This is a genomic window from Affinirhizobium straminoryzae (assembly GCF_007004135.1).
Classification (GTDB): domain Bacteria; phylum Pseudomonadota; class Alphaproteobacteria; order Rhizobiales; family Rhizobiaceae; genus Neorhizobium; species Neorhizobium straminoryzae.
Window position 1 is genome coordinate 1 of record NZ_VJMG01000016.1, and the last position, 57,000, is coordinate 57,000.

Below are 57,000 nucleotides of genomic sequence, written 5' to 3' on the forward strand. Positions count from 1 at the left end.
TTCCAGGATTCGTCCGATGTGCTGGCGCACCCAGAACATCGGACGAATCCTGGAAAGCTTGCTGCGACCGCTCGCCGTAGACCTGAAGAAGCTGGGAGACGTAGACGCTTTCGCTCGACTGCATCTCGGTTGGAACGACACCTCGAGGCGCTCGTCCCGGATCCGCGTCGAACCATCCGACAAGGACACGCAGGCAATACGGGTCCGCGACGAGTCTCTCAGCATCGAGCCAGTCGACGTTCTTGAAGTCGAACTCGCGAATCTTCGCTTCGATCTCAGGAGTCAGCGGGACCGTGTCGTTGTCGACGAGCTTATCCGCGATATCCTCGCTCCAACGGTCGATCATTGCCGTGCGGAACCTCTCCGGGTGACTGACCAAGGCCTGCACGCCTCTGGCGACGCCTCGCGGCGCGACGAAGGTGTAGCGACGAGGCAGGGAGTATTCACCCGCGGCAGAATGTCTGAAGATTTTTCCCAGCTCCCGTAGCGCGCCGGGCAGCGAGAGGCGCTGCTTGAGCTGCTTGCACTGGAAGTTGTCCCATGGGCCTTCGTGACGATGGTCGGTCACATAGCCCACGACGTCCCTGCCCAGGTCGCCTGTCTGGCCCCATCGTTGCCATTGGCGATATTCGAGGACGCGGCTTTCTATCCAGTCCTTTACGAAATGCTCGAGATCCTTGTCATCCATCGCAAGGACTCGTGACTGATACTGGTGCTTCAAGATCGCCGTTCCGAGCTTCGCGAATCATGGCGTTCGCCTTAGCCGCATAGTTCGAATCCTAGTCGAGGTTGTCAACGAAAGCGTGCATGCGGCGTATAACCACAGCTCGGCGAGTGAGCGGCATGCAAAAGGGGTTGTAAGATGGAGCGATGCAGCGCGGAGCCAGAAACGTTCTAAGTCCTTTTCTATACAAGACCGCCGACTCTCATTTTCTACGCGAATGATGCGCAATAAGCGCACACTGAGGCAGCCAAAGCCTTGAGATGCACGTTTGAGGATACGTCTCGCCACGCGCCGTGAGCGCTTCATTTGGCGCCGACTGAAACAGTCTATCCTCAAAAGTCATTATATTACAGTAATTTAAATTGTTGACAACGGCTCCCCTATTTTTAACGAATTGTGCTGATGGGTGACTTGGGGATTGACAGGTAAAGCTATAAAATTTGCTGTGATGTTGCCAATTAGTACGTAGAGACACTGCTATAAGATGTCGCCTGTGAAGCTAACATTCTGATTTCCCGGTCCCCGCAAAGTATCCTCATTAACGCTCGAGAGTGCCTCCGTGGCATTCTGCCAAAAGAACGCCCAACCTCTGCGGGAAACGATGCTCGGATTGGAAGCCGCTTTCACAGTCTTATGGTTAGCAAACAGTTAAGGAAGTCATCGGGAACGTGCGCTTCGGAAGCTCATGCCAGTTTCGCTTCCATATGCCTTCGGAAGGGCATCATCAACGCGATGTCGGATTGGGGTGGAGTTGCGGATCGACCTCGCACTGAATCCACGGTTATGGGTTCACAGTCCACGCTTAGCGGTATCCAGTCCGCGCTTATGTGGCGATGCAGATCATCATGTAATGGCGCACCCGACAGGATTCGAACCTGTGACCTTTGGAATCGGAATCCAACACTCTATCCAGCTGAGCTACGGGTGCTTTCGAGAATCGCTGGAAGGCCAACGTTCTTGCCGGTGGAGGGTTCATAACAAAGGTCGGGGTCCGCATCAATCGGGAAAACGCGGAAAGTTGTGTGGGGGGCTCATCGTGCAGGAAGGCGCAGTGCCCGGTCGATCAGCATGTTCGCCAGCATCATGCGGCGCGTGGCCTGGTCGCGGAAGTCGGGATGGACGAGGTCCGGGTGGTTGAGCCGGGCGAAGCGGCGACGGCGCTCGGCCAGATCTTCGGCCGTGTCGTTGGGTGTCAGGGCCAGATCTTCGGCCACCTCGGCCTCCGAGAGGCGGGCGAGATGGGCCGGCATGACGGGCAGGGCGGGTGCTGACGGCGCAGTCAGTGGTGGTTCGGCTTCGCGGTCCCGGGAAAGATCGAAGCCAGCCAGCAGGTCGTGGCCAGCCTCGTCCGACAGGTCGGCGCCTGCTGTCTCCACGACGAAGCCAGCACCGAGGCCGGCAATGCGATAGGCCGGTGTTCTGGGCTCCGGCACCTCGTCCGGTTCCTCGGCATCGAGCCGGGTCAGGATGGTCTGGAACACGGACCGGCCAAACAGCATGTGCTCTCCTGCGGCAATTCGGTTGCGCGGACCGGACAGAGGTCCGCCGCCGCGCGGCTCCCGTGCGCCGTAATGAAGGAATGGATGCGCCCCGCACGAATGAGAAACCTTCGTGTGGCAACACCCGGATCAGGCGGAGAAGAGCATCCGGATATGGCGCAAGGCTTGCGCCATCGAATTCACCGACATGTTCCGGCCGCCGGGATTGCGCGGGCGTCGCGTCCGGTCAGCACATTCATCAGCGTGCCGTCCGGGTCGTTGCCAGCTGAGCATCAGCACTGGTGATGACGGCGCCGAAAATCAGGCCTGCGTTCGGCTCTGCTAGCGTCGCCGAATTCCCCGACCCGACAAGGCCTCCAGGTTCTACCCGGTCTCGCCCTGACCGAAGACGTCCGACCGGCTGCTCTGTTCACCACGGGATAAACATAAGCACATAATGCGTATCGCCAGAACGGTCAGGCCTGACCCTGGATCTGCCTGTATTGCAAAATTCTCCCTGAGAGACCCGGGCCGCCCGGTAACAAGCCGCCGTCGCCTCTGCCGAGGATGGGCAACGCCCGGCTCCCCATGGCGCGCCGGGACGAGCCTCAACGTCTGGCGCGCACGGGCGAAAGGCTCAGGCCTGTGTCTGGCTCTGTCCGCTCTCGCCCTGACTCTGGCTTTGTGCGCCGGCGGCTGCGACTGTCAGCGACACTTTCAGGTTTTCGCCGGCCGAGCCGATGCGCATGCCGGAGACCGGCGCTGCGTCGCGGTAGCAGAGGCCGGTTGCCACGCGCACATAGCGCTCGTCCGGGCAGATCTTGTTGGCGGCATCGAACCCCACCCAGCCGAGGCCGGGGATGTGCGCTTCCGCCCAGGCATGCGTTGCCACCTGCTCGATCTGGCCGTCCATCAGCAGATAGCCGGAAACATAGCGGGCCGGCAGATGCAGCTGGCGGGCGGCGGCAATGAAGATATGGGCATGGTCCTGGCACACGCCGGATTTCGCCTCCAGCGCCTGTTCGGCCGTGGTTTCGGAATCGGTGCTGCCGGGCTGGTAGGCCACCGTCTCGTGGATCGCCTCCATCAGCGCATGCATCTGCGCCAGCTCGCTGTCGCCCTTCACGCTGCGGGCCAGATCGCGCACCAGCTTGCCGGGTCTCGTGCGCGGTGTTTCCCTGAGATAGAGCCAGAGCGGCACGAAGCCGGTATGCGGGCCGACAATGCCCGTGCGGTCCACGGTTTCCACTTCGCCGCGCGCGGTGACGCGGATCAGGTGCTCGCCGCCCTCCACGGACACGAGTTCCACCCAGTTGTCGAACTGGTCGCGATAGCCGGCCTCCACCTTGGCGCCGTCCACTGCAACCGCCCAGTTGAGAACCGTCTGGCCAAGGCCGGGCAGCGGCGTCAATCTGAGGCGCTGCAGGGCATAGGCCACCGGCTCGTCGTAAAGATATTCGGTCGTATGCGTAATCTTCAAATGCATGACGGCTTGTCCGTTCCCCCGGGTCCGCTCACTGGTAGAAGCGGTAGCCTTCTGAAATGTCTGCGCTCAGCTGGTTGTTGCGGCTGATGAAATCCTCCAGGAACTCGTGCAGGCCCTGGTCCATGATGTCGGAGATCGAGCCGCGCTTGAGCATGGACTTGATGGCGGCCGCCGTATCATGCGCGCGGTGGCGCTGGCCGTAATCCTCCTCCAGATAATGCAGGTTGCTGACGATCTTCTCGTAGCAATAGGCGAGCGAGCGCGGCATGCGCACGTTGAGGATCAGGAAGTCGGCAATGTTGGAGGGGCGGTATTCCGCATCATAGACCCAGCCATAGGACCGGTGGGCGGAGACCGAGCGCAGGATCGATTCCCACTGGAAATTGTCGAGTGAGGAGCCGACCTGGCTGACAGCCGGCAACAGCACGTAATATTTCACGTCGAGAATGCGGCTGGTGTTATCGGCGCGTTCGATGAAGGTGCCGATGCGCGAGAAATTGTAGAGATCGTTGCGCAGCATGGAGCCGTGGAAGGCGCCGCGGATGAGGCCGGCCCGCCGCTTGATCGTGTCGATGGCCTCCGGCAGGTCGGCCGCCTTCACCTTGCGACCGAGCAACTGCTTCAGCTCGATCCAGCACTCGTTGGTGGCTTCCCAGGTTTCGCGTGTCAGCGCGGTGCGTACCATGCGGGCATTGTTGCGCCCCGCCTCGATGCAGGAGAGTACGCTGGAGGGGTTGGCGGTATCCCGCAGCAGGTAATCGATGGCATTGGCCGCCGTCACCGTGTCATGTACCTCGCCGAAGGCATCACGCACGCCCGCACTTTGCAGCACGCCGTCCCAGTCGCCATCGGTAGAGCCCGTGCGCGTCAGCGAGACGCGCAGGCCCGCATCCACCAGACGGGCGATGTTTTCGGCGCGCTCGATGTAACGGAACATCCAGTAGAGGCCGTTTGCAGTTCTTCCCAGCATTGCCTTACGCCCTCAATCTTCCAGTACCCAGGTGTCCTTGGTGCCGCCGCCCTGGCTGGAATTGACCACCAGCGAGCCCTGCTTCAGCGCCACGCGGGTCAGCCCGCCCGGAATGATCTTCACCTTGTCGGATACCAGCACATAGGGGCGCAGGTCCACGTGGCGCGGCGCGATGCCCTTGTTGACGAGGATCGGCACGGTGGAGAGCGATAGTGTGGGCTGGGCGATGTAGTTGGACGGTTTCGCCTTCAGCTTTTCGGCGAAATCGGCGCGCTCCTTCTTGGAGGCGGTGGGGCCGACCAGCATGCCATAGCCGCCGGAGCCGTGCACTTCCTTGACCACCAGCTCTTCCAGATGCTCCAGCACATATTTCAGGCTGTCGGCCTCGGAACAGCGCCAGGTCGGCACGTTTTCGAGGATCGGCTTGCGGCCGGTATAGAACTCGACGATCTCAGGCATGTAGGAATAGATCGCCTTGTCGTCGGAAATACCGGTGCCGGGCGCGTTGGCAATGGTGATGTTGCCGGAGCGGTAGACGTCCATGATGCCGGGAATGCCGAGCGCGGAATCCGGGCGGAAGGTGAGGGGGTCGAGGAAATCGTCATCGACGCGGCGGTAGAGCACGTCGATCGCCTCGTAGCCGCGGGTGGTGCGCATCTTCACCTTGCCGTCGATGACGCGCAGATCCGAGCCTTCCACCAGTTCCACGCCCATGGTGTCGGCGAGGAAGGAATGTTCGTAATAGGCGGAATTGTAGATGCCGGGGGTGAGCACAGCCACGCGTGGGCGACCCTTGCAGCCGGGCGGTGCGAGCGAGGCGAGCGACTGGCGCAGCAGATAGGGGTAATCCTCCACCCGCTGCACCTTGTTCATGGTGAAGAGTTCCGGGAACATCTGCATCATGGTTTCCCGGTTCTCCAGCATGTAGGAGACGCCGGAGGGGGTGCGGGCATTGTCTTCCAGCACGTAGAACTGGTCCTCGCCGGTGCGCACGATGTCGGTGCCGACGATATGGGTGTAGACGCCGCCCGGCGGCTTGAAGCCGATCATTTCCGGCAGGAAGGCATCGTTCTTCTCGATGAGTGCGCGGGGAATGCGCCCGGCCCGGATGATTTCCTGCTTGTGGTAGATGTCGTCGAGGAAGGCGTTGAGCGCCAGAACGCGCTGTTCGATGCCCTGGGCGAGCTTGCGCCATTCGCGGGCGGAAATGATGCGGGGAATGATGTCGAAGGGGATGAGCTTTTCCGAGGAATCGGCGTGACCGTAAACGGCGAAGGTAATGCCGGTCTTGCGGAAGATGTTCTCGGCGTCTCGGGATTTCTGGATCAGATGCGCCGGATCCTGGGCGTCATACCACTCCTGGTAGGTCTTGTAGGGTGGGCGCGGATGGTTGTCCGCAGTCAACATTTCATCAAATGCCAATGGTGTATTCCCCGTTTTCGACCATAAAAGTACAAGGTCTGGAGCATTGCAAGCACCCTGCGCAAGGAAGCGGCAATTTCTTTGGAAAGGCGGAATCGGCCTTCGCAGACGTCGGTGAAAAGCGCACAAAGCTTGTGCAAATGCTCGCAGGACGGGTCTTTTTCCTTTCCTTCCTTTTCAGGCGCTTGCTGTCAGTTTTTCTGTCCGAAGGCTTCAGTTTTTCTCCTTTGACTGAAATTCAGCCAGTCTTTACCGCTGCCTTGCCCGCTTGTGCGGCATCATTTACGGGGCCGAATTTTCCATGCTGTCTCGCTTCGCGCCTGCCATTTTCGTCATTTTGTGGTCGAGCGGCTGGATCGTTGCCAAGATCGCCGCCATGCATGCCGATCCGCTGACCTTCCTTGCCCTGCGGCATGCGCTGGCGGCACTTGCCTTCGCACTGGTTGCGCAAGGGGCAGGCGCCGCGTGGCCGGCCTCGCGGCGCCTGATGCTGCATGCCTTCATCTGCGGGGTGCTGCTGCACGGCCTTTATCTCGCCGGTCTGTGGTGGGCGATCGGACAGGGCGTGCCAGCCGGCCTCTCCGGCATCATCGCCGGACTGCAGCCGTTGCTGACCGCCCTGTTTGCGGCCTTGCTGCTCCGGGAGCGGTTGCGGCGGCTGCAGATCCTCGGGCTGCTGCTCGGCTTTATCGGCATTCTGCTGGCGATTTCACCGCAGTTTTCCGCCGTCCGCGAGACGGGCCTGAGCGGCAGCGCCCTGCCGCTGCTGATCAATCTGGCCGCCATGGTCTCCGCCACGCTCGGCACGCTGTATCAGAAGCGTCATCTCGGTGGGGGCGACCTGCGCACCATCGCCGTCTGGCAATATCTGGGAGCCGTTGCCGTCACGCTGCCGCTGGCAGTCGGTTTCGAAGCGCTGCGCTTCGATGCCACCTTGGCGGCCATTGCCTCGATGGCCTGGTCGGTGCTCGGCCTGTCGATGGGCGGCGTCGGGCTGATGCTCTATCTCATCCGCCGCGGCGAGGTGTCCCGCACAGCCTCGTTGCTCTACATGATGCCGCCGCTGGTGGCCGTCGAGGCGACGCTGGTGTTCGGCGAACCCATGACAGCACCGATGATCGCCGGCACGGTGATCGTGGTGGCGGGCGTCTATCTGGTGAACCGGTCGGCGTGACATGCAGGCCGGAGACAGAGGACGCTGTCCTCCTTGCGAGCCCGTTCATGACAGCTCAGGCTGCCGGAGAGCGTGCTGCCAACCCGGACAACAAAACACCCGCCTCCGTTGCCGGAAGCGGGTGTGAATGGTGTGAGCCTGGCCGATGATATCAGGCGCGGTCGCGGCGGCGCTGGCCGCCATTGTCGCTGCCGCCGAACTTCACCGGGCCGCCATTGGCGGGCTTTGCACCGCCACGATGGCCGGACGGCTTCGGGCCGTTGCGGTGGGTGCGCTGGGCACCGGCTTCATGGGCGCCCAGCGGGGCATGGCGGTTTTCGCCGCCATTGCCGCGCTTGCGGTTGTCGCCGGTCGCCGGCTTGGCGCCGAACGGCTTCTTGCGCGGCTGGCCGAGATCGGAGGTCGCGGCGATATCGCTGTCGAAGGCATCCTCGCGCGGACGTTGCGGGCGCGGAGCGGCACTACGGCGGGCGTTGCGGCCGCCATCGCGGTTGCCCCCGTCGCGCGCACCATGGTCTCGGGCGCCGCTTTCACGTGGCTGGCCATTGCCACGGCCCTGGCCGCCACGCGCCTTCTGCGGCCGCTCGGGGCTGCGCAGTTCGGACGGGCGTTCGCCGGAAGCGACCGTGATCTCGATGTTCATCAGGCGCTCGATGTCGCGCAGCAGGCGGGTTTCATCCGGTGCACAGAAGGCGATCGCGATGCCATCGCGGCCGGCACGCGCCGTGCGGCCGATGCGGTGCACATAGGCGTCTGCCACTTCCGGCAGGTCGTAGTTGAAGACATGCGTCACGCCCGGAATGTCGATGCCGCGGGCGGCGACGTCGGTGGCGACGAGAACGCGGATCTCGCCATCCCGGAAGGCCTTGAGCGCGCGTTCACGCTGGCCCTGGCTCTTGTTGCCATGGATGGAGGCCACCTTGAACTCGACCTGTTCGAGATGCTTGGAGAGCTTTTCGGCGCTGTGCTTGGTGCGCAGAAACACCATGGCGCGGCCATCCGGATTGGCGCGCAGCGATTCCTTCAAAAGCACAGTCTTGTCGTTCTTTCCGGCCACGAAATGCACATACTGCTCGATCTTGTCGGCGGCCTTGCCGGGCGGGGTCACTTCCACCTTCACCGGATCGGTGAGGTAGTCCTTGGCAAGTTCCGCGATCGCCTTCGGCATGGTGGCGGAGAACAGCAGCGTCTGGCGGTTCTTCGGAACCATCTTCGAGATCTTGCGCAGGTCATGCACGAAACCGAGGTCCAGCATCTGGTCGGCTTCGTCGAGCACGAGATAGCGAACGGTGGTCAGCCCGATCGCCTTGCGGCTGACGAGATCAAGCAGGCGTCCGGGGGTTGCGACCAGAATGTCGGTGCCCTTTTCCAGCATCTGCTGCTGCTTGTTGATCGAGGCGCCGCCGACGACGGAGTTGATCTTCAGCGGCGTGCCGCGCACGTAGCTCTTCAGGTTGACGGCGATCTGGTTCACCAGTTCGCGGGTCGGAGCGAGAATGAGGGTGCGCGTGGTGCGGTTGTCCGGACGCTTGGGGTCCTTCATCAGCATCTGGATCAGCGGCAGGCCGAAGGCAGCGGTCTTGCCGGTGCCGGTCTGGGCCAGGCCGATCATGTCGCGGCTCTGCAACAGAAGCGGAATGGCCTGGGACTGGATCGGGGTCGGCGTTTCGTAGCCGAGATTGGAGAGAGTGGCGACGATCTGCTTGTCGAGGCCGAGCTCGTGGAAATTCGTCAAGTCGAATACCTTTCGGGGGCGCCAGAGACCGCATCCTGACGACACCATGCCGTCCGGTCTGCCTGTGGCGTCAAGAACCCCGCGTGAATTGGGAACTTGCAAGTGGGAAACTGCTTTCGGCGCAGGCCTTGTCTGGCCGTGCTTTGTGTGCGCCTTTACGCCTTCCTTGCGATCCATTCTCGTCGCTCGGCCAGCTCACGCGGCGGCCGGAAGGTTGAAAGCTGTGATGCATGTGCTGCTTTGCACACAAAAAGTCAAGGGCCCGCATCGATTTCGAGGCGGGCCCTGCGAATCTGGCGGCCGGAAGCGGAGCCCGGCGCCTGTATTCAAACTTCAATAATCAGGGCAGACGCGGACACGGTAGGAATCGCCCCAGCTGTTTTCGCGCCATTCGAAATGGCAGCGCGGACGCGGCGGCGGCGCTTCCCGATAGTAGGTCCGCTCGTAGACGACGGTCGGCGGCGGCGGGGCCACGTCATAATAGCGGTGCTCGACATAACGGGGCCCGGACTGGTTGGCGATCGCCCCGCCGATGATGCCGCCCACGGCACCGGCTGCGACGCCAGCCCAGAAATGATCGCGCGCCTCTGCAACTGGCGCCGTTGCCACGAGAGCGCTCGTCATCGTGAGCGCGACAAGGCCTGCAGTGATGGATGTCTTCAGTACGGTCATGGCCTTCATCCTTTCACCCTTGAACTTCAGGGTACGGCATGAAGATGCTCGGTGAAGGCGGCAAAATAATGGAAAAACAAAAGGATAAGTCTGAACATCCGTTCATGTGGTGACAGCCCTGGATCGAAGGCAACGTGTGTGGCGGCACGACCAGGTGGTGATGTGGCGAAAATCCGGGAGATTTGTGGCGAAACGGCGGCGGAAGGCGTCTGATGCGCGGAAGGGTTCCGCCGCGTCTGGATGGACAGGGCAACGGCGCCGACATGAGGCGCCGTTGCCGAAGGGTGCTGGCTATGGCTGCGGCATTCCCTTCACGGGCACGCGAACCTGCGCGATATTGTTGTTGCGCAGGGTCAGATCCTTGACGCCGGCGCCGATCATGATGCCGATATCGGTCTGGCTGATGTCATTGTCTTCGACAAGAATACCCTGCAGAAGCGGTATCGTGGTTGCGTTGCCTGCAACACGCAGCATCACGTTCTGGGAGAGCGTGTTGCCGCGTACCACATTGCCGAGCGAAAGGATCGAGGTGTTCCCGTCGAACTGCTGGGCATAGACCGCCAGTTCGGTCTTGCCCGTCAGGTCGGGCTCGCGGATCGTGTTGTCGAGCAACTGGATGAAGAAGTTCGGCTGGGGATGCTGGTAGCGTCGCCCGGAGATCTGGATGCCGGCGCCCCGGGTCATCGTGTTGCCGGCGAAGACATGGCGATATCCCGTGCCGTAGATCTGCGCTGCGCCCACATCGGTGAAATCATTGTTGATGATAAGATATTCTTCCTGCATGGGCGTGATCGTCACTGTTGAGGCAGGATCGATCTTCTCCCCGATTGGCCGATCGACCGTCACGATATTGTCCTGCCTCGAAACGACGTTAACCACCAGACCGGTACCGCGACCTCCAAGGACGAAGAGGCCGGCATTGAGCCAGGAGCGATCCTTCATCCCCCCCAGTTCACCGATCATCTGAAAGGTGGTGGGCGATAGTATCTTCAGCGTTCCGAAATAGTAGCCGCCGGGGCCGTCGCTTGTCATGGCTTCCCGGTCGACGGACAAGAAGCGGGCAAAGGAATTGTTGCGCATCAGAACACCCTTCGACAGGGGGTATCCGCCGAGATTGCCGATCCCGCCGCCAGTCGACTGCATGTCCCCTCCGACGATCCGGTTGTTTTCAAACAGGATCCGTTGAGACCCGCCGATATGATACCAGCCGTTCCTGCCGTTTGTGAACGTGTTGCCTTCCAGACGAGCGTTTCTGGCTTCGTTGAGAACGAACGAACGATTTGAGGAGATTATGTCGCACCCTTCGACAAGGATATTGCTACCTCCCAGCCGAAGACCTGCGACGCCGTTACGCTCCTGCTGCGTGAGTGCCTTGTCGCGGCTTGCTGCGTCGTCGGCCTTGAGGTGCCCCATGAACGCCGAAGCCCTGACCAGCAGATTACGAAGTATGAAGTTGCCGCCCGTCCAGCTCTTGCCTTGTGCATCAAAGCCGCCCTTGATCACGTCGAAATGGCGCTGCGCATCGATCGTCAGGTCTTCGACGGCAAAATTGCGGTAACCTTCGATCAAGGCCGGCGGTGGCTGGTCCATGTCATTCCAGATCAGGTTGACCAGTTCGCGGGACTGGCCCTTCAGCGTGACGCCCTCCGGGATCGTGATGCCGCCGCTGAGATGGTAGATGCCGGATCGAAGGACGAGTGTTCCGCCGCCCTGATTGGCCAGTCCGGCAAGGGCTGCGTTGATGCGCGCCGTATCATCCAGCGCCGGGCCATCGACGGGATTGCTGCGCAGTTCCATCTTGCGCTGCGCAGGCACCGGCTTCGCCGTCACCGTGATCGATCCCAGGTCCTGCCAGGTCGAGGCGTCGCCATTGCCGTTCCACAGACGCGCCTGATAGGTGCCGGTCCTCATGTCCGCGGGAATGGCAAATCGGGCCGACCAGATGTCTGGCGCATCCGGATTGATGGTCGTGATCCGGCCATTTTCTGCGGTGAGTTCGAGACGTGCCGAAGCCGTGCGGGCAATGTTGCGCCCCTGGACGCGCAACCAGCCACCCGGCGTTGCGCTCTCGCCGGCATCGCCTTGCGTCCAGTAGATATCGGCGCTGTTGATGCGGGTGGTGATGCTTGTGCCGGAAGCGTCCAGCAGGGTAAGCGCATAGACACCATTGGCGAGCGTTGACGGGATCACATAGGTAAGGGTCTTGTCGGACTGAAGTGCGGGGGACACTGACTGAACCGGCTTCGACCCGGTTTTGTCCGCCGCGTCGTCCAGCCGGCTGATGGACGCCTGGCGGATCGTATCAAGGTCCATGCCTGTTATCTGGACTGTCTGGCCCGGCTTCACTGGATCGCTCGCCCAGAAAATCTCCGCAGCCTGTGTCACTGTACTCAGAAGTGAGATCGAGGCAGCGAGTATTGCGGTGCGAAAATGTGAGAGTGGCAAGACGTGTTGCGGCATCCAATGTCCTTTCGCGGGCCGACCACAGAACTTGGCGAGGATCGAACGAGCATGAGGCCAAAACAGGGCGGCACTTTCAGATTATGGATCTGTTCCTTGTCTTGTGGATGACGTATGAAATCGGTGATTTCAAAGCATGTTGAAGAACACTCAAAAATCGGTCGGCACGCCACCTTCCTGTTTGCGACGGGCAACGAAGGTGGACAGTTCTTCCTCTATGGCGGGGTCGATGGGCGGGCGTTCGTAGCTTGCGAGCTTTTCCTTGAAGATGCGGTTGGCGTGGTCGTAGGTGGTGGGGCGGCCGGCTTCGGTCCAGGTTTCGAAATTGCGCCAGTCGGACAGGATCGGCGCGTAAAAGGCGCTTTCGTAGCGGGCGAGCGTGTGGCCCGTGCCGAAGTAGTGGCCGCCGGGACCGACCTCGCGGATGGCGTCGAGCGCCAGTGCATCGGGGCTGACATCGAGCGGGGTCAGAAATTCCGCCACCATCTGCAGCATGTCGACGTCGAGGATGAATTTCTCGAAGGAGGCGGTCAGTCCGCCCTCTGTCCAGCCGGCGGCATGCAGCACGAAATTGCCGCCGCCTTGCGTCAGCGCCCAGAGCGACATCATGGATTCGTAGGCGGCCTGCGCATCCAGCGTGTTGGCGGCATTGGTGTTTGAGGTGCGGTAGGGAATGCCGTAGCGGCGCGCCAGCTGCCCGCCGGCCATCACCGCCTTCATGTATTCCGGCGTACCGAAGGCGGGCGCCCCTGTCTTCATGTCGACATTCGAGGTGAAGCCGCCATACATCACCGGCGCGCCGCGCCGCACCATCTGGGAAAAGGCAATGCCGCACAGAGCTTCCGCATTCTGCTGCACGAGCGCGCCCGCCACCGTGACCGGCGCCATGGCGCCGGCCAGCGTAAACGGCGTCATGATCACCACCTGGTTGCGCGAGGACATCTCGATGATGCCTTGCAGCATGGGGCCATCGAGGCGCAGTGGCGAGGAGGAGTTGATCACGGTAAACAGGGAGGGCTCCGCCTCCAACTGTTCGGCCGAAATGCCGCGGCCGATGCGCACGATCTCCAGCGCATCGAGATTGCGCTGCCGCCCCAGCGAATAGCAGTGAAACACCTTGTCGGTCAGCAGCACAAGATCGGCGAGACAGTCGAGGTGGCGGATCGAGGCATGGATATCGACGGGTTCCACCGGATAGCCGCCGGTGCAGTGGACGATATCATAGCATTGGGCAAGCTTGACGAGCTTGCGGTAATCCTCCTGGTTGCCGGCTCGCCGACCGCCCTCCCGATCGGCCACGAAGGGGGCAGAGGCGATCTGGGCAAAGACCAGATTGTTGCCACCGATCGCCAGATTCCGCTCCGGATTGCGCGCGTGCAGCGTGAATTGCGAGGGCACGGAGGCGATCATGTCGAGGATCAGCCCGCGGTCGAAGCGTACCCGGTCCGATCCCTCCTTCACGTCGGCACCGGCGGCCTTCATTCGGGCGCGGGCCTCCGGAAGCATGATGTCCATGCCGACCTCTTCCAGTACGGTGAGGGAGGCATCATGGATATGCTCCAGCGCCTCGGCATCCAGCACCTCGGTGCGGGCGAGCCGGTTGACGAGCCGGCGATAGCGGTCGCCGCCGGCTGGCTTGCGGGTCCGCTCGCCGCCGCGGCCGCCGCTGCGCCTCCGCCGTTCGGTGCCGGTGCTTTCGATCTCTGTGGCGGTCTCTGTCGTGATCTGGCTCATTTCTGTCCTCCCGGCGCCATCGGAAGTGTCTCAAAGGCTGATTTTCCCCGCTACACCCAAATGCGACGCGCAAACGCCTTTTCTGGAACAATGCCCGTGGCGGGCCGAGGTGAGGCGTTCCGTGCTTGCCGCAAGGACTTGTTAACCATAGCCATGGTGACATGCTTTTTGATGCGGCATCATACGAATCATGCGTGGTCCAATGCGCGATAGGGATCGGCCGGGGGATCTGTTGAGCAGCGATAGGGAACTTCTGCAGCGCGCCTGCGACAGGATAAACGATCTCGACGTTCCGGCTTTCATCAAGGATGGCAGCCTGCGGTATGTCGCGGTCAATGATGCCTATGCGCGCCGCTGCGGTGTCGGGCGGGAGGCGTTTGCCGGTCGCACGGCAGCAGACATGGCGCTTTCACTCGAAGACGACGCCAGCCTGGACAAGCAGCGTCGCTCGCTGGTGTTCGGCAGCGACGAGACGTCTCCCTGCCGCGACGAGACAGGTGTCTTGCGCCATGACATGCGCGTTGAGCGCTTCGTGACTGACGACGACCGGGCCTATCTGTTCGCCGTGTTCGAGCCGGTCGCCTGGCAGCCGGAAGCCATCCCGACCGAAGCAGGCAGCGACAGCCCGAGGGAAGAGGATGCGGCCGGCGGTCTGGCGCGCGGCCAGGTCAGCCTGCAGATGCTGGGCACGGCGCTCGATCTTCTCGATGCCGGGATCGGCATTTTCAGCGAAAGCGATGCACTGCTCTACTACAACGCCCAGCTTGATCAGTATTTTCAAAGCCTCGGCGCGCCGCTGCGCGTCCAGATGCCGTTGCGCGAACTCGTGGAGCAGGTCTATCGCTTCCAGCTACAGGACATGCCGGAAACCGACGAGATCCTCCGCCAGCGCGAGGAATGGATCGCGGAACGCATGGAGACCCTGCACGCCCGTCACTGGCAGGCCATGGAGCCGCTGGCAGACGGCCGCTGGATGCGCAGCGTCAACCGTCGGCTGGACAATGGGTGGCTGATCGTTCTCAGACTGGATGTGACGGAATACAAGGTCCAGGAAATGCGACTGGCCCGCAAGATCGAGGAATCGGAGATCTTTCGCGCAGCCTTCGAGGACCTGCCTGTGGCCGTCTTCCTGCGTGACAGCCAGCGCCGGTTGATCTACGCCAACGGCGCCTATGAGGCCATGGTGGGCGAAAGCCGCAGCAAGATCATGGGCCAGACGGAAGACATGATGTTCCCGGCGGCCGCCGAGCGTTTTCGCGAGGAGAACGAGCGACTTCTTGCCGAGGGCGGTGCGACGGAGAAGGCCGAGGATGTGCCTCTGGCGGATGGCCGCAGCATGGCTGCCATCACCCGTCTTGCGCGTATTTCCTCGCCCGCGGGCGAGCCTTACATCGTCGGCTCCATCACCGATGTGACCATGGTCCGCCGTGCCCAGCAGGAGGCGGAGCGTCTGCACCGCGAAGTGCAGGCCATCCTGGATTCGCTGACAGTCGGCGTGGTGATCCTCGATGATGCACGTCGCTTCGAATATGCCAACCGCACCTTTCGCCAGTTGTTCTGTGGCGAGCACGCGGATGCCGACCCTGAGGCCGGTGACAAGCGCGATTACAGCGCCTTTGTCCGCGCCATCTTCGAAATGGGCAGCGCTGATCCCGATGAGGCGCAGGGTGTGCTCGCACAACATATGCAGGCGCTCGATGCCGAGGGCGAGATGGCGCCGGTCGAGGTCCAGACGAACGACCAGCGGACCATCCTGATGGCGCGCCAGCATCTGGCGGACGCCAAGATGTTGCTGAGCTTCGTCGACATCACCACGGTGAAGAAGCGCGAGAAGGAAGTGCAGGAGGCGCGCGAGGCCCTCGAGCGGCACGGCGCCATTATGCACGATGCGACGAGTGTCATGTCGCAGGGCCTGCTGATCCTGCGTGAGGGAAGGATCGTCTTCTGCAACGAGGCGCTGTCGAGGATCCTGCAGGTGCCGCCGGGTCTTGTGCAGGCCGGCAAGCCCTGGCGGGCCGTGTTTGCCTATTGCGCTGCGCGCGGCGATTTCGGCTCGCCCGAACAGGCGGAGGAAACTTTCCATTACTGGCAAAGGATGGAAACCGAGGGCAAGGGCTTCTCGGCATCTCTGTGCATTGAGGATACCTCTTTCATCGACGCGGAAATGAACCTCAGCGCCAATGGCAACTGGCTGGCCGTGTTCGATGACGTGACGGACGTGCGCATGCGCGAGCGGGAATTGCAGCGCCTGCTCGGCCGTGCCGAAGCGGCGGACCGCGCCAAGTCCGAATTCCTGGCGAATATGAGCCACGAGATCCGCACCCCCATGAACGGCGTGCTCGGCATGGCGGAACTGCTGGCAAAATCCAATCTCGATACCCGCCAGAAGACGTTCACGGATATCATCGTGAAATCCGGCAATGCACTGCTCACCATCATCAACGACATCCTGGATTTCTCCAAGATCGATGCCGGCCAGATGACGTTGCGCCGTGCAGTTTTCGATCCCGTGGAGGCGGTCGAGGATGTGGCGACGCTCCTGTCGTCGTCCGCGTCGGAAAAGGATATTGAACTCCTGGTACGAGGTGCCTCGACCCATCACACGGTGATTGGCGATCCCGGTCGCTTCCGCCAGATTGTCACCAATCTCGTCGGCAATGCGGTGAAGTTCACCGAGCGCGGCCATGTGCTGATCGATGTGACCTCGGAGCCCGCCGGCGACGAAGGCGTCACGCTGACGATCCGCATCGAGGACACCGGCCTCGGCATTCCCGACGACAAGCTGAAGACGATTTTCGAGAAGTTTTCGCAGGTCGACACGTCGTCCACCCGCCGCTACGAGGGTACGGGGCTTGGCCTTGCGATCACGGCCGGGCTGGTCGATCTGTTCGGCGGCAGGATTGCCGTCGAAAGCCGTCTGGGCCAGGGCTCCGTCTTCACGGTGACGCTTCCCTTTGCGATGGCGAGTGCGCGCGCTGTCCGCGAGGCGCCGGTGGCGAACATTCGCGGCGCGCGCGTGGTGGTGATCGATGACAATTCCGTCAACCGCCGGATCCTCACCGAACAGCTTGCCATGTGGGATTTCGACTGTGTCGCAGTCGAGAGTGGCGAGGAAGGCCTGCGCCTGCTGCGGGCTGCTGCGGCGATGGGCGTCGAGGTCGATGCGCTGATCCTTGATTATCAGATGCCGGAGATGAGCGGCCTTGAGGTGGCAGCTGCCATGCGTAACGATCCGGCACTGACGCAGATTGCCATCATCTTCCTCACCTCGATGGATACTGCGAGCAGCGAGCAGGCCTTCGAGCAGTTGCAGATCGAGGCGCATCTGATGAAGCCGGCGCGTTCGAACCTGCTGCGTTCCACCATCGGTGACGTGATCCGCGCCAGTCGCCAGAAGCGCCGGCGTGGCGAGAGAGCGCCCGCCAGGATGGTGGAGGGACCGGTGGCGCGGCCGCCGGTCGACGTTCCGGCAGTGGCCGACCTGCCGTCCAGTCCGCTCGACGTTCTGGTGGCGGAGGACAACGAGGTCAACCAGATCGTCTTTACCCAGATCCTGCAGGCGACGGGCCTCAGGTTCCACATCGTGCCGAACGGCGAGGAAGCCGTGGCTGCCTGGCGCAACCAGCGGCCCTCGCTGATCCTGATGGATGTCTCGATGCCTGTCATGAACGGCCATCAGGCAACGCGACGCATTCGCGAAATCGAGGCGCAAGAGGGTAGACATGTGCCGATCGTCGGCGTGACGGCCCATGCGCTCGACAGCGACCGCGATCTTTGCCTTGCCGCCGGCATGGACGATTATCTGTCGAAGCCGATCAGCCCGGAAATCCTGGAGGCCAAGATCCGGCAGTGGCGCGTGGCGAATGCAAGAACCGGCGAGGCGTCACGCCCCTGAGGTCACGCCCCTTAGGTTACGCCCTTGCGGCCAAACAGCATTTCCCGCTTGCCGGCAAAACCCGGCCGACGGTTGACGGCAAAGCCAGCCGCCTGGAGATTGCGGCGCACGAAGCCGGCTGCGGCATAGGTGGCGAAGCTGCCGCCGTCTGCCGTATGGTCGAAGACGGCCTGCATCAGCGACAGCGACCACATGTCCGGATTTTTCGAAGGGGCAAAGCCATCGAGAAACCAGGCATCGGCCTGATGTTCCCAGGCTGGCACGTCCTGCTCGGCACGGCCGCAGACCACGGTCAGCGTGACATCGTCTGACAGCGACAGCGTGATCCGGCCCTCCCGCCTGTCCGGCCAATGGGCTGCGAGCGCCTGTCGTTCCCGGTCGATCTCCGGCCAGCGGGACAGCGCGCGGTCGATCTCGGCTGCCGCCATCGGAAAAAGCTCGAAGGAGGTCATATGCAGGTGTCCGGCGCGATCCGGGTGCGCGGCGCGCCACAGGCGCCATTGCCGCCATGTCTCGCAGAAATTCAGCCCCGTGCCGAAGCCGAGTTCACCGATGCGGAACATGCCGCCCGCGCCCCAGCGCTCCGGCAGGCCGTTGCCGTCAAGGAACACGTAACCGCATTCGAGACGGCCATCGGTCTGGCAATAAAAATGGTCGCCAAACTGGCTCGAGTAAGGCATATCGCCCTCGCGCCATTGGAGCGGGCTTGGCGCATGGTCAACGGAAACGTCAGGATCTGCCATTGGTATCTGTCATCGGCCAGCTTGGTTCATCCGCAGGCGATAGTGCTCAGCGCGTCTCCGGTCAATCCGCCTCGCTTCCCGCCCATGTCGATTTGCTGATCGTCGGCGGCGGCATCATGGGCCTTTGGGCGGCGGTGAAGGCGGAACGGCAGGGCATCCGCACGCTGTTGCTCGATGCCCTGCGTCCGGCGTCTGGCGCCAGCGGCGGCCTGCTCGGCGCGCTGATGCCACATATGCCCGACCGCTTCGGCGAGAAGAAGAAATTCCAGTTCGATGCGCTGATCGCGCTGGAGGACGAGGTGAAGAGGCTGGAGGCCGAAACGGGGCTCTCGTGCGGCTATCGCCGTTGCGGGCGCATCATTCCCCTGCCGAAGCCGCATCTGCGCCCGATTGCCGCACGCCACGGGCTGGATGCTGCCGAACACTGGCGGGCTGGCGAACGACAGTTTGCCTGGACCCTGCTCGATGCATCGCCTGATGCCGCCTGGATCCACCCGCAGACCGGTCCATCCGGCTTCGTGCACGATACGCTGGCAGCCCGCGTGTCGCCGCGTGCGCTCACCGCTGCGCTGCTCGCCTCGATCGAATCCAGCCGCCACGTGCAGCGGATCAATGGCCGAAGGGTGCTATCGCTGGAGGCGCAGGCCGCCGTGCTCGAAACCGGCGAACGCATCGGCTTCGGCCATGCCATCATCGCGGCAGGTACCGGCTCCTTCCCGCTGCTGGAACAGTTGGGCGGTGCCTGCGGCGAAGCGCTGGTCCGCCCGCTCGGCAGTGCCGTCAAGGGGCAGGCCGCCTTGCTCAAGGCCGATGTCGATCCCGCCCGTCCCGTGATCTTTCTCAACGGGCTTTACGTGGTCGCCCATGAGGGGGGGCATGTGGCGATCGGAAGCACCAGCGAGGACCAGTTCGAGGATGGTTTTTCCACCGACGGCCAGCTGGATGCGTTGATCGCGCGGGCGCGGGACATGTCACCGGATCTTCAGAATGCAGAGGTTGTCGAACGCTGGGCCGGGTTACGGCCGAAGGCGGTCGATCGAGATCCTATGGTCGGCCCGCACCCTGACCACGCCCAAGTGATTGCTTTGACTGGCGGCTTCAAGGTGAGCTTCGGTCTGGCGCATCGGCTGGCCGATGCCGCGCTTGCCGGCGTGAGCGGACAGCCCGCAGATATTCCCTCGTCATTTGCCCTGTCGCACCATCTTCAAGTTGCAGGAATGCGAGCGTAACTCCCATCCCGCGTCGTCAATCTGTCACGCAAATCACCTAGATGCTTGCCGCAAGAAGCTGTGCGGGGGCAAAGGCGAGAGAAAGGTGACGGATGCGCTACGCCATCAACTATACCCCATCGGCGGGTGATCCGCTGACGCTTGCCGCCGCCCAGTGGCTCGGCCGCAACCCCTTTTCCGGCGAGGCCATGGAGCCGCCGGCAACCCGCGACCTTGGCCTGCACGAAATTGCCTTCAACACCGCGGTGCCGCGCCGCTATGGTTTTCATGGCACGCTGAAGCCGCCGTTCCGGCTGGCCGATGGTATTGCCGAACCGCTTTTGCTGCGCAATCTCATGCATTTTGCCGGCCAGCACGAGCGCGTGCGACTGCCGAAGCTGGAGGTGGTGCGTCTCGGCAACCGGTTCGCGCTGGGGCCGTGCGAGCATTCCGAGGCGCTGCATCTCTTGGCCGGCGCCGTGGTGCAGCACTTCGATGCGTTTCGCGCGCCGTTGACGGAAGCGGAGCTGGAGCGCGCCGATCCCGGCCATCTTTCGGCTGCGCAGTTCGCCAATCTCTACCGCTTCGGCCATCCGCATGTGATGGACGAATTCCGTTTCCACATGACGCTGACCGGTCCGCTCGGCCCGCAGGAGATCGGCCGCTTCGAAAAGGTGCTGCGCCGCCATTTCGAACCGTTCCTGGAGCGGCCGCTGGAGATTGCCAACCTCGCGCTCTTCGTGGAAAACGAGCCGGGTGCTCCCTTCCTCGTGCATTCGCTGCATCCGCTCGGCAGCGTCATGTCGCGCAAGATCGCCTGAACCGATCCTGTTTGCACCGCAACGGAACGTCTCGACATTTGCGGCGTGAGTGCTACCGTCAGGACCTTGTTTCAGAAGGTGATTTTCGATGGTGGCAGACAATTATCCCCGCGATCTCGTCGGTTACGGCCGCAATATTCCCGATCCGAAGTGGCCGGGCGGCGCGCATGTGGCCGTGCAATTCGTCATCAATTACGAGGAAGGCGGCGAAAGCTGCATTCTGGATGGTGACCCGGCCTCGGAAAACCTGCTGTCGGAAATCGTCGGTGCCGCCGCCTGGCCCGGCCAGCGCAACCTCAACATGGAAAGCATCTATGAATATGGTTCGCGCGCCGGCTTCTGGCGCCTGCACCGGCTCTTCACAGGCCTCAACGTTCCCTGCACCGTCTACGGTGTGACACTTGCCATGCTGCGCAATCCGGAGGCGGTGGCCGCCATGAACGAGGCCGGCTGGGAGATCGCCAGCCACGGCTATCGCTGGCACGAATACAAGGACTATCCGGAGGAACTGGAGCGCCAGCATATTCTCGATGCCGTGCGCCTGCACACGGAGGTGGCCGGCGAGCGCCCCTACGGCATGTATCAGGGCAAGCCCTCGATCAACACGCTGCGGCTGGTGCAGGAAGAGGGCGGTTTCCTCTATTCCTCCGATGCCTATGCGGACGATCTGCCCTACTGGGTGAAGGGCGTCGACGGCAAGCCGTTCCTCATCATTCCCTATACCCTGGAAGTCAATGACATGCGTTTTGCAACGCCCCAGGGTTTCAATGCGGGCGACCAGTTCTATACTTACCTGAAGGACACGTTCGATACGCTCTACCAGGAAGGCCGGGAGGGCGCGCCGAAGATGATGTCCGTCGGCCTGCACTGCCGCCTTGTCGGGCGTCCGGGCCGTATCGCCGCGCTGAAGCGCTTCATGGAATATGTGCTTGGCCACGAAAAGGTGTGGATCCCGAAACGCATCGAGATCGCCCGTCACTGGCACGCGCATCACAAGCCGGATGTCATCTGACCATGCAAAGAGCCGAATTTGTCGACCGCTTCGGCGGCGTCTTCGAACACTCGCCCTTCATCGCCGAGCGCGCCTATGACGATGACCTCGTGCGTGGCGAGAACCTGACGGTGGACCGCGTGCATGCGGCCCTCGTCGCCGTCTTCCGGGTGGCATCCGAGGAGGAGCGGCTTGGCGTGCTGCGCGCTCATCCGGATCTCGCCGGACGCCTCGCCATTGCCGGCGAACTGACGGAAGACAGCCGAAAGGAGCAGGCGGGCGCCGGGCTCGACCGGCTGAGCCCCGAGGAACATGCCCGCTTCACCGAACTGAACACCAGCTACACGCAGAAATTCGGCTTTCCCTTCATCATTGCCGTGAAGGGGCTGACCAGGGAGGATATTCTCGCGGCCTTCGAGAAGCGCATCCACAACAGCCGCACCCAGGAATTCGCCACGGCCTGCGGACAGGTGGAGCGGATTGCGCTGTTGCGGCTGGAAAGCATGCTGCCGTCTGCGTGAGGATTGATTATGATCACGGGCGGTGCCGTGCGGACGCGCGCGGCCCGGATCGACAGGAGAGTGCCATGCGGCCATCGGACGTGCTGGATGAACATCGCGAGGCGATCCGCGCCCTTGTGGCGCAACATCGTCTTGCCAACCCGCGCATCTTCGGTTCCGTGGCGCGGGCGGAGGACCGCGAAGACAGCGATCTCGACATTCTCGTCGATACGCTGGACGAGACCACGCTCCTGGATCTCGGCGGTTTGCAGCATGATCTGGAGCATTTGCTGCATCTGCGCGTGGATATTGCCACCAGCAAGGGGCTGAGGCCGACCGTGAGAGACCGCATTCTGGCCGAGGCAATCGCTCTATGAGCCGCGATCTGGAACGTCTTCTGGATTCTCTTGATCAAATGAGGGAACTGGCCTTGGAGGTCGACGGCTTCCTGGAGGGCATAACGGCCGACAGGTTTCGGCGCGACCGCCTGACGCAGCGAGCCGTCGGCATGAACCTCGTTCTTCTCGGGGAGACGGTCTCCGAGATTCTGAAACGCTTTCCCGACTTTGCGGCCGATCATCCGGACATCGCATGGCGCGAACTCCTTGACCTTCGCCACCACATCGTGGCGGAGTTTGCGACGATCGATCCCGCGGCGCTCTGGACGGCTGCCACCCGAACGATCCCCCAACTCCTCTCCCAACTCAGCATGCTGCGCCAGATCCGCGCCCAAGGTGAATGATCCCATATGCCCAAAATCCTTCCCGTCCGCCCGTTGCGGCAAGAAACCTTCGCGCCCTTCGGTCATGTGATCGAAGCCGATCCGGCGCGCATGAGGCTGATCAATGGCGGCAATACCGAGCGCTTTCACGCGCTGGCCGAAGCCGAGGCAGCGGGCGAGGGTGCCCGCGTGATCCTCAACATCTTTCGCGGCCAGCCGCGCGCCTTTCCTTACCAATTGACGATGATGGAGCGGCACCCCTTCGGCAGCCAGAGCTTTTCGCCGCTGAACGGCAGGCCTTATCTGGTGGTTGTCTCCGAGGATGACGGTGGCCGGCCGGCGGAGCCGCAGGTCTTTCTGGCCGCGGGCAATCAGGGCGTGAACTATCGCCGCAATGTCTGGCACCATCCGCTGATGACACTCGACGCACCCTCCGATTTTCTGGTTGTCGATCGCGACGGGCCGGGCAACAATCTGGAGGAATTCTTCTTTGACGATCCTTTCCTCATCAGTGCACCCCTCATCAGCGAGTAGGCCATGACCGGATTGACCACCCATGTTCTCGACACCGCCCTCGGCAAACCCGCCGAGGGACTTGTGATCGATCTCTATCACCTGGAGGGGGAAGGCCGGTCGCATCTGAAGACGGTCACCACCAATGCCGATGGTCGTATCGACGGCGGGCCGATCCTGATCGGCGAGAGCTTTCGCAAGGGGATCTACGAACTGGTCTTCCATGCCGGCGATTACCTGCGCCGCACCGGTGCGGCCCTGGCGGAGCCGGCCTTTCTTGACGTGATCCCCATCCGCTTCGGCATTGCCGACGAGAGCGGCCACTACCACGTGCCGCTGCTGATCTCTCCCTACGGCTATTCCACCTATCGCGGGAGCTGAGGGACATGCGACTTGCCGCGATCGCCGACATACACGGAAATGCCGCGGCACTTGAAGCGGTGCTGGCGGATATTGCTGCCCAAGGCATTGCGCCGGACAGCATCGTCAATCTCGGCGATTGCCTCTCCGGGCCGCTGGAGGCCGGGCGCACGGCCGATATCCTCGTCCCGCTCGACCTGCCGACGGTGCGCGGCAATCATGACCGCTATCTGATCGAACACGAGGCGGGAAAAATGCATTCCTGGGAGGCCGATGCTTTTCGCCAGCTGACGCCCGCCCATCTCGACTGGCTGCGTGCGCTGCCCGTCTCGCGCGTCTGGCGCGAGGAGGTGTTTCTCTGCCACGCAACCCCTGCCGACGACCAGCTCTACTGGATGGAAAGGATCGAGCCGAACGGCGTTGTCGGCCTGAAACCGCGTGCCGAGATCGAAGAGCTCGCCGATGGCATTTCGCAATCGCTGATCCTCTGCGGCCATTCGCATCTGCCGCGCGCCGTGCGCCTCTCGGACGGGCGGCTGCTGGTCAATCCCGGCAGTGTCGGCTGCCCGGCCTATGATGACGATACGCCCTATTACCACCGGGTCGAGGCCGGCACGCCGATGGCGTCCTATGCGATCTGCGAGAGGCAGGGCGGCGACTGGTCCGTCAGCTTTCGCCTGGTGCCCTATGATCATATGAGCCAGTCACGGCTGGCCGGGCGGAATGGCCGCGCCAGCTGGGAGGCGGGGTTGGCGACGGGGTGGCTGGGGTAGGCCGGGCGAGAACCGTGTAAGCGCCCCCCTCATCCGCCCTTCAGGCACCTTCTCCCCAAGGGGAGAAGGGATGCATCGTGAGCGCCTCATGCATCTTCGAACGTGCACGCAGAGTTTGATCGATCGAACGCGAAAACGGCGATCTTTCAAGGTGGATAAGCTGTTCAGGATCTGCGCCGGCGGTGCCGCCCATCCCTTCTCCCCTCGGGGAGAAGGTGCCCGAAGGGCGGATGAGGGGGCTCTTCTCACGTCGGTATGTGAAGACGGATTGCCTCAATACGGGCAATGCGCGATCACGCTGCGGTCCACCGTGCGAATATCCCGCTTGCCGCAGAGCGCCATGGTGATGTCCATCTCCTTGGCGATGATGTTGAGCGCCAGTTCGACGCCCTCTTTGCCCATCGCGCCGAGGCCGTAGAGGAAGGGGCGGCCGATATAGGTGCCCTTGGCGCCCAGTGCCACGGCTTTCAGCACATCCTGGCCGGAGCGGATGCCGCCATCCAGATGCACCTCGATCCGGTCGCCGACGGCCTCGACGATCTTCGGCAGCATGCTGATCGAGGAGGGGGCGCCATCCAGCTGGCGGCCGCCATGGTTCGAGACGATGAGTGCATCAGCGCCGGTATCGGCGGCGGCGCGGGCATCCTCCTCGTCCAGAATGCCCTTGATGATCAGCTTGCCCTTCCAGCGCTCCTTGATCCAGGCGACATCCGACCAGGAGAGGCGCGGATCAAACTGTTCCGCCGTCCAGGCGCTGAGCGAAGAGAGATCCGAGACATTGGTGGCATGGCCGACGATATTGCCGAAGCCGTGCCGCTTGGTGCGGGCCATGCCGAGGCACCATTGCGGCCGCGTTGCCATCTGCCAGATATGCTTCGGCGTGAATTTCGGCGGGGCGGAGAGGCCGTTGCGTAGATCCTTGTGGCGCTGGCCGAGGATCTGCAGGTCTGCGGTGACGACGAGCGCCGAGCAGCCGGCCTTTTTCGCACGCTCGATCAGGCTTTCGATGAAGGCGCGGTCCTTCATCACGTAAAGCTGGAACCAGAAGGGCTTGGTCGTGACGGAGGCGACATCCTCGATCGAGCAGATGCTCATGGTAGAAAGCGTAAACGGCACGCCGAACTCTTCCGCCGCCTTGGCCGCCAGCATCTCGCCATCGGCATGCTGCATGCCGGTCAGCCCGGTCGGGGCCAGTGCCACCGGCATGGCCACCTTCTGGCCGATCATCTCGCTCTTCAGCGAACGGTCCGTCATGTCCACCAGCACGCGCTGCCTGAGCTTGATGCCGGCGAAATCCGCCTCGTTCGCCCGGTAGGTGCTTTCCGTCCACGCGCCGCTGTCGGCATAGTCGAAGAACATTTTCGGTACGCGCCGACGGGCAAGGGCTTTCAGGTCGGCAATCGTCAGCGGCTTGGACATGGGATAGGCTTTCCTCCGGATTATCACAAGAGGACTAGCATATCCGCGCCATGTCGCCAGTTAAAAACCACCAATATTGCGAGGGGTTTGTCACACCAACATCAGGGCTCTGACGACGCCTCGGATGTGTTTCGTCTACCTGCCGCTGATTATCACTTCGGCAGGGTGGAAGCCCTACGTGAAAGAGCGATGTCGCATCTTGGACGGTCAGGCGGCGTCTTTTGCAGAGCAAATTGGCTGGATCAAGACCTCTGCCGGAATATCGAATTCAGCATGCAGCCGGCGAATCATGTCCAAAGACAGAGGGTGTGTCCGATTGAGGATTTCGGCAACCCTCCCATGATTTCCCAGAATGGGAACGAGATCCTGTTGCGTCAGACCTTCCTGCTCCATTCGAAATAAAATCGCGTCGATGGGATCGGGCAAGTCAATCGGGTAATGGGCATTTTCATAGGCGTCGATCAATGTCACCAGCACATCAAGCCTGTCACCGTCCGGCGTACCGGCTTCCGCTCCCCACAACGTCTTGAGCAGCGTCATTGCCTTGTCGTAATCCTGTTCACTGCGAATAGGTTTCAAATCACTCATATTCCACCGTTGCCGCGTCGATATCGTTATAGTCGCGATGTGTACCAATCCACTTGATCCAAACCGTGCCCCGCTGGAAGTCCACTGCTGTGATCCGTCGATAGTCATTGCCTTTGATGTTGAAGACGACACGTTCCGAATTGACAATGCTTGCATGCGCATAACGCTTCTTGATGTCAGCGGATGAGAGCCAGTTGGCTTTGCTCACTTCGTGATACCAGGCGTCCAATCCCGCCTTCAGCGCAGCACCACCTTTTTACCCCTTGGGGCTTTCGACAAACGATCTCAATGCACGGCGGGAGACTATTCGCATTGAGAAAATATCACTCCCGCTGAGACGGTGCAACAAGCGTGCTTTTCCCTGCCTGCCCCGCCACATAGGTCTCCACCACGGCGCGGTCATCCCCCAATGTCTGAAGCAGGAAGAGTTCTTCCGGCAGCGTGCTGACGGTTTCCATGCGAAGCCGCATGGCCGGCGTGGCGGCGGCGTTCAACACCACCAGATCGGCATCCGTACCTTCCTCCAGAGTGCCGATGCGATCGACAAGAGAGAGGGCTTCGGCATTGCCGCGCGTCATCCGGTAGAAGCTTTCCAGCGGGTCGAGGCGTTCGCCGAGCAACTGCTGGATCTTGTAGGCCTCGTCCAGCGTCTTGAACATGGAATAGCTGGAGCCGCCGCCGATATCGGTGGCAACGCCGATCCGCACCGGCTTTTCCCGGCGCGCCAGCGCCTTCAGCGGAAACAGGCCGGAGCCGAGGAAAAGGTTTGAGGTCGGGCAGTGCACCGCGACCGATCCGGTCTCCGCCAGCACATCCGCCTCGCGTTCGGACAGATGGATGGCATGGCCGAGCAGCGTCTTCTTGCCGAGCAGGCCGTGGCGGGCATAGATGTCGGTATAGTCGGTGGCGTCGGGATAGAGTTCGCAGGTAAAGCGGATTTCCTCTTGATTTTCCGAAAGATGCGTCTGGATGTGCAGGTCCGGATATTCCTCTGCCAGCGCCTGCGCGGCGCGCATCTGCTCCGGCGTCGAGGTGATCGCGAAGCGCGGCGTGATGGCGACATGGTTGCGCCCCTTGCCGTGCCATTGCTCGATCACGGCGCGGGTTTCGTCATAGCCAAGCTGAGGGGTATCGAGCAGGCCCTGCGGCGCGTGGCGATCCATCATCACCTTGCCGCCCACCATCAGCATGTTGCGGCGCATGGCTTCCGCGAAGAAGGCATCGGCCGAGCTTTTGTGCACCGAGCAGTAGGCGACGGCGGTCGTCGTGCCCTGGCGCAGGAACTCGTCGTAGAAATGCGTGGCGATCCGCTCGGCATGTGCCGTTTCCACGAAGCGGCATTCCTCCGGGAAGGTATAGGTGTTCAGCCATTCGAGCAGATTGGCGGCATAGGAGGCGATCACCTGCATCTGCGGAAAATGCACGTGGGTATCGATCAGCCCCGGCAGGATCAGGTGCGGGCGATGGTCGACCTCCGTCACCTCTGCCGCCGCTGCCGCCTTTACCGCGGCATAGGGCCCCGCTTTCGCGATCCGCCCGTCCTCGATCAGCAGGCCGCCATCCTCCTCGTAGAGATAGCTTGCGGTATCGGCGAGGCTTTCCGGCGCGCGATGGAAGGAGAGAAGGCGACCGCGAAGAAGAAGGGATGTCATTTAGCGGGATGCTCCGGCGCTGCTGGTGGCGCTTTCATACCAGGCCGTCAGAAGCTTGCGCTCCTCCGGCGTGATGGCGGTGATGTTGCCGGGCGGCATGGCGTGGCTGCGCCCGGCCTGGACATAGATTTCGTGGGCGTGTTTGGCGATCTCCGCATCCGTTTCGAACTTCACGTTCTTCGGTGGAAAGGTGATGCCGTCCCAGGCGGGTTCGGCCGCATGGCACATGGCGCAGCGTCCCTGCACGACATCGCGCGCCGCGCCGAAATGCGCATCCGCCACGAACCGCTGCTGGATGGGCGAGAGGCTGGCGGTCTTTTCACCCGTCAGCACTTTCGGCACGGTGGAAAGCCACATGATCAGGATGAACAGGATCACCGTTACCAGCCAGGTCCAGGTGGGCTTTCCCTTGCGGGCATGGGTGGTGTTGAACCAGTGACGGATGGTGACGCCCATCAGGAACACCAGTGCGGCAATCACCCAGTTGAACTCGGTGCCGAAGGCCAGCGGATAATGGTTCGACAGCATGAAGAAGATGACGGGCAGCGTCAGATAGTTGTTGTGCAGCGAGCGCTGCTTGGCGATGCGGCCATATTTCGGGTCCGGCGTGCGCCCGGCGATCAGATCCGCCACCACGATCTTCTGGTTGGGGATGATGATGAAGAACACATTGGCCGACATGATGGTGGCGGTGAAGGCGCCGAGATGCAGGAAGGCCGCGCGGCCGGTAAAGACCTGCGTATAGCCCCAGGCCATGGCCACCAGCACCACGTAGAGCAGTGCCATCAGGCCCCAGGTATTGTTGCCGATCGGCGACTTGCAGAGCTGGTCATAGATGAGCCAGCCGACCGAGAGCGAAGCGAGCGACAGACAGATGGCCTGCCAGGGCTGCAATTCGAGAACGGAGTGATCGATCAGGAACAGGTCCGCCCCGCCGTAATAGACGATGGCGAGCATGAGGAAGCCGGACATCCAGGTGGCATAGCTTTCCCACTTGAACCAGGTGAGGTGCTCCGGCATCTGCGCGGGCGCCACCAGATATTTCTGGATGTGGTAGAAACCGCCGCCATGCACCTGCCATTCCTCGCCATAGGCGCCCGGCGGCAGATGCGGACGCTTCACCAGGCCGAGATCCAGCGCGATGAAATAGAACGACGATCCGATCCAGGCGATCGCGGTGATCACGTGCAGCCAGCGTGCGGCAAAGCTCAGCCATTCCCAGGCTATGGCATATTCATACATTCCTGCATTCCCTTCGCGTTCCCCGACTCGGCACATTGCGAAAAATTTGCAGCGAAGAAAAGAAAAAAGGGTGCGCCGCAGCACGCCGAAGCGGGAAAGCGGCGCCGTCTCCAGACTGGCGCGAGGCTGTCTCCCATCCCCATTTGTGCATCGCGAAAAATTGCCGTCGCCGAATTATGGCGTTCCGCTAATATGACAGACGCAAGACAGCCGGTGAAGGCGAGTACTGCGGGTTCACCGGGGTGAAGGCATTCATCAACGGAGAAGAAGCTCATGCGAAGCATTCTGACGATTGCGATGATTGCGTATGCGTTTGCGTTTCCCGCTGCCCTCAATGCTCACGAGGCGCAGTCGGGCTGGCAGTACGAAGCCTATTGCTGCAATGGAAACAATCATACCGGCGACTGCCAGATGATCTCGACGCGCAACGTCAAGGTCATCGCGGGCGGCTACGAGGTCATGCTGAAGCCGGGCGACCACCGGCTGGTGACCCGCTCGCATGACTTCAAGGTGCCGCAGAGTCAGGCGCGGCGCAGTCAGGATGCGGAATATCACCTCTGTCTGTATCCGAACGAAGATACGCTGCGCTGCTTCTACGCGCCCGACATGAGTTACTGAGCGGCGCCAGACGGAGCTAAGATCTGGGGCGGCAGGGCCTTCAGCAGCCACTGGCGGAAGGCCAGCACTTTGACCGATTGGCGGCGGCTTTTCGGGGAGATCAGCCAATAGCTCCGGTCGTCCTTCTTGAAGACGTCGAAGGGCATCATCAGGCGGCCGGCCTCCAGTTCTTCCTGGTGAAGAAACGGGCTCAGCAGCGCCACGCCGTGACCGGCAACGGCGGCGCTGCCTTCCAGATCCAGCGCACCGTCGGCATCGATCGTGATCGTGCCGGGCAGGGGTGTGTCGATGCCGTTCGACTGAAACCAGATTCCCCACCATTTGCTGCTGGCGCCGATCAGCGGCAGTTTCAGAAGATCCGACGGGGTCGTCACGCCGCCGATTGTTTCGGCCAGCTTCGGGTTGAGCATCGGCGCGAAATTGAGACGGAACAGTTCCTGGCTTTCCATGTTGGGCGGCGGTGCTTCACTGCGCAGAATGGAAATATCGGCGTGGTCGCTGAAGAAGTCGGCCGATCTGTTCATGCGGAGAATACGAATGGCCAAGCCCGGATGCTGCACCTGGAATGCGCCGATATGGCGGGCGAGCCAATGGGACGCGAAAGTGGGTGTGGAATGAATGGTCAGGATGCCGGCATCCTGGCCGCGAGCCTCGGTCACCGCCTCGGTCAGGAGACCGAATGCTTCCGTGACCTTGGGCAGCATCCGGTCGCCCGTCGATGTCAGCTCGATGCGCCGTGCCTGGCGCAGAAACAGCATCTCGCCGACATGTTCCTCCAGCAGCTTGACCTGATAGCTGACGGCCGTCTGCGTCATGCCCAGTTCCTCGCCGGCCTTGGTGAAACTGCGAAGTCGCGCAACCGTCTCGAAGACGCGCAGCGCATTCAGCGGCAATTGGCGCGACAGTTTCATCGATAAGTTCTCTTTCTGGATCGCTCGTCAGATTGAATTGGTATCTCGCCGCAAACCGGCGCATTTGTCGATCCGGAAACGACAAAAAAATCAACAGATGACGGAGGCCATCATGGCGGTCTGGACCACTGGTTCTGCCCGGAACACAAACATGTTCTGGTGCTGGGTGAAGCGGCGGCTTTTGCGCCAGGGGCGGCCCGCGACGCCGCATGTGAAGGATATGCCGGACGCGCTGCGGAGGGATGTTCTTGCATCACCGGCTGGGCCGCCCGCTCGTCTGGACGATGTGTGGGAGCGCATCCGCACGGCAAGGCTGCCGCCGCTTTGAGTCAACCGGTCTTGCCGGTCGGATTCGTATCGAAACTCGGCAGCGTCTTCTTGAGGAACTCCCGGAAGGCGCGGATCTTGCCCACGTGGCGGCGGGTTTCGGGATAGGCCAGCCAGTAATGCGAGCCGTCCTCGCAGGTGAGAGGGAAGGGCTGGATCAGGCGGCCCATCGCCACGTCGTCCTGATAGAAATCCGGCCGCAGGATCGCTACCCCATGGCCGGCGATCGCGGCGGCGGCCTCCACGGCCTGTGAGCCGAGGCGGCTGCGCGAGGTGCTTTCCAGCGGCGCATCCGGGTGACCGGCCGCCGTAAACCAGATGCGCCACCAGGGATCGCTCGGATCGATGATCTTGAGCTTCACAAGGTCCAGCGGTTCGCGCACGCCGCCGATGGTCTCGGCCAGCGTCGGGCTCAGCATCGGGGTAAAATGGTTGCGCAGGACGAAATGCGATTTCAGGCCCGGCCATTCGCCGGTGCCGACGCGGATGGCCACATCCGCTTCCGTCTTGCTGAAATCGATCACCTGCTGCGAGGTTTCCAGCCGGACCGCAATGGTCGGATTGTCGAGCTGGAAGATGCCGAGATGACGCGCCAGCCAGTGGCTGGCAAAGGTGTGGGTGGAGTGGATGATCAGGGTTCCCTCGGCCACGCCCTGCATCTCGTTGACGGCGGCGCGGAGCAGTTCGAACCCCTCCGACACCTTGGGCGCCAGCCGGCTGCCGGCCTCCGTCAAATGGATCCTGCGCGGCTGGCGCAGGAACAGTGCTTCCCCCAGCATGTCTTCCAGCAGCTTCACCTGATAGCTGACCGCCGTCTGCGTCAGGCCGAGTTCCTCACCCGCCTTGGTGAAGCTCAGATGGCGCGACACCGCCTCGAACACCCGCAGGGCATTCAGCGGAAACTGCTTTGACATCTTCATGCATCAGGCCTCTTCATCCATGCAGACGAAGCTTCGATTGGATTGCCCCGCAAAATCCCTGCATGCTGCGATTAGATACTTCCTCGGGAAGGAACGCAACATGCAAAGATTACAGATGATTACCACGGGGTTTCTGGACGAGTGCGCTGCCTTTCTTGCGCGCCTGATGCGGCTTTCCAGGAGACGCGATGCCAGCAGATGCAGCAACAGGCTTGATGCTGAAGTCATGCCTGACCGGCTCAAGGCAGATATCGGCATGCAGGATGGACGCAGCGATCGCAGCCGTCGCCCATTGCCGACAGCCTTCGATGCGGCGCGTGATGTCTGGCAACGCCGCTCCCTGTAAAATGCCGCATTCAACGAAACCGAGCGGACGCCGTGTCGGGCGCGGTCCTCCGCCATCTTGCCGGCAAGATCCCTCGCAGGAGCGTCAGCTTTTGCCGCCGTGCGTGGTGGTTAATGCGCCAGAGCCGGCTAGCACGGTGATGAGTTCGGCGGCGACCAGCGCTGCGATGACCGCCGGGCGCTTGTCGCGTACCGCCGTTCCGCCGATCGGCAGCACCAGACGGTCAATGGATACAGTGCCGTCCGTTTCCCGCGCCAGCCAGTGGCGGAAAGTGGCGCGCTTGGTCGCCGAACCGATCATGCCGACATAGGCGAGATCGCCTCGGGCCAGGGCCGCGCGGGCAATGAGAAAATCCAGCGCATGGTCATGGGTAAGAATCACCACTGCGCTGCCGGCGGGCAGGGTGTCGACCACCGCTTCCGGCAGGGCGACCGCGCGGGCCGCAATACCCTCCGGCAGCCCCGCCAGCGCCTCGGGCCGCGTTTCGACGACGCTGACCCGCAACGGCAGCGGTGCAAGCGCCAGGGCCAGCGCCTGGCCCACATGGCCGGCGCCGAACAGCACAACGTGAGCAAAGCTCTCGCTTTCCGCCGTCATGCGGGCAATGAGCGCTGCCGCCACGTCCGGCGTGACCGTCTGGAAGGCAAGGCGCGTGCGCCCGCCGCAGCACTGGCCGATGTCCGGACCGAGCGGCACGTCCATCTCGGTCTTGCCTTTGCCGCCGAGCAGGGCGCGGGCATTCTCGATCGCCATGAATTCCAGCTGCCCGCCACCGATGGTGCCGAAGCATGCGGTGGCGGACACCAGCATGAATGCCCCTTCCTCCCGCGGCGTCGAACCCTTTGCCTCGGTGACGGTGACGAGGACGCAGTCTGCATTATGGGCAAGGAAGGCGGAGAGGGCGTTCATGACCGGCCTCGCGGGTTTGAGACCTGTCCTTTGCGGTTGCCCGCGTGATGGTTGGCAGTGTGCCCTGTGGCACCCCCCTCTGTCCTGCCGGACATGCTCCGCATTGGAAGTGTGCCCGGAGGTTGAATGTTCCAAAAGGTTGTTCTGGTTCGGGTTCGCCCCCTCACCCCGCCTCCGCTTTGCTCGGCGGACCTCTCCCCGAGGGGAGAGGGGAACCGCGAGCGCTGCGACTCTTCCTCTTCTCCCCAGCGGGGAGAAGGTGCCCGAAGGGCGGATGAGGGGGAATGCGCCCCGGTCGATAAACCCGCAGGCATTTTCGTCAGGCGTGCTCCTATCGTACAGGGACTGGCGTTGTGGATGCCTGATGCGAGGCGGTCAATGCATGGCATCACATCGCCTTCAACCGCTCCACCGCCATCAGCACGCGCTCCGGCGTCGCGGGCGCGTCGAGGCGCGGGCACACCGTGTAGTCGGCAATCGAGGCGACCGCCATGGAGAGAGCTTCCAGCACGGAGATGCCCAGCATGAAGGGCGGCTCGCCGACGGCCTTGGAACGGCCGATGGTCTGTTCGCGGTTCTCCGACCATTCGGCGAGCTTCACGTTGAAGATCTTCGGCCGGTCGGAGGCGAGCGGGATCTTGTAGGTGGAGGGGGCGTGCGTGCGCAGGCGCCCCTTGCCATCCCACCAGAGTTCCTCCGTCGTCAGCCAGCCCATGCCCTGCACGAAAGCGCCTTCCACCTGGCCGATGTCGATGACCGGGTTCAGCGAGCGGCCGACATCATGCAGAATGTCCGTGCGGTCCACCAGATATTCGCCGGTCAGCGTATCGATCGAGACTTCCGAGCAGGCGGCGCCATAGGCGAAGTAATAGAAGGGCCGGCCGCGGCCGGCGGCGCGGTCCCAGTGGATTTTCGGCGTCTTGTAGAAGCCGGCGGCGGAAAGCTGCACGCGGTCGAAATAGGCGGCCTTCACCAGCGCGTCGAAGGTCAGCGTGTCCGTGCCGACCCGCACCCGGTTTGGCAGGAATTCTACATCCGAAGCCGCCACCTGCCATTTGCGGCAGGCAAACTCGATCAGCCGCTCCTTGATCTGGCGGGCGGCATCGTAAGCCGCCATGCCGTTCAGATCCGAGCCGGAGGAGGCAGCGGTGGCAGAGGTGTTCGGCACCTTGCCGGTGGAGGTCGCGGTGATCTTCACACGCTCGATATCCACCTGGAAGGTATCCGCCACCACCTGCGCCACCTTGGTATACAGGCCCTGGCCCATTTCGGTGCCACCATGGTTCAGGTGTATCGAACCGTCGGAATAGACATGCACCAAGGCACCCGCCTGGTTGAAGGCGGTCATGGTGAAGGAGATGCCGAATTTGACGGGTGTCAGGGCGATGCCCTTGCGGATGACGGGGCTGTTGGCATTAAACTCCATGATCGCCTGACGCCGGGCGCGGTAATCGCTGGAGGTCTCCAGTTCCTCCACCAGCCGCAGCAGGATATTGTCCTCCACCTCCTGGTGGTAGGGCGTCAGCGTGCGGCCGGAGCCGGGCTCTCCGTAGAAATTCAGCTTGCGGATATCGAGCGGGTCCTTGCCGACCGCATAGGCGATTTCCTCGATGAAGCGTTCGCCGCCAACCATGCCCTGCGGACCGCCGAAACCGCGAAAGGCGGTGTTGGAGCAGGTATGCGTCTTCAACGGCTTCGAGGTCAGGTGCACATGCGGATAGAAATAGCTGGAATCCGCATGGAACAGCGCACGGTCCGTCACCGGGCCGGAGAGATCGGAGGAGAAGCCGCAGCGGGCGGCGAAAGTGGCATCCACCGCATGGATGCGGCCCTCGTCATCGAAGCCCAGTTCGTAATCGACGCGGAAATCATGCCGCTTGCCGGTCACCATCATGTCTTCGTCGCGGTCGGGGCGGAATTTGACGGCGCGGTTCAGCTTCTTGGCGGCGACCGCGGCGAGACAGGCGAAATGCGCGCCCTGCGTTTCCTTGCCGCCAAAGCCGCCGCCCATGCGGCGGGTGTTGACGGTGACGGCGTGGCTGGCGCAGGCCAAAACATGCGCCACCATGTGCTGCACTTCCGTCGGATGCTGGGTCGAGGACCAGACGGTGACGTCCTCATCCTCACCCGGAATGGCAAGCGCGATCTGGCTCTCCAGATAAAAATGCTCCTGCCCGCCGATATACATCTGGCCCGTCAGGCGGCGCGGGGCATTGCCCATTTCGGTTTCCGGTTCGCCGCGCTTCAGCGTCATCGGGCTGACGACCAGAGGCGCGCCGTTTTCCAGCGCGCCGTCGATATCGGTCCAGTGCGGCAGGTCCCGGTAGTCGATCCTTGCCAGACGCGCCGCGCGGCGGGCCTGGTCTCGCGTCTCGCCGATCACGACGAAGATCGGCTGGCCGTGGAACTCGACCTTGGTGGTGGCGAGCAGCGGCTCGTCATGGCTGCCGTTCGAGGAGACGTCGTTGACGCCCGGAATGTCGTCCGCCGTGATCACCGCCACCACGCCCGGCGCCGCCTTCACGGCCGAGAGATCGATGGCAAGAATGTCGGCATGGGCGCGCTCGGAGAGGCCAAGGGCCGCATGCAGCGTGCCGGCGGGCTCCGGCATGTCATCGATATATTCGGCGCTGCCGGTGACATGCTTGTGCGCGGAATCGTGCTTGAGCGAGGCGTGCATGGGGCCGGTGATCGTGCCCTTGGCTTCGAAGGTGGTGTTGTCCATCAGCGGGCTCCTTCGATGACGACATGTTTAGCAACCGGCTGGCGGCGATGACGCTGTCCGGCCAGGAAAAGACCCCCTCTGGCTACCGCCATCTCCCCCACAAGGGGGGAGAGGACTCGCGGCAATGCTTTCGCCAAATGTGAACGCTGAGGATGCGGTAGATTGAGCCCCTCCCTCTTGTGGGGAGGGGTTGGGGAGGGGTTTTTCTTCTTCAGACCTTCAATATAGATCATCATCCCTCACGCCTCCTCGGGCTCGAAGCGTGCCAGCTCCTGGCTCTGGCCGGCGGTTTCCAGGAAGAAGCGGGTCAGCAGGTTTCTGGCCGTGATGGCGCGGTATTCGGCGGTGGCGCGCCAGTCGGTCAGCGGCTGGTAGTCCTCGTCGAAGGCGTCGCGCACGGAGGCCACCGTGTTCCAGCTCCAGGGCCGGCCGGTCAGGGCCTCCTCCACGGCCTTGGCGCGCTTCGGTATGCCCGCCATGCCGCCGAAAGCGATGCGGCAGGTGTCGACGCAGCCTTCGCCATCGAGTGTCAGGTAGAAGGCGCCGCAAAGGGCGGAGATATCCTCGTCGCGGCGCTTCGAAATCTTGTAGACGGCGTAGAAGGCTTCGTCATCCGGCGGCGGCAGCGTCAGCTTTTCCACGAATTCGCCGGGCTGGCGGTCCTGCCTGCCATAGTCGATGAAGAAGTCCTCGAGCGGCAACGTGCGGCTGCCGGCGGTCGAACGCAGCGTGACGGTGGCACCGAGCGCGATCAGCGCCGGTGGCGTGTCGCCGATCGGCGAGCCGTTGGCGATATTGCCGCCGATCGTGCCCATGTTGCGCACCTGCTGGCCGCCGATACGGTCGATCAGTCGGCCAAGCGCCGGATGATAGGCCTCCAGCACCTCGAATGCCTGGGCATAGGTGACGCCGGCGCCGATCACGAGGCCCGTCTCGTCCTCGGTGATGGTCTGCAGGTCGGTCAGATGGTTGATGAACACGACGGGATTGATCGGCCGCATCTGCTTGGTGACCCAGAGGCCGACATCGGTAGCGCCGGCGACGATGGTCGCGCCGGGATTATCGGACAGCACCTCCGCCAGCGCCTGCAGCGTGCCGGGAATGATGGCCTGACGGTTGTCCTTTTCAACCCGGATCGTGTCGGAGGAGGTGCGGATGGTCCAGAGCTTTGCCATGATCTCGGCGCGGTCGCGCTCGATCGGGTCGAACAGGGCACTGGGTCTGGCGGCCGCCACCTGTTCGGCGGCCTTCACGATCGGCTCGTAACCGGTGCAGCGACAGAGATTGCCCTGCAGCGCGATCTCGATCTCGGCGCGGCTCGGATTTTCGTTGGCCATCCACAGCCCGTAGAGGGACATAACGAAGCCCGGCGTGCAGAAGCCGCATTGCGAGCCGTGACAGTCGACCATGGCCTGCTGGACGGGGTGGAGGCGGCCGTCCCTGGCCGCCAGATGCTCCACCGTCACCACATGCGTGCCGTGCAGCGATCCGACGAAGCGGATGCAGGCATTGACGCTTTCATAGCGCAGCGCGCCGCCGATCAGGCGACCGACGAGCACCGTGCAGGCGCCGCAATCGCCTTCCGCACAGCCTTCCTTGCTGCCGGTCAGCCGCCGTCTCAGCCTCAGATAATCCAGGAGCGTTTCCGTGGGAGCGAAGTCGCCGAGGGAAACCTCTTCACCGTTGAGGACAAAGCGGATGGCTGATGTCATGCGTGTTCCCTTGTGACCATTATTGAGCGGTCCAGCCGCCATCGATGGAGATATGTGTTCCGGTGATCTGTCGTGCTGCGTCGCTGGCGAGGAAGAGGGCGGTGGCGGCAACTTCCTCGATGGAGACGAACTCCTTCGTCGCCTGCAGGCGGAGCATGACCTCCGTCTTGACCGCCTCTTCCGAGATGCCACGTTCGCGCGCTGTGTCGGGGATCTGTCGTTCCACGAGCGGCGTCAACACGTAGCCGGGGCAGATGGCGTTCACCGTAATGCCGAATTCGGCCAATTCCAGTGCGGCCGTCTTGGTCAGACCCAAGACCCCATGCTTTGCAGCGACATAAGCCGATTTGAAGGGCGATGCAACAAGCGCATGCGCAGAGGCCACGTTGATGATGCGGCCATGGCCTGCCTTCTTCATCAGCGGAATGGTGTTGCGCATGGTGTGAAAGGCCGACGAGAGCAGGATGGCGATCAGCTGATCCCATTTTTCCGTCGGGAAATCCTCGATCTTTGCCACATGCTGGATGCCGGCATTGTTGACGAGCACATCGACTGTGCCGAAGCTCTTTTCGGCGAGCGCAATCAGGTCGGCGATCTCGTCGGGCTTCGTCATGTCGGCGCCGTGATAGAGCACTTTGCCGTCGCCGAGGCTGTCCAGATCGGCGCGGGCCGCCTCGATCTCGTCCGGTTTCCCGAAGCCGTTGATCACCACATTGGCGCCATCGGCGGCAAAGGCGCGGGCAATGCCGAGCCCGATGCCGCTGGTGGAGCCGGTGACGACGACGGTTCTTGCCATGTTTTTTCCTCCCTTGCAGGGCCGCCATGTTGCGGCGCCACAAGGGAGGTTATGCCCAAAGGGGCTTGGCTGGCAATGGTTTGTATCGCCGTCTCAGCGGCAGTTGCGAAGCGCCTGCAGGGCGGCCGAAACCCCCTTCAGCGAATAGGTATAGGCAGTGCTGGTGCCGCGGGCGGAGGTGGCCTTCAGCGTCATCTCGGCGCCGCCGCGCATGGCGGTGACGAGCGCCGGCTCGCGGGCGGGATCGCGCACCCAGGCGGCATTGTCCTTCGGCACCAGCGTGAAACTGTCATTGCCGATGGTCAGCGTGATGCGGGAATCCGCCTTCAGCGTATAGCCCATGATGGCCTGCGGCATCAGCGGTGAGGGGCCGGATTGCGGTGCGATCAGAAAATAGTTCTCGCCGTGGTTCACGCCGGCCGGCTGCTGGGCGACCGGGACCGACAGAACATAGCAGCTTCGGTTGCTGCCATTGCCATGCGCGTAGACGCCCCAGGCCTCGAACTGGTTGATGCGGGTCGGCTGCGCGCCGGCGGTGGCAGCGGATACGAGGACGGCGGAAACGGCTAGGGCGCATGTCTTGCGGGACATCGGGCTCTCCTGATCATGGCGGGTGGATACATCCCGTGCGCGAAACGGCGACGGGTGCGACAGCGCGCGATTGTTCTGGCAGAGAGTTACCGAAAGGTTAAGGCGGGGATCAACCCTTGGCGGCCCAGGCTCACAAAGGGTTGATGTGTCGGTGTCGTGCGGGGCAGGCTCAGGGCCGCGCCGGGATTTCCACGCCGCGCTGCACGCCGGGCCGCGCCATCATCCGGTCGAACCAGGCGGAAAGGTGGGGGCGGCTATCGTATTCGACGAGATCGCGCGCTTCATAGAAGCCGATCAGCGAGCGGATCCAGCCGACGATCGCGAAATCGGCGATCGTCACCGCATCGCCCATCATGAAGGCACGGCGATCCAGCCGCTGGTCGAGCACGCCGAGCAGGCGCTTGGTCTCGTTGAGGTAGCGGTCACGCGGGCGCTTGTCCTCGATCTCCTTGCCGGCGAACTTGTGGAAGAAGCCGAGCTGGCCGAACATCGGGCCGATGCCGCCCATCTGGAACATCACCCACTGGATCGTCTCGTAGCGGGCGGCGGCGTCCTTCGGCAGGAACTGCCCGGTCTTCTCCGCCAGATAGATCAGGATCGCGCCGGATTCGAACAGCGCCAGCGGCGTGCCGTCCGGGCCGTTCGGATCGAGGATGGCCGGGATCTTGCCGTTCGGGTTCAGCGAGAGAAATTCCTCGCCCCAGGTTTCGTTCTGGCCGATATTGATGAAATGCGGCTCATAGGCGAGCCCGGTTTCCTCCAGCATGATCGAAACCTTCACGCCGTTCGGCGTCGGGGTCGAATACAGTTGCAGGATGTCGGGATTGGCGGCGGGCCAGCGGCGGGTGATGGGGAAGGCGGAAAGATCGGCCATGGGGGTCCTCCTGTGGCAAATGCCGGCGGACTATAGCGCTCTCCCGTCGATGCGCCAGAGGGCGGCGGGGAAGGGGAGGCAGGCAGGCATCCCAGGTGGCGGGTGGCGCGAAAACCCTGAATCTTTTGGGAGGGATAGTCGCATTTGCTGATAGATTGAATCCATTTCCCCTTTAATTTCAGGGTATTTTTGCCCTTTCCTGTGTGGGGCTGATCTGCATCATCAGCGGATCAGTGTAAGTGTCAGGCAACGGATTCATATTAGCGATCGGCCATTATCCAGTTTTTCGAACAACCCCTTCGAAACTTTCCTGTTTATCGCGGACCTTTACCTCCCTATCTAGCGGGCTTGAACCACACGGAAGGATCGTCATGGAACTTGGCCTTTACACCTTTGCGGATGTCGATCCGAACATTGCAAGCGGCAGCCGCGGACAGGATGCCGCCACGCGCCTGCAGCATCTTCTGGAGGAGATCGAGCTGGCCGACCAAGTGGGCCTCGATGTGTTCGGTCTCGGCGAGCATCACCGGCCGGATTATGCCGTGTCCTCGCCTTCCACGGTGCTGGCGGCGGCGGCGGTAAAGACGAAGAACATCCGCCTGACGAGCGCCGTTTCGGTGCTGAGTTCGGATGATCCGATCCGCGTCTTCCAGCAGTTTTCCACCGTCGATCTTCTCTCCGGCGGCCGTGCGGAAATCATGGCCGGTCGCGGTTCCTTCATCGAGTCCTACCCGCTGTTCGGCTACGACCTCAACGATTACGACCGGCTGTTTTCGGAAAAGCTCGACCTTCTGCTGACGCTGCGCGACAACGAGATCGTCGAGTGGGAGGGTGAGCTGCGCGCGCCGATCAACCGTCGCGGCGTCTATCCGCGCCCGCTGCAGGACAAGCTGCCGGTGTGGATTGCCGTCGGTGGCACGCCGCAATCGGTGGCGCGCGCCGGCGCGCTGGGGCTGCCGCTGGCGGTCGCCATCATCGGCGGCGATTACGCCCGCTTTGCGCCTTTCTTCGATCTCTACCGCGAGGCCGCCCGCCGCTCCGGCCACGATCCGAAGACGCTGAAGACCAGCATCAATGTGCACGGTTTCGTTGCCGATACGACCGACAAGGCCGCGGACCAGTTCTACGGCCCGCAGGCGGCGGTGATGGACCGGCTGGGACGCGAGCGTGGCTGGCCGCCCACCAACCGTGCCCAGTTCGACCGTGCCCGCTCGGCCCCCGGCAATCTCTTCGTCGGCGATCCGGAAACGGTGGCGGAAAAGATCGTCGCGGCCCACAAGGTGTTTGGCAATGACCGCCTGCTGATCCAGATGGCGATCGGCCTGATGCCGCATGACCAGATCATGCGCGGCATCGAGCTTTTCGGCACCCGCGTCGCACCGCTCGTCAGAAAAGCGTTGACGCCTGCGAAGGATGGCGCGAAACCGGCCGCCTGAAAACGACCAGCCGGATTTCTGCCCATGATCATCACCTCGGACGACGAACTTCAGAAGCTGAAGGCCATCGGGCGCATCTGCGCCCAGGCCGTCGAGGTGATGGCAAAGGCGCTGGAACCGGGGATCACCACGCTCGAACTCGATGAGATCGGCCGTAGGGTGCTGGAGGAGAACGGCGCCCAGTCGGCGCCGGAATTCTGCTACCAGTTCCCGGGCGCCACCTGCATCAGCGTCAACGAGGAAGTGGCCCACGGCATTCCGGGCAGCCGGGTGATTGCGGCGGGCGACCTCGTGAACATCGATGTGTCGGCCGTCAAGGACGGCTTCTTCGGCGACACCGGCGCCTCGTTTGCCGTGCCGCCGGTGACGCGCGAGGTGGAAAAACTGCTGCGCGATGGGCGCCGGGCGCTGTGGACCGGGCTGCAGCAGGTGAAAACCGGCAAGCCGATCGCCGGCATCGGCAATGCCATCGGCGTTTTCGCCAAGAAGAACCGCTATACGCTGATCACCAATCTCGCCAGCCACGGCATCGGTCGCTCCCTGCACGAGGAGCCGACCGAGGTGCCGACCTGGCCGGATGCGGATGAGAGCCGCATCATGGAGGAGGGCCTCGTCTTCACCGTGGAGCCCTTCCTGTCGCTCGGCGGCGAATGGGCCGAGGACGGCGGCAATGGTGATCCCTGGACGCTCTACAGCGATCCACGCGCTCCGACCGTGCAGTTCGAACACACCATCGTGGTGACCCGCAACGGCCCGCTGATTCTCACGCTTGCGGAGTAGGGTCTGTTCGTCGATCGATAAGTTCGATGTGTGGGCGGCGCGGCGGACTTTCCGCCCATCGTCGCGCTGGCTTTTTGCGCGCAATTAAAGTGTACTTTTATATCAGTGTGCGCTAGATTTTCCGTGTACGGAAATTTCGATGAAAATCATCTATGACGAAGGCAAGCGGCTGTCCAATCTTGATACGCACGGTCTGGACTTTGCCGATCTGACAATCGAGTTTTTTGCCGCCTGCGTTGTCATTCCCGCAAAGTCGGGGCGCTTCATGGCGATCGGCGCGTTTTATGGTCGTATCATCATTGCGGTGGTGTTTCGCCCAGTCGGAGCCGAAGCCTTGTCAGTGATCTCGATGCGGCCCGCAAGTATTAGGGAACGGAGAGTGCTATGACGGCCAAGTTTTTAGCCGGGCGTCCGCTGACGCAGGACGAGGAAGCCGAGATCCAGCGGATGATCGCCTCCGATCCGGATGCGCCGGAGGCAAGCGAGGCGGAGATGGCTGAGGCACGTTCTTTCGCCGAGGTTTTTCCGGACGTGGCCGCGAGCATTGATCGGGAAATTGCCCGCCGCGGACGCGGCCGCCCGCCGGTGGAAGCGCCGAAGGTGGCCGTGACCATCCGTATCGAGCCGGAGGTGTTGCAGCGTTTTCAGGCCCAGGGCAGGGATTGGCGCAGCCGGATGACCGAGGCGCTGCGCAAGGCGGCAGGATTGTGAGCCGAGGTGAGACAATAGGGGGTCTGATTACGTCTGCCGAACGCAACGCCTGCATCACAAGTTCTGATGGGTTCCTTGACAAATCCTGCATTGTGCCGGCCCCGCTTTGCTGCGACGAAGGGAGCATGTCTCGGATTTTGCCCACGTCCTCGCCCTTGCGCATCGGCTTTGCCGGGGCTGTTGCCATGGCGGCGGCCATGGGCTTTGGACGTTTCTTCTTCACGCCGGTGCTGCCCGGCATGATGAGCGGCGTGCCGCTGTCGGCCTCTGAAGCGGGGCTGATTGCGGCTGGCAATTTTGCCGGTTATCTCGCCGGCGCTTTGCTCGCCAGCCAGTCCTGGGCGGCGGGACGGGAGCGGGGCCTGGCCCTCGGCGGTCTTCTGGCCACGGCGCTTTTGCTTCTGGCCATGGCGCTGACCGAAAGCCTGCCGCTCTTCATCCTCATCCGGAGCCTTGCAGGTCTCGCCAGTGCCTTTGCGATGATCTTCACCACCTCCATCGTGCTGCCGCACGCGCTTGGCCGCGATGGGGTGCAGGCCATCCATTTCGGCGGTGTCGGCGCGGGCATTGCCCTGTCTTCGGTCGTCGCCTTCCTTGTGCATCGCGCAGCCGGGGATGCGGCGCATGGATGGCGGATGGACTGGATCGTTGCCGCGGCGATCGTCCTCGTCGGGCTCATGTATGTGGCGCACCAGTTGCCGCGCCCGCCGGCTGGTCGAAAGGCGGAGGCCGAGCCGCCGATGCGCTGGACACGTCCGCTTGTGCTGCTGACGCTCTCCTATGGTCTGTTCGGCTTCGGTTATGTGGTGACCGCCACATTCCTCGTGGCCATCGTGCGGATGGCGGCCGCCGGGCCGGCGGTGGAGGCGGGGGCCTGGCTTGTCACCGGGCTTGCGGCCTGTGTGTCGCTGTTCCTCTGGCGGCCGTTTTCCGCCCGCATCGGGCTTGGATGGAGCACGCTGCTCTGCCTTCTGCTTGAGGCCTGCGGTGTCCTGGCCTCCGTGCTGATGCCGCCCGTCATCGGCGCTCTTCTGGGTGGCCTTCTTCTCGGCCTCACCTTCATGACGGTCACGGCGTATGGACTTCAGCTTGCCCGTGCTCTGACCCCGGCAAGCCAGCGGCGGGCGCTTGCCATGATGACGGCGGCCTTCGGCACGGGGCAGATTGTCGGACCGCTGGTCGCGGGCTGGGCCACACAGGCAAGTGGAAACTTCACCCTCGCCTCCGTCATGGCCGCCGTCGTCCTTGTGGTGGCAGCGATCTGCCTGCGCCCGGTGCTTGGCCGCACAGCACCGACATGATCTCCGCAGATGGCCGGTAGCCTTAACTTGCAATGAGGCAAGGCGGGGATGTGCCCGCGCCTTGCCTGGGATCGGGTCTCAGAGCCTGATCAGAATTCTGACCAGTTCTCTGTCGCCTGTGCGCGGGCGGCATTGGCGGAAAAGGCTGCGGCGAGCTTGCGGCCCAGCGCGCGGGCCGGTGACCGCACCGGCTGGGTTGCCACGGCCGGTGCCGCGACGGGCCGGCCCGGCTCGTTTCGCACAGCGGCCTCCGCAAGCCTGAACTGCGACAGCAACTGGTTCAGGGCTGCCACCTCGCGGGCAAGGCCATGGCTGGCCGCCGTGGTCTCTTCCACCATCGCGGCGTTCTTCTGGGTGTCCTGATCCATCTGGTTGACGGCCGTGTTGATCTGCTGCAGGCCGGAGGACTGTTCCTGCGCCGCCTCCACGATGGCGCTGACATGCTGGTTGATCTCGCGCACCTCCGCCACGATGCTTTCCAGCGCCCGGCCGGTATCACCGACCAGCTGCACGCCTTCGCGTACCTGGCCGTTGGAGGCGGAAATCAGGTTCTTGATTTCCTTGGCGGCGGTGGCGGAGCGCTGTGCGAGTTCACGCACCTCCTGCGCCACGACCGCAAAACCCTTGCCAGCTTCGCCGGCGCGTGCCGCTTCGACGCCGGCATTCAGTGCCAGCAGGTTGGTCTGGAAGGCGATTTCGTCGATGACGCCGATGATGTTGCCGATCTCGCCCGAGGAACTCTCGATCTTGCCCATGGCCGCAATGGCCTGACGCACGATCTCGCCGGACTGTTCGGCGCTGGCGCGGGTGCGGGCCACCAGTTGGCCGGCCTCCTGCGCACGACGGGTGGAATCCTTCACCGTCGTGGTGATTTCCTCCAGCGCCGCCGCTGTTTCCTCCACGGCTGCCGCCTGCTGTTCGGTGCGCTTGGCAAGGTCATTGGCCGCCGACTTGATCTCGTTGGCGCCGGCATCGATGCCCTGCGCGTTCCGGGATACGGCCAGCAATGCCGCCTGCAGCTTTTCGGCCGACTGGTTGAAGTCGTGGCGAACCTGGTCGAGGCTTTCGGTAAAGGGGGTAGCGATGCGATGCGAGACGTCTCCATCGGCCAACCGCGAAAGCGCATCGGCGAGGTTGTCGACTGCATGGCGCACATCGCCAGTGGCGCGGGCCGCCTCTGCCTCGCGCTGCAGGCGTTCCTGCTCGGACAGGCTGCGATTGGCCTCTGCCTCCTCCTCCAAACGGGTGCGTGCAATCGCATTGTCGCGGAACACCGCCACCGCCTGGGCCATGGCTCCAATTTCGTCACGTCGGTCAATGCCATCGACCTCCTGTCGCGTCTCGCCGGCAGCAAGCGCGGTCATGCGCGCCGAGAGCGTCTTGATTGGGCGTATCACGCCGTGCGACGCAACCAGCAGCGACAAGACGAAGACGCCGGCAAACAGAAGGCCGCCGGTGATCAGCACATAGCGGATCGTCGCATGGGCATTCCGCTGCATGGCCTGGGATTCCTTCTTCAGGCCATCGATGCGCTGACTGTTCCAGTCGCGGATATCCGCGCGCCAGGCAATCACCTGGGGATCGACGGTCGCAAGAATGGCTTCTGCTTCCTGCGAATGCCCCTCCGCGTCCGCGCGGATGGCGCGGCGGAATTCCGCCAGCAGCCCGCGTGCACGCTCGGCGAAGCGGTCGAGATCGGCCGCATATTCCGGCGTCAGCGATTTGGCCATCTCGAAGCGGCGGGCCATCAGCGCCTCTTCGTCCTGAAAGGACTTCAGCGGCTGGAGCCGCTGCTCGATGGCGGGATCGAACATCGCCACCTGGTAGGCCGCAGTCTGGGCCGCCACCATTGCGGTGGAGATGCGCGCCACTTCCACGGCGGCGAAGGTATCGGTGGAGACAAAATCGTCATAGGTCGCGACCGTGTCCCGGAAGCCGCCGCCCATGACTCCGATGCCGACCAGTCCGAGCAGGCCGATCACGGCAACGAGCGACACGATCTTGGTGCGAATTGTCACGTGCTTTAATAGAAACAAGGAAATACCTCATGTCCCATGACCCGGCCTTGAGGTTTGCAAGGCAGGAGCGGGCACTGAAATTGTTCGGGCAACATTGCGCAACAGGGGCCTGATCATCAGGCGACGTGGACCATAGGCGGTCCCGGGCAGTTATCATACCTGACAATGAGTCGGTTAATTTCCCGTTACATCGGCGCTGGTATTTCTGTTCTTCTATGCCGATCACGCCGCCGCGCCGTCCGGGACAGTTTTGTCCAGCAGATCTATTGGACAATATTACAATTGCTTAAGGCAAACCGGATGGGCATTGCCGCCCCCTGCCAACTAGCTTACCTTCGCCGCCCACACGCGCCGCTTTCGGCGCCGCATCGCAGCAAGGGAAACCGCCTTCCGTGTTCCATTCATTCTTTCCACGGCCCAAACTGTTTTTCACCTCCGCCGCGCTCTGGTCGCTGGTCTGCATCGTGGTGTGGTACACCGTTGGGCCGCAGATCGGCACCGCCATCGGCCTTCCGCCACTGCCGGCCGGGGAAAAGCCGCCGATCGGGCTTGCCTTCTTCTTCACCACGGACAATCTCTGGTTCTACATCTATTTCACGGTCTTCGTGCTGATCTTCGGTGGCACCTGGAAGCTGATCGAGCGCCATCATCGCTGGTCGAACTGGTCGATCTGGGGTTCCGCCTTCATCGTGTTCATCGCCTATTTCGCGGTGCAGATTTCGGTGGCCGTCAACAACTGGCGCGGGCCGTTCTGGGATCTCATCCAGAAGGCGATGTCGAAGGAGCCGGGCGTCACGACGAGCCTGCTCTACGAATATCAGCTGCGCTTCCTTGAAATCGGCGTGCTCAGCATCGTTCTCAACGTTGTCACGGCCTTCTTCACCAACCACTATGTGTTCCGCTGGCGCCAGGCGATGAACGACTACTACCTGTCCAAGTGGGACAGGCTGCGCCACATCGAAGGTGCCTCGCAGCGTATCCAGGAAGATACGATGCGCTTCGCCAATATTCTCGAAGGGCTGGGCGTCACGCTGATCAACTCGGTGATGACGCTCGTCGTCTTCCTGCCGCTGCTGTTTCGCATGTCCGACAATATCGGCGACCTGCCGATCATCGGGGCCGTGCCGCATGCGCTGTTCTGGCTGGCCATCGGCTGGTCGCTGTTCGGCACCGCGCTTCTGGCCTTTGCCGGCATCAAGCTGCCCGGCCTGCAGTTCCGCAACCAGCGCGTCGAAGCGGCCTTCCGCAAGGAACTCGTCTATGGCGAGGACAATCCGGACCGCGCCGATCCCGTGACGGTCGGCGAGCTGTTCGGCAATGTGCGCCGCAACTACTTCCGCATGTACTGGCACTATCTCTATTTCAACGTGGCCCGCTACACCTATGGCCAGCTGGACGCGATCTTCCTCACCACCATCCTGATCCCCACCTTCGTGGCCGGCAAGCTGACCATGGGCCTGTGGCAGCAGGTGGCGACCGCCTTCGGTCAGGTGAGCGACAGTTTCCAGTATCTCGTCAGCTACTGGTCGACGATCATCGAGCTTCTGTCGATCCACAAGCGCCTGAAGGCCTTCGAGGCGGCCATCGACGGCCAGCCGCTGCCGGAGATCGACCAGCGCTATCTGGAGCGCGAGGCCGAGGGCGGCGAACTGGCAGCCGACAAGCCCTACTGAAAAGGGGATTGATCCCAAACAGACAAAGGCCCCAGCGGACGCCTTCCGCTGCGGCCTTTGTCCTGTAATGCCGTGTGAGACGATCAGAGGCCGGAATCGGCCTCCGGCTTCGAAGGCGGCCGATCCTTCAGCGCCGCAATCGCCTCGCCATAGGTCACGCAGCCGACATCCGGCAGGCCGCAGACATCGGTTACCAGCCGCTCCATGGCCCGCCAGTAGGCGCCGCCATTCATCTCCACGAAGTGAAAGCCGACCTGCAGCGGAATGCGCTCGCCCGCATACTGCCGGTCGAAGGCGGCGCGGAAGGCGGCATAGGCACGCTCCTGGAATTCCGGCGCGCGGCTGGGGTTCTCGATGCCGGCGGAATGACGGATGAAGAGGTTGTAGTCCATCGCGATGATCTTGCGATTGTCAGGCCCTTCCGGGATCAGCGGCAGGCCGAAGTTCAGCACGCCGTCGCGGCTCTCCGGCAGCACCGGCCCCTTGCCGATGCCGCTGCCGTCATAGGTGAACCCTTCGGCATGCTCTGCCGCATTGAGCGGTTCTGACGTCGAGAGATAGGGCGCGCGAAACCCCTTGATGTCGGAAACGAAGGTCCGCCAGCCCGCCGGCTCGCTGCCCTCTGCGCCAAGGTCGGCCCAGGCATTCGTCAGCACCCGGCGAAAGCTCTGCATCTCCGTGCGCCAGTCGCTCTCCGTCCAGTCGCGGCCGTCGAAATGGCCGCAGGTGTGGCTGGCGATTTCGTGGCCTTCCTGATGCGCCTGCCAGATGTGGTCGAGCCGGGTCAGCGCCTCCTCGCGTGTCTGGGCAAAGCCGATATTGGAACGGCCGGCTTTCTGGTTCGGGGCCTGATAGGTTTTCGCCCGCGCCCGCTCGATCACCAGCGTACAGGACAGAAAATAGGTGAAGCGGGCATGGGCATTCTGCGCAATCTGGCGGCTCCTCGCCCAGAGCGCATTGCTGCCTGCGCCATCGAAGGAGATCAGCAGCAGTTGCTTCGGCTTCTCCTCGGCCTCTGCGGATGCACTACAGCAGAGAAGAGCGGCAACGAGGGCAGGAATGCAACGCAAGACGGATCCTGTCGATCTGAGTGTGTGTCGGGGCCTTGTCGCGACGGAATGCGGCAAAGCCGGGGCATGCGATGCGAAGGGCCGCGGCCCGGCCTCTCGCTGTGGCTCGAGGCGTTCGTTGCTCAAATCGATCCACTGGATCGATTTGACGGCCAAGCCGTCGCAACTCACCCCCTTACATCCCGGTCAAAATAGGTTAGAAGGCAGGCTTTCGAGGCAAGGGGCCGCCTTCTGGCCGGAGTTTGGCATGGTACATGATAACGACAGCTTTATCCGCGAGGTGAATGAGGAACTGCGTTCCGAGCAGATCAGCGGCGTCTGGCGCAGGTTTCGCTACTTCATCATCGGCGGGGCCGCGCTGATCGTTGTCGGCACGGCGGCCTATCGCGGTTATGAATACTGGCACTCGCACAATGCCTCGATCTATGGCGACCAGTTCCTGGCGGCCTTGAACCTTGCAAAGGATAAGCCGGACGAGGCGCTCGCCGCCCTCAAGACGCTTGAGGCCGATGGCAGCGGTGCATATCCGGTGCTGGCGCGTATGCGGGCCGCGACGCTTCTCGCCCAGAAGGGCGATGTCGCTGCTGCGGTTGCGGCCTTCAATGACGTCTCCAAGGACAAGGCGGTTCCGGAAGTCATGCGCGATGTCGCCAAGCTGCGCGCCGCCTTCCTGCTGATCGATACCGGCACCTATGACCAGGTTTCGGCAGAGGTCGAGGTGATGGCGGTTCCGGGCAATGCGCTGCGCAATTCCGCCCGCGAGGCGCTGGGTCTTGCCGCCTACAAGGCCGGTGACATGGCCAAGGCCAAGCAGTGGTTCCAGGATATCGCCGGCGATGCGACGGCGCCCCGCAATGTCGCCAACCGCGCGCAGATCATGCTCGATACCATTGCCGCATCCGGCAAGGCACCGTAATTTAGAGCATCTGACCAAAGACCGGAGACTGGTCTTCGGTCCGATGCGTGACCAAAAACCGGAGCATCCTGCCGTTTTCGCATGATGCTCTGGAACGAGAAGGCCAGAAAGGCACCAGATCCCATGAGCTTCACTGTCGCCATTGTCGGGCGTCCCAATGTCGGCAAGTCCACGCTGTTCAACCGTCTGGTGGGCAAGAAGCTCGCGCTGGTGGACGATACGCCGGGCGTGACGCGTGACCGTCGGCCGGGCGATGCCAAGCTGGTCGACCTGCGCTTCCGCATCATCGATACCGCCGGCCTGGAAGAGGCCGATCCCGAAACGCTTGAAGGCCGCATGCGCGCCCAGACGGAGATGGCGATCGACGAGGCGGATCTGTCGCTCTTCGTCGTGGATGCCAAGATGGGGCTCACTCCCGTCGACCAGACGCTGGCGGAAATGCTGCGCCGGCGCGGCAAGCCGGTGGTGCTGGTCGCCAACAAGTCGGAAGCGCGCGGTTCCGATGGCGGTTTCTACGATGCCTACACGCTGGGACTCGGCGAACCGGTGCCGATCTCGGCCGAACACGGCCAGGGCATGATCGACCTGCGCGACGCGATCGTCGAGGCGATCGGTCCCGAACGCGCCTTCGGTGACGACGAGGATGACGTTGCCGTCACCGATGTCGATGTCAGCGCGGCCGAGATCGAGGGCGGCGAGGACGAGGAGATCGAGCCCCTCTATGACGAGACGAAGCCGCTGCGCGTCGCAATCGTCGGCCGCCCGAATGCAGGCAAGTCCACGCTCATCAACCGCTTTCTCGGCGAGGACCGCCTGCTGACCGGCCCGGAAGCCGGCATCACCCGCGATTCCATCTCGGTGGAGTGGGAATGGCGCGGCCGCATGATCAAGATGTTCGATACCGCCGGCATGCGCCGCAAGGCGCGCGTGCAGGAAAAGCTGGAAAAGCTGTCGGTGGCCGATACGCTGCGCGCCATCCGCTTTGCCGAAACCGTGGTCATCGTCTTCGATGCCACCATTCCCTTCGAGAAGCAGGACCTGCAGATCGTCGATCTGGTGCTGCGCGAGGGCCGCGCCGCGGTGCTTGCCTTCAACAAGTGGGATCTGGTGGAAGAGCCGCAGGCAGTTCTGGCGGATCTGCGCGAAAAGACCGAACGGCTGCTGCCGCAGGCGCGCGGCATTCGCGCCGTCCCGATCTCCGGCCAGACGGGCTACAGCCTCGACAAGCTGATGCAGAACATCGTCGACACCGACAAGGTGTGGAACAAGCGCATCTCCACGGCCAAGCTGAACCGCTGGCTGGAAGCACAGCAGGTGCAGCATCCGCCACCGGCCGTCTCCGGCCGCCGCATCCGCCTGAAATACATGACGCAGGTCAAGGCGCGCCCGCCGGCCTTCATGATTTCCTGCACGCGCTCCGATGCGCTGCCGGAAAGCTATGTCCGCTATCTGATCAACGGCTTGCGCGCCGATTTCCAGATGCCGGGCGTTCCGATCCGCATCCATTTCAAGGCGGCGGAAAACCCCTACGAGAACAGACGCAAGAAGCGCTGATCCCTGTGGTCCCGACGACCGGTCCGCTGGGCCGGTCTCAGGAGGTCAGCGCGCGAAAGCTTCCCTTGCGGCCGGGCAGCGCCTTGCGCCCCTGCGCGATCAGCACATTGTTGAGGAACTGTTTCGAGGCCGCTTCCCAGGTGAAGTTGCGGGCAAGCCGGCGGGCATTGTCGCGCGGGCAGGAAAGCGCATCGAGACAGGCCTGGCGCAGGTCCTCGTTCAGCGCGCCAGCGCCAGCGCCATCCTCGAGAATGTCCACAGGACCGGTGACGGGGAAGGCGGCGACGGGCACACCGCTTGCCAAGGCTTCCAGAATGGTGTTGCCGAAGGTGTCGGTCTTCGACGGGAAGACGAACACGTCGGCCTGGGCATAGGCGCGCGCCAGATCCTCGCCGGTCTTCATGCCGGTAAACAGCACGTGCGGATAGCGGCGCTGCAACTCGGCCCGTTCCGGCCCGTCGCCCACCACCACTTTCGAACCCGGCAGATCGAGATCGAGAAAGGCCGGCAGGTTCTTTTCCACCGCAATGCGGCTTACCGTCATGAAGATCGGGCGGGGCAGGCCGAAGGGATTGTCTTCCAGCGGGCGCGGGTGAAACAGCGTCTGGTCGATGCCGCGGCTCCAGCGCAGCAGGTTCTTCAGGCCGAGCTTCGACAGTTCGCGTTCCAGGCTGGCGGTTGCCACCATGCAGCCATTGCCGGCATTGTGAAACCAGCGCACGAAGGCGCGCAGCCAGCGGATCGGCACGGGAAAGCGCGCGGCGACATATTCCGGAAAGCGGGTGTGATAGCTGGTCGAGAAAGGCAGCTTGTTCTTCAGGCACCAGCGGCGGGCCAGAAGTCCGAGCGGGCCTTCGGTTGCGATATGCACCGAGGTCGGGCCGAATTTCTCGATGGCGCGGGCAACCGCGCTGTAGCTTGCCACCGACAGGCGGATTTCCGGATAGGTGGGGCAGGGGACGCTGGAAAAATCCTGCGGCGTGATCATCGAGACCTCGATGCCCATCCGCGTCAGTTCGCGATTGGTGTTCTCGATCGACCGCACGACACCGTTGACCTGCGGATACCAGGCATCGGTGACGATGGTGATTCTGGTCATGCTGGCCTCGCCCCCTCTGCCATCGCGCAACCGACTCGCGCAGTCGCAGGTGACTTCCCGGCCCTTATCGAAGACTTCTGTGACAGGGGGATGTCAGGACGATGCCCGCATGGCGGGGCAGGGCGTCTAGTCCCCGTCTGTGCGTCACTCCGGCAACAGGGCGGGCTCGATCAGCGCACCGTGATGGCCGATCACGACGGAGGCGACGGCAGCGCCATGCGCGGCCGCCTCTGCCAGCGTTGCCCCCTGCATCAGGCGGGCAAGGAAGCCGCCGTTGAAGCTGTCGCCGGCGCTCGTTGTATCCACCAGCCGTTCCGGCGGCACGGCCGGCACGAAGATGGTCTGCCCGCCTTCGGCGACGGTCGCGCCCTGCGCACCGTTCTTGACGACAACCTTTTCCGCGCCGAGCGCCTGATAGCGCTCGATGGTGGCAGCGACATTGACATCGCCGAAATGCTGCGCCTCGTCGTCGAAACTCGGCAGCACGATGGAGGCGGCGCGGGCGCCGTCGCTAATCGTGTCCAGCATGCGCACCTTGTCGGCCCAGAGCCGAGGACGGATGTTCGGATCGAAGGCCACCGTCTTGCCGCTTGCACGGGCGCGACGCAGTTCGGCGAGCAGCGTGTCGCAGGCAATCGGCGAGAGGATCGCGAGCGTAATGCCCGAAAAATAGAGAAGATCGGCGCTTTCGATCGCTGCACGCAGATGGTCGCCATCGTCGGCCAGCAGGCGGGCGGCGGCGCTGTCGCGCCAGTAGCTGAAGGTGCGCTCGCCGTCCTTCAGGGTGATGAGGTAGAGGCCCGGCGTGCGGCCGGCGATGCGGCGGATGAAGCCGGTGCCGATGCCCGCCTTCTCCATGAAGGCCTGCATCTCGTCGGAGAGCGGATCGTCGCCGAGGCCGGTCAGGTAGTCCACCTGCCAGTCATCGGGCAGGGCGGCGCGCAGATACCAGGCGGTGTTGAAGGTGTCGCCGGCAAATCCCTTGCGCAGCAGGCCCTGACCCGCCTGCGACAGTTCCACCATGCACTCGCCGATCGAAAGAATGCGCCTTGCCATGAACGACCGTCCCCTCCGTCTCTCTGCCTGCTGGGCATAAGGTGAAGTGCCGGGCAAGGCAAGGCGCCGGCGCAAAAGCCCGCTATTTTCCGTGATCGGCTCGCATTTCTGTCATGATCTTCCTTTGTCTTTTGACGTCAGCTCACTAGGTTGGGCTGTGATTTGAATGACAGGGAGTAACGCAGAGATGGCAAGGGTAACGGCACAGAAGGGCGATCCGAACTGGTGGCGCGGCGCGGTGATCTATCAGGTCTATCCGCGCTCCTTCCAGGACACGACCGGCGACGGCATTGGCGATATCAGGGGCATCACCCAGCGCCTGCCGCACATCGCCTCGCTCGGTGTCGATGCCATCTGGCTGTCGCCCTTCTTCACCTCGCCGATGGCCGACATGGGCTATGACGTCTCCGATTACTGCAATGTCGATCCGATGTTCGGCACGCTTGCCGATTTCGATGCGATGATGGCCGAATGCGAGCGGCTCGGCCTCAAGGTGATCATCGACCAGGTGATCTCGCACACCTCCGACCGGCATCCATGGTTCGTGGAAAGCCGCGCCAGCCGCACGAATCCGCGCGCCGACTGGTATGTCTGGGCCGATCCCAAACCGGATGGCACGGCGCCCAACAACTGGCTGTCGATCTTCGGCGGGCCGGGCTGGGAATGGGATGGCGTGCGCAAGCAGTATTACATGCACAATTTCCTCGCCTCGCAGCCGGATCTCAACTTTCACAATCCGGATGTGCAGGATGCGGTGCTGGCCACGGTAAAGTTCTGGCTGGATCGCGGCGTGCACGGCTTCCGTCTGGACACCGTGAACTACTATTTCCACGACAAGCAGCTGCGCAACAATCCGCCGATGGTCTACGATCCGGATTCGACGGGGCTGGAAACCGACACCAATCCGTATTCGATGCAGAACCATCTCTATGACAAGAGCCAGCCGGAGAACATCGAGTTCCTGAAACGGCTGCGGTCGCTGCTCGACGACTATGACTGCCGCACGACAGTGGGAGAGGTGGGCGATGCGGACCGTTCGCTGACGACGCTCGCGATCTATACCAGCGGCAATGACAAGCTGCACATGTGCTACACCTTCGATCTGCTCAGCCCGCGCTTCACGGCCGAGCACATTCGAAGCGTCGTGTCCAAGTGCCAGGAGATCGTCACCAATGGCTGGGTCTGCTGGGCCTTTTCCAACCACGACGTCGTGCGCCATGTCAGCCGCTTCATGGAGACGCCGGACGAGCGCGAGGCGATCGCCCGGCTGGCGATCAGCGTGCTGAGCAGCCTGCGTGGCTCGATCTGCCTCTATCAGGGCGAAGAACTGGGTCTGCCGGAGGCGGAGCTTTCCTTCGAGGATCTGCGTGACCCCTACGGCATCCGTTTCTGGCCGGCCTTCAAGGGCCGGGACGGATGCCGCACGCCGATGGTGTGGGAGGCAGGCAAGCCGCTCGGCGGTTTCAGCGAAGGCCCCAAGGCCTGGCTTCCGGTGCCACCGGAGCATATGGCGCTTTCGGTCGATGCACAGGAGGCCGACGAGGGCTCGGTGCTCAACCACTATCGCCGCACGCTCGGCTTCCGCAAGGCGCATGCGGCGCTTCTGGATGGCGATCTGACCTTCCTCGACACGCAGGCCGACGTGCTGGCCTTCATCCGCGAAAAGGGCGGCGAACGGCTGCTCTTCGTCTTCAACCTGACCCGCGAGGCCAAGGATTTCCCGCTGACGGGCGCCTTTGCCGATGCACAGCCGATGCCGATGCCAGGTTATGCCCCGGCGGTCGAGGGCAAGGTGGTGAAGCTTTCGCCGCTCGATGCCTTCTGCGCTCGCCTCTGAGGGGCAGAAATCGCTCAGGCCGAGGCCGGCGCATAGGCCGCCGGCCCGGTTTTCAGGCGTGACACATCCTGGATCGGCGGCGCGCCGAACAGCCGCCGGTATTCCCGGCTGAACTGCGAGGGGCTGTCATAGCCCACCCGGTGAGCAGCGCTTGCCGCATCGAGCGCTTCGGAGAGGATGAGGCGCCGCGCCTCCTGCAGCCGCAGCTGTTTCTGGTATTGCAGCGGGCTCATCGCCGTCACTTCGCGAAAATGCTCGTGCAGCGAGGAGGTGCTCATGCGCGCCTCCTCTGCCACCCGGTCGATGCTGAACGGCTTGTCGTAATTCTGGCGGATCCAGGCAATGGCACGGTTCACCTGAGCCAGTCGGCTGTCCGGCATCAGCATGCGGCGCAGCTTTTCGCCCTGATCGCCGCGCAGCAGGCGATACAGAACTTCGCGTTCGGCCAGCGGCGCCAGGAAGGGAATGTCGTCCGGGTGGTCCAGCAGCCGGACAAGCCGCAACGCGGCCTCCAGCAGCTTCGGATCGGTGTTGCTGAGGCACAGCGCCTTGCCGCAGCTCTTGGTCGGCACCAGCGAGATCGGTTGCGGCCGGATTTCCAGCATCATGGCCCCCAGCACCGAAAGATCGAGATCGAGCTTCAGGCTGAGATAGGGCTCGTCCGGGCTTGCCCCCACCACCTGTCCGGTGATCGGCAGGTCGGCGGAGGCGATCAGGTGGCGCGCCGGGCCATATTCGAACATTTCGTCTGCCAGCAGCACCTGCTTGCGCCCTTGCGCAATGATGCAGAGCGCCGGCTGCTGCAGGCCCTGCATCGGTTCCGTCTGTTTCGACATGCGCACCAGTGAGAGGCGCGGAATGGCGGTTGCCAATACGCCGTCACCATCGGTGTGTCGTGCAATCATCTCTGCGAGGTTGGAAAGGTCCTGCATGATGGTCATTCTCTCCATCGGCTAAAAATGCCGCTATTTCCGATGTTTCTGTCCGTTTGTCTACCAGCGTTCCATCGAGGCTTCCAGCGCCTTGTCCGAACTTCCGGAATTTTGTGCAATCATCCCGGACTCCTGGTCTACCGCTCCGTGGTTTGCGGCCGCCATATTGGCCCGGCAAACGCAACGCACTGCCATCGGCGACAGAGATTTCAACGAAAGGAGACGGAGATGCAAAATTTCCAGCGGCTGCTCGAAAGCCCCGCAATGTGGTTCGTGGACGTGATGGACACGATCCGCCAACGCTATCGCAGATCCCTTTCCCGCCGGCGTGAGGCGGATCTGCGCCGTAGATATATGAACGGCTGACGCCGTTTCCAGAGGGCGGTCTCGTCCGCCCTCGCGTGACCTTTTCCCGTTTCAGATCGATTCGAAAGGATGCCCGCCATGGCTTCCCATCCCTATTCCGGCCTCTGGGTGACCCGGGACGGCTACATTCGCCACGAACTCCTGCCCAATGGCCGCTATGTCGAGGCCCGCGGCAACCGCGAACGCGCCTATCAGGGGCGCTATGAAGTGAAGGGCAATCACATCGACTACAAGGACGATA

The 57,000-nt window shown here is 62.9% G+C and carries 52 protein-coding genes, 1 tRNA gene and 1 pseudogene (1 of these 54 only partly in view); 24 read left to right on the plus strand and 30 right to left on the minus strand.

Annotation, left to right across the window (positions count from 1 at the left end; translation table 11 throughout):
• The 6 genes and pseudogenes from FNA46_RS07055 to FNA46_RS07080 all read right to left on the minus strand — a co-directional run.
• A pseudogene (locus tag FNA46_RS07055) lies at positions 1–688 on the minus strand (hypothetical protein); the annotation flags it as partial.
• A gap of 887 nt (positions 689–1,575) precedes the next feature.
• Positions 1,576–1,652, minus strand: a tRNA-Arg gene (locus FNA46_RS07060).
• Between the two features lie 103 nt (positions 1,653–1,755).
• Positions 1,756–2,223, minus strand: a complete 468-nt coding sequence (locus FNA46_RS07065) for a hypothetical protein (protein WP_143124417.1) — start codon at positions 2,221–2,223, stop codon at positions 1,756–1,758.
• Between the two features lie 616 nt (positions 2,224–2,839).
• Positions 2,840–3,688 carry a transglutaminase family protein gene (locus tag FNA46_RS07070; RefSeq protein ID WP_143124418.1) on the minus strand — a complete coding sequence of 283 codons (849 nt, stop codon included), beginning with the start codon at positions 3,686–3,688 and terminating at the stop codon, positions 2,840–2,842.
• Between the two features lie 28 nt (positions 3,689–3,716).
• A complete protein-coding gene (locus tag FNA46_RS07075; RefSeq protein ID WP_143124419.1) occupies positions 3,717–4,658 on the minus strand; it encodes an alpha-E domain-containing protein in 942 nt (313 codons plus the stop codon).
• A gap of 12 nt (positions 4,659–4,670) precedes the next feature.
• Entirely contained in the window at positions 4,671–6,080 is a 1,410-nt protein-coding gene (locus tag FNA46_RS07080; RefSeq protein ID WP_143124420.1) for a circularly permuted type 2 ATP-grasp protein, read from the minus strand.
• 301 nt (positions 6,081–6,381) lie between these two features.
• Between FNA46_RS07080 and FNA46_RS07085 the strand changes: the two genes are divergently transcribed.
• Positions 6,382–7,254, plus strand: coding sequence for a DMT family transporter (locus tag FNA46_RS07085; protein ID WP_143124421.1), 873 nt, complete (start codon positions 6,382–6,384; stop codon positions 7,252–7,254).
• A 151-nt stretch (positions 7,255–7,405) separates the two neighbouring features.
• Here FNA46_RS07085 and FNA46_RS07090 read toward each other — a convergent pair whose 3' ends face one another.
• The 4 genes from FNA46_RS07090 to FNA46_RS07105 all read right to left on the minus strand — a co-directional run bounded on the left by FNA46_RS07090 (position 7,406) and on the right by FNA46_RS07105 (position 13,855).
• The gene (locus FNA46_RS07090) at positions 7,406–9,037 is read right to left on the minus strand and encodes a DEAD/DEAH box helicase (RefSeq protein ID WP_246102923.1); all 1,632 of its coding nucleotides are present in this window, start codon (positions 9,035–9,037) and stop codon (positions 7,406–7,408) included.
• Between the two features lie 285 nt (positions 9,038–9,322).
• On the minus strand, positions 9,323–9,661 hold the full coding sequence (locus FNA46_RS07095) for a hypothetical protein (RefSeq protein ID WP_143124423.1): 339 nt from the start codon (positions 9,659–9,661) through the stop codon (positions 9,323–9,325).
• 291 nt (positions 9,662–9,952) lie between these two features.
• On the minus strand, positions 9,953–11,974 hold the full coding sequence (locus FNA46_RS07100) for a right-handed parallel beta-helix repeat-containing protein (RefSeq protein WP_185969756.1): 2,022 nt from the start codon (positions 11,972–11,974) through the stop codon (positions 9,953–9,955).
• Between the two features lie 297 nt (positions 11,975–12,271).
• Positions 12,272–13,855, minus strand: coding sequence for a trimethylamine methyltransferase family protein (locus FNA46_RS07105; protein WP_143124425.1), 1,584 nt, complete (start codon positions 13,853–13,855; stop codon positions 12,272–12,274).
• Positions 13,856–14,087: 232 nt separating this feature from the next.
• On the opposite strand from FNA46_RS07105, the gene FNA46_RS07110 reads away from it, so the two are divergent.
• On the plus strand, positions 14,088–17,750 hold the full coding sequence (locus FNA46_RS07110; RefSeq protein WP_246102924.1) for a response regulator: 3,663 nt from the start codon (positions 14,088–14,090) through the stop codon (positions 17,748–17,750).
• Between the two features lie 11 nt (positions 17,751–17,761).
• Here the strand turns inward: FNA46_RS07110 and mnmC2 are convergent, their stop codons facing one another.
• Positions 17,762–18,499, minus strand: a complete 738-nt coding sequence (mnmC2, locus tag FNA46_RS07115) for a tRNA (5-methylaminomethyl-2-thiouridine)(34)-methyltransferase MnmC2 (RefSeq protein WP_425468684.1) — start codon at positions 18,497–18,499, stop codon at positions 17,762–17,764.
• Between mnmC2 and FNA46_RS07120 the strand changes: the two genes are divergently transcribed.
• The 9 genes from FNA46_RS07120 to FNA46_RS07160 all read left to right on the plus strand — a co-directional run bounded on the left by FNA46_RS07120 (position 18,493) and on the right by FNA46_RS07160 (position 24,380).
• Complete coding sequence (locus FNA46_RS07120) at positions 18,493–19,722, plus strand: NAD(P)/FAD-dependent oxidoreductase (RefSeq protein ID WP_281288923.1); 1,230 nt, start codon at positions 18,493–18,495, stop codon at positions 19,720–19,722. The genes mnmC2 and FNA46_RS07120 overlap by 7 nt on opposite strands.
• Before the next feature lie 92 nt (positions 19,723–19,814).
• Entirely contained in the window at positions 19,815–20,522 is a 708-nt protein-coding gene (locus FNA46_RS07125) for a DUF1045 domain-containing protein (protein ID WP_143124428.1), read from the plus strand.
• 88 nt (positions 20,523–20,610) lie between these two features.
• Positions 20,611–21,534 (plus strand): allantoinase PuuE, encoded by a 924-nt coding sequence (gene puuE, locus FNA46_RS07130; RefSeq protein ID WP_143124429.1) that lies wholly within the window; start codon positions 20,611–20,613, stop codon positions 21,532–21,534.
• Between the two features lie 2 nt (positions 21,535–21,536).
• Positions 21,537–22,034 (plus strand): 2-oxo-4-hydroxy-4-carboxy-5-ureidoimidazoline decarboxylase, encoded by a 498-nt coding sequence (gene uraD / locus FNA46_RS07135; RefSeq protein ID WP_143124430.1) that lies wholly within the window; start codon positions 21,537–21,539, stop codon positions 22,032–22,034.
• Between the two features lie 65 nt (positions 22,035–22,099).
• A complete protein-coding gene (locus tag FNA46_RS07140; RefSeq protein WP_143124431.1) occupies positions 22,100–22,390 on the plus strand; it encodes a nucleotidyltransferase family protein in 291 nt (96 codons plus the stop codon).
• On the plus strand, positions 22,387–22,755 hold the full coding sequence (locus tag FNA46_RS07145) for a HepT-like ribonuclease domain-containing protein (RefSeq protein ID WP_143124432.1): 369 nt from the start codon (positions 22,387–22,389) through the stop codon (positions 22,753–22,755). Before FNA46_RS07140 ends, FNA46_RS07145 begins: the two co-directional genes overlap by 4 nt.
• Before the next feature lie 6 nt (positions 22,756–22,761).
• Positions 22,762–23,268 (plus strand): ureidoglycolate lyase, encoded by a 507-nt coding sequence (locus FNA46_RS07150; protein WP_143124433.1) that lies wholly within the window; start codon positions 22,762–22,764, stop codon positions 23,266–23,268.
• 3 nt (positions 23,269–23,271) lie between these two features.
• Positions 23,272–23,628 carry a hydroxyisourate hydrolase gene (gene uraH / locus FNA46_RS07155; RefSeq protein WP_143124434.1) on the plus strand — a complete coding sequence of 119 codons (357 nt, stop codon included), beginning with the start codon at positions 23,272–23,274 and terminating at the stop codon, positions 23,626–23,628.
• Between the two features lie 5 nt (positions 23,629–23,633).
• On the plus strand, positions 23,634–24,380 hold the full coding sequence (locus FNA46_RS07160; RefSeq protein ID WP_143124435.1) for a metallophosphoesterase family protein: 747 nt from the start codon (positions 23,634–23,636) through the stop codon (positions 24,378–24,380).
• Between the two features lie 273 nt (positions 24,381–24,653).
• Here FNA46_RS07160 and FNA46_RS07165 read toward each other — a convergent pair whose 3' ends face one another.
• From FNA46_RS07165 to puuD, 5 genes are all read right to left on the minus strand, one after another.
• Positions 24,654–25,799 carry an alpha-hydroxy acid oxidase gene (locus FNA46_RS07165; RefSeq protein WP_143124436.1) on the minus strand — a complete coding sequence of 382 codons (1,146 nt, stop codon included), beginning with the start codon at positions 25,797–25,799 and terminating at the stop codon, positions 24,654–24,656.
• Between the two features lie 207 nt (positions 25,800–26,006).
• Entirely contained in the window at positions 26,007–26,387 is a 381-nt protein-coding gene (locus FNA46_RS07170) for a helix-turn-helix domain-containing protein (RefSeq protein WP_143124437.1), read from the minus strand.
• A complete protein-coding gene (locus tag FNA46_RS07175; protein ID WP_246102927.1) occupies positions 26,380–26,616 on the minus strand; it encodes a type II toxin-antitoxin system HigB family toxin in 237 nt (78 codons plus the stop codon). The genes FNA46_RS07170 and FNA46_RS07175 overlap by 8 nt, the downstream gene beginning before the upstream one ends.
• A gap of 94 nt (positions 26,617–26,710) precedes the next feature.
• On the minus strand, positions 26,711–28,039 hold the full coding sequence (gene guaD / locus FNA46_RS07180) for a guanine deaminase (RefSeq protein ID WP_143124438.1): 1,329 nt from the start codon (positions 28,037–28,039) through the stop codon (positions 26,711–26,713).
• Positions 28,040–29,281: a urate hydroxylase PuuD gene (gene puuD / locus FNA46_RS07185; RefSeq protein WP_143124439.1), complete on the minus strand. Its 1,242-nt coding sequence runs from the start codon at positions 29,279–29,281 to the stop codon at positions 28,040–28,042. It lies immediately after the preceding gene.
• Between the two features lie 273 nt (positions 29,282–29,554).
• Between puuD and FNA46_RS07190 the strand changes: the two genes are divergently transcribed.
• Positions 29,555–29,899 carry a hypothetical protein gene (locus tag FNA46_RS07190; RefSeq protein WP_143124440.1) on the plus strand — a complete coding sequence of 115 codons (345 nt, stop codon included), beginning with the start codon at positions 29,555–29,557 and terminating at the stop codon, positions 29,897–29,899.
• On the opposite strand, the gene FNA46_RS07195 is transcribed toward FNA46_RS07190, so the two are convergent.
• Together FNA46_RS07195 and FNA46_RS07205 are read right to left on the minus strand one after the other, a co-directional pair.
• On the minus strand, positions 29,893–30,810 hold the full coding sequence (locus tag FNA46_RS07195; RefSeq protein ID WP_143124441.1) for a LysR substrate-binding domain-containing protein: 918 nt from the start codon (positions 30,808–30,810) through the stop codon (positions 29,893–29,895). The two genes, FNA46_RS07190 and FNA46_RS07195, sit on opposite strands and share 7 nt — an antisense overlap.
• A gap of 329 nt (positions 30,811–31,139) precedes the next feature.
• Positions 31,140–32,057: a LysR substrate-binding domain-containing protein gene (locus FNA46_RS07205; RefSeq protein ID WP_143124443.1), complete on the minus strand. Its 918-nt coding sequence runs from the start codon at positions 32,055–32,057 to the stop codon at positions 31,140–31,142.
• Between the two features lie 19 nt (positions 32,058–32,076).
• Between FNA46_RS07205 and FNA46_RS07210 the strand changes: the two genes are divergently transcribed.
• On the plus strand, positions 32,077–32,403 hold the full coding sequence (locus FNA46_RS07210; RefSeq protein ID WP_143124444.1) for a hypothetical protein: 327 nt from the start codon (positions 32,077–32,079) through the stop codon (positions 32,401–32,403).
• 84 nt (positions 32,404–32,487) lie between these two features.
• Here the strand turns inward: FNA46_RS07210 and xdhC are convergent, their stop codons facing one another.
• The 7 genes from xdhC to FNA46_RS07245 all read right to left on the minus strand — a co-directional run bounded on the left by xdhC (position 32,488) and on the right by FNA46_RS07245 (position 40,010).
• Positions 32,488–33,312: a xanthine dehydrogenase accessory protein XdhC gene (gene xdhC, locus FNA46_RS07215; RefSeq protein WP_143124445.1), complete on the minus strand. Its 825-nt coding sequence runs from the start codon at positions 33,310–33,312 to the stop codon at positions 32,488–32,490.
• A 388-nt stretch (positions 33,313–33,700) separates the two neighbouring features.
• Positions 33,701–36,037 carry a xanthine dehydrogenase molybdopterin binding subunit gene (gene xdhB / locus FNA46_RS07220; protein ID WP_143124446.1) on the minus strand — a complete coding sequence of 779 codons (2,337 nt, stop codon included), beginning with the start codon at positions 36,035–36,037 and terminating at the stop codon, positions 33,701–33,703.
• Complete coding sequence (locus tag FNA46_RS07225) at positions 36,037–36,273, minus strand: hypothetical protein (RefSeq protein WP_143124447.1); 237 nt, start codon at positions 36,271–36,273, stop codon at positions 36,037–36,039. Before FNA46_RS07225 ends, xdhB begins: the two co-directional genes overlap by 1 nt.
• Before the next feature lie 3 nt (positions 36,274–36,276).
• On the minus strand, positions 36,277–37,749 hold the full coding sequence (gene xdhA, locus FNA46_RS07230; protein WP_143124448.1) for a xanthine dehydrogenase small subunit: 1,473 nt from the start codon (positions 37,747–37,749) through the stop codon (positions 36,277–36,279).
• Positions 37,750–37,768: 19 nt separating this feature from the next.
• Positions 37,769–38,545: a 3-hydroxybutyrate dehydrogenase gene (locus FNA46_RS07235; protein ID WP_143124449.1), complete on the minus strand. Its 777-nt coding sequence runs from the start codon at positions 38,543–38,545 to the stop codon at positions 37,769–37,771.
• A gap of 93 nt (positions 38,546–38,638) precedes the next feature.
• On the minus strand, positions 38,639–39,136 hold the full coding sequence (locus FNA46_RS07240; protein WP_143124450.1) for an invasion associated locus B family protein: 498 nt from the start codon (positions 39,134–39,136) through the stop codon (positions 38,639–38,641).
• Between the two features lie 169 nt (positions 39,137–39,305).
• Positions 39,306–40,010: a glutathione binding-like protein gene (locus FNA46_RS07245; protein ID WP_143124451.1), complete on the minus strand. Its 705-nt coding sequence runs from the start codon at positions 40,008–40,010 to the stop codon at positions 39,306–39,308.
• A 371-nt stretch (positions 40,011–40,381) separates the two neighbouring features.
• On the opposite strand from FNA46_RS07245, the gene FNA46_RS07250 reads away from it, so the two are divergent.
• The 5 genes from FNA46_RS07250 (at position 40,382) to FNA46_RS07270 (ending at position 44,238) form a co-directional block, all read left to right on the plus strand.
• The gene (locus FNA46_RS07250) at positions 40,382–41,446 is read left to right on the plus strand and encodes an LLM class flavin-dependent oxidoreductase (protein WP_143124452.1); all 1,065 of its coding nucleotides are present in this window, start codon (positions 40,382–40,384) and stop codon (positions 41,444–41,446) included.
• Positions 41,447–41,470: 24 nt separating this feature from the next.
• Entirely contained in the window at positions 41,471–42,226 is a 756-nt protein-coding gene (gene map, locus FNA46_RS07255) for a type I methionyl aminopeptidase (RefSeq protein ID WP_143124453.1), read from the plus strand.
• 139 nt (positions 42,227–42,365) lie between these two features.
• Positions 42,366–42,614 (plus strand): BrnT family toxin, encoded by a 249-nt coding sequence (locus tag FNA46_RS07260; protein WP_143124454.1) that lies wholly within the window; start codon positions 42,366–42,368, stop codon positions 42,612–42,614.
• Positions 42,611–42,937 carry a BrnA antitoxin family protein gene (locus FNA46_RS07265; protein ID WP_143124455.1) on the plus strand — a complete coding sequence of 109 codons (327 nt, stop codon included), beginning with the start codon at positions 42,611–42,613 and terminating at the stop codon, positions 42,935–42,937. The genes FNA46_RS07260 and FNA46_RS07265 overlap by 4 nt, the downstream gene beginning before the upstream one ends.
• A gap of 125 nt (positions 42,938–43,062) precedes the next feature.
• Entirely contained in the window at positions 43,063–44,238 is a 1,176-nt protein-coding gene (locus FNA46_RS07270) for a YbfB/YjiJ family MFS transporter (protein WP_143124456.1), read from the plus strand.
• Positions 44,239–44,327: 89 nt separating this feature from the next.
• Here FNA46_RS07270 and FNA46_RS07275 read toward each other — a convergent pair whose 3' ends face one another.
• A complete protein-coding gene (locus FNA46_RS07275) occupies positions 44,328–46,274 on the minus strand; it encodes a methyl-accepting chemotaxis protein (protein WP_143124457.1) in 1,947 nt (648 codons plus the stop codon).
• Between the two features lie 374 nt (positions 46,275–46,648).
• Between FNA46_RS07275 and sbmA the strand changes: the two genes are divergently transcribed.
• Entirely contained in the window at positions 46,649–47,929 is a 1,281-nt protein-coding gene (sbmA, locus tag FNA46_RS07280; protein ID WP_143124458.1) for a peptide antibiotic transporter SbmA, read from the plus strand.
• Positions 47,930–48,012: 83 nt separating this feature from the next.
• On the opposite strand, the gene FNA46_RS07285 is transcribed toward sbmA, so the two are convergent.
• Complete coding sequence (locus tag FNA46_RS07285) at positions 48,013–48,999, minus strand: polysaccharide deacetylase family protein (protein ID WP_143124459.1); 987 nt, start codon at positions 48,997–48,999, stop codon at positions 48,013–48,015.
• A gap of 247 nt (positions 49,000–49,246) precedes the next feature.
• Here FNA46_RS07285 and FNA46_RS07290 point away from each other — a divergent pair, with 247 nt between their 5' ends.
• Positions 49,247–49,915, plus strand: coding sequence for a tetratricopeptide repeat protein (locus FNA46_RS07290; protein WP_143124460.1), 669 nt, complete (start codon positions 49,247–49,249; stop codon positions 49,913–49,915).
• A 123-nt stretch (positions 49,916–50,038) separates the two neighbouring features.
• Entirely contained in the window at positions 50,039–51,469 is a 1,431-nt protein-coding gene (der, locus tag FNA46_RS07295) for a ribosome biogenesis GTPase Der (RefSeq protein ID WP_143124461.1), read from the plus strand.
• Positions 51,470–51,506: 37 nt separating this feature from the next.
• Here der and FNA46_RS07300 read toward each other — a convergent pair whose 3' ends face one another.
• Together FNA46_RS07300 and FNA46_RS07305 are read right to left on the minus strand one after the other, a co-directional pair.
• Positions 51,507–52,568, minus strand: a complete 1,062-nt coding sequence (locus tag FNA46_RS07300) for a glycosyltransferase family 4 protein (protein ID WP_143124462.1) — start codon at positions 52,566–52,568, stop codon at positions 51,507–51,509.
• A 144-nt stretch (positions 52,569–52,712) separates the two neighbouring features.
• On the minus strand, positions 52,713–53,624 hold the full coding sequence (locus tag FNA46_RS07305) for a sugar kinase (protein WP_143124463.1): 912 nt from the start codon (positions 53,622–53,624) through the stop codon (positions 52,713–52,715).
• 187 nt (positions 53,625–53,811) lie between these two features.
• Here FNA46_RS07305 and bglA point away from each other — a divergent pair, with 187 nt between their 5' ends.
• The gene (bglA, locus tag FNA46_RS07310; protein ID WP_143124464.1) at positions 53,812–55,461 is read left to right on the plus strand and encodes a beta-galactosidase BglA; all 1,650 of its coding nucleotides are present in this window, start codon (positions 53,812–53,814) and stop codon (positions 55,459–55,461) included.
• A gap of 14 nt (positions 55,462–55,475) precedes the next feature.
• On the opposite strand, the gene FNA46_RS07315 is transcribed toward bglA, so the two are convergent.
• Positions 55,476–56,402 carry an AraC family transcriptional regulator gene (locus FNA46_RS07315; RefSeq protein WP_342782384.1) on the minus strand — a complete coding sequence of 309 codons (927 nt, stop codon included), beginning with the start codon at positions 56,400–56,402 and terminating at the stop codon, positions 55,476–55,478.
• A gap of 219 nt (positions 56,403–56,621) precedes the next feature.
• On the opposite strand from FNA46_RS07315, the gene FNA46_RS25950 reads away from it, so the two are divergent.
• Together FNA46_RS25950 and FNA46_RS07320 are read left to right on the plus strand one after the other, a co-directional pair.
• Positions 56,622–56,759 (plus strand): hypothetical protein, encoded by a 138-nt coding sequence (locus FNA46_RS25950; protein ID WP_185969757.1) that lies wholly within the window; start codon positions 56,622–56,624, stop codon positions 56,757–56,759.
• 69 nt (positions 56,760–56,828) lie between these two features.
• Positions 56,829–57,000, plus strand: partial view of an Atu4866 domain-containing protein gene (locus FNA46_RS07320; RefSeq protein ID WP_143124465.1) — the 5' portion only. 74 nt of this gene lie beyond the right edge of the window; only the first 172 of its 246 coding nucleotides appear in the window; its start codon is at positions 56,829–56,831; the stop codon falls past the right edge of the window.

Coding starts and splice junctions, on each gene's coding strand:
- FNA46_RS07065 (WP_143124417.1), bottom strand. CDS start 2,223: ATGCTGTTTGGCCGGTCCGTGTTCCAGACCATCCTGACCCGGCTCGAT.
- FNA46_RS07070 (WP_143124418.1), bottom strand. CDS start 3,688: ATGCATTTGAAGATTACGCATACGACCGAATATCTTTACGACGAGCCG.
- FNA46_RS07075 (WP_143124419.1), bottom strand. CDS start 4,658: ATGCTGGGAAGAACTGCAAACGGCCTCTACTGGATGTTCCGTTACATC.
- FNA46_RS07085 (WP_143124421.1), top strand. CDS start 6,382: ATGCTGTCTCGCTTCGCGCCTGCCATTTTCGTCATTTTGTGGTCGAGC.
- FNA46_RS07090 (WP_246102923.1), bottom strand. CDS start 9,037: ATGGTGTCGTCAGGATGCGGTCTCTGGCGCCCCCGAAAGGTATTCGAC.
- FNA46_RS07095 (WP_143124423.1), bottom strand. CDS start 9,661: ATGACCGTACTGAAGACATCCATCACTGCAGGCCTTGTCGCGCTCACG.
- FNA46_RS07100 (WP_185969756.1), bottom strand. CDS start 11,974: ATGGACCTTGATACGATCCGCCAGGCGTCCATCAGCCGGCTGGACGAC.
- FNA46_RS07105 (WP_143124425.1), bottom strand. CDS start 13,855: ATGAGCCAGATCACGACAGAGACCGCCACAGAGATCGAAAGCACCGGC.
- FNA46_RS07125 (WP_143124428.1), top strand. CDS start 19,815: ATGCGCTACGCCATCAACTATACCCCATCGGCGGGTGATCCGCTGACG.
- puuE (WP_143124429.1), top strand. CDS start 20,611: ATGGTGGCAGACAATTATCCCCGCGATCTCGTCGGTTACGGCCGCAAT.
- uraD (WP_143124430.1), top strand. CDS start 21,537: ATGCAAAGAGCCGAATTTGTCGACCGCTTCGGCGGCGTCTTCGAACAC.
- FNA46_RS07140 (WP_143124431.1), top strand. CDS start 22,100: ATGCGGCCATCGGACGTGCTGGATGAACATCGCGAGGCGATCCGCGCC.
- FNA46_RS07145 (WP_143124432.1), top strand. CDS start 22,387: ATGAGCCGCGATCTGGAACGTCTTCTGGATTCTCTTGATCAAATGAGG.
- FNA46_RS07150 (WP_143124433.1), top strand. CDS start 22,762: ATGCCCAAAATCCTTCCCGTCCGCCCGTTGCGGCAAGAAACCTTCGCG.
- uraH (WP_143124434.1), top strand. CDS start 23,272: ATGACCGGATTGACCACCCATGTTCTCGACACCGCCCTCGGCAAACCC.
- FNA46_RS07160 (WP_143124435.1), top strand. CDS start 23,634: ATGCGACTTGCCGCGATCGCCGACATACACGGAAATGCCGCGGCACTT.
- FNA46_RS07165 (WP_143124436.1), bottom strand. CDS start 25,799: ATGTCCAAGCCGCTGACGATTGCCGACCTGAAAGCCCTTGCCCGTCGG.
- FNA46_RS07170 (WP_143124437.1), bottom strand. CDS start 26,387: ATGAGTGATTTGAAACCTATTCGCAGTGAACAGGATTACGACAAGGCA.
- guaD (WP_143124438.1), bottom strand. CDS start 28,039: ATGACATCCCTTCTTCTTCGCGGTCGCCTTCTCTCCTTCCATCGCGCG.
- puuD (WP_143124439.1), bottom strand. CDS start 29,281: ATGTATGAATATGCCATAGCCTGGGAATGGCTGAGCTTTGCCGCACGC.
- FNA46_RS07190 (WP_143124440.1), top strand. CDS start 29,555: ATGCGAAGCATTCTGACGATTGCGATGATTGCGTATGCGTTTGCGTTT.
- FNA46_RS07195 (WP_143124441.1), bottom strand. CDS start 30,810: ATGAAACTGTCGCGCCAATTGCCGCTGAATGCGCTGCGCGTCTTCGAG.
- FNA46_RS07205 (WP_143124443.1), bottom strand. CDS start 32,057: ATGAAGATGTCAAAGCAGTTTCCGCTGAATGCCCTGCGGGTGTTCGAG.
- FNA46_RS07210 (WP_143124444.1), top strand. CDS start 32,077: ATGCAGACGAAGCTTCGATTGGATTGCCCCGCAAAATCCCTGCATGCT.
- xdhC (WP_143124445.1), bottom strand. CDS start 33,312: ATGAACGCCCTCTCCGCCTTCCTTGCCCATAATGCAGACTGCGTCCTC.
- xdhB (WP_143124446.1), bottom strand. CDS start 36,037: ATGGACAACACCACCTTCGAAGCCAAGGGCACGATCACCGGCCCCATG.
- FNA46_RS07225 (WP_143124447.1), bottom strand. CDS start 36,273: ATGATGATCTATATTGAAGGTCTGAAGAAGAAAAACCCCTCCCCAACC.
- xdhA (WP_143124448.1), bottom strand. CDS start 37,749: ATGACATCAGCCATCCGCTTTGTCCTCAACGGTGAAGAGGTTTCCCTC.
- FNA46_RS07235 (WP_143124449.1), bottom strand. CDS start 38,545: ATGGCAAGAACCGTCGTCGTCACCGGCTCCACCAGCGGCATCGGGCTC.
- FNA46_RS07240 (WP_143124450.1), bottom strand. CDS start 39,136: ATGTCCCGCAAGACATGCGCCCTAGCCGTTTCCGCCGTCCTCGTATCC.
- FNA46_RS07245 (WP_143124451.1), bottom strand. CDS start 40,010: ATGGCCGATCTTTCCGCCTTCCCCATCACCCGCCGCTGGCCCGCCGCC.
- FNA46_RS07250 (WP_143124452.1), top strand. CDS start 40,382: ATGGAACTTGGCCTTTACACCTTTGCGGATGTCGATCCGAACATTGCA.
- map (WP_143124453.1), top strand. CDS start 41,471: ATGATCATCACCTCGGACGACGAACTTCAGAAGCTGAAGGCCATCGGG.
- FNA46_RS07260 (WP_143124454.1), top strand. CDS start 42,366: ATGAAAATCATCTATGACGAAGGCAAGCGGCTGTCCAATCTTGATACG.
- FNA46_RS07265 (WP_143124455.1), top strand. CDS start 42,611: ATGACGGCCAAGTTTTTAGCCGGGCGTCCGCTGACGCAGGACGAGGAA.
- FNA46_RS07270 (WP_143124456.1), top strand. CDS start 43,063: ATGTCTCGGATTTTGCCCACGTCCTCGCCCTTGCGCATCGGCTTTGCC.
- FNA46_RS07290 (WP_143124460.1), top strand. CDS start 49,247: ATGGTACATGATAACGACAGCTTTATCCGCGAGGTGAATGAGGAACTG.
- der (WP_143124461.1), top strand. CDS start 50,039: ATGAGCTTCACTGTCGCCATTGTCGGGCGTCCCAATGTCGGCAAGTCC.
- FNA46_RS07300 (WP_143124462.1), bottom strand. CDS start 52,568: ATGACCAGAATCACCATCGTCACCGATGCCTGGTATCCGCAGGTCAAC.
- FNA46_RS07305 (WP_143124463.1), bottom strand. CDS start 53,624: ATGGCAAGGCGCATTCTTTCGATCGGCGAGTGCATGGTGGAACTGTCG.
- bglA (WP_143124464.1), top strand. CDS start 53,812: ATGGCAAGGGTAACGGCACAGAAGGGCGATCCGAACTGGTGGCGCGGC.
- FNA46_RS07315 (WP_342782384.1), bottom strand. CDS start 56,402: ATGACCATCATGCAGGACCTTTCCAACCTCGCAGAGATGATTGCACGA.
- FNA46_RS25950 (WP_185969757.1), top strand. CDS start 56,622: ATGCAAAATTTCCAGCGGCTGCTCGAAAGCCCCGCAATGTGGTTCGTG.